Source organism: Burkholderia sp. LMU1-1-1.1, from assembly GCF_040675865.1.
Lineage (GTDB): Bacteria > Pseudomonadota > Gammaproteobacteria > Burkholderiales > Burkholderiaceae_D > Rugamonas.
Genome location: NZ_JBEGHG010000001.1, coordinates 288,358 through 344,925 on the forward strand (window position 1 = coordinate 288,358; position 56,568 = coordinate 344,925).

Here is a 56,568-nt window from a genome sequence, read left to right on the forward strand (position 1 = left end):
CAGGATGGACACCGCCCCCGCCGCCAGCGCCTCGGCCAGCTCATCCAGGTTCTCGACCTCGACCTGGATCGACACCCCCCCGGGTTTATCCTGCGCGAGCCGCTTGGCCGCCAGCACCGCGTTGGTGATGCCGCCGGCCGCCGCGATATGGTTTTCCTTGATCAGGATGCCGTCGTACAGCGCCAGTCGCTGGTTCTGCCCGCCACCCACGCGCACCGCGTACTTCTGCGCCAGGCGCAGGCCCGGCAAGGTCTTGCGCGTGTCGAGGATGGCCGCGCTGGTGCCGGCGATGACGTCGACGTATTTGCGGGTGGCGGTCGCCACGCCGGACAGCAGTTGCAGGAAGTTCAGCGCCGCCCGTTCCGCCGTCAGCAGCGCGCGCGCCGGCCCCTGGATCACGCAGACCACGCTGTCGGCCTTCATCATGTCGCCCTCGGCGTATTGCCAGTCGATCTCGATGCCGGCCTGCATGCAATTCATCACGCCCTCGAACCACGGCGCGCCGCACAGAACGGCGTCCTCGCGCACGATCACGCGCGCGGTGGAGCGGCCGCCTTCCGGCACCAGCAGGCCGGTCAGGTCGCCGCTGCCGACGTCTTCCAGCAAGGCCGACAGCAGATTGGCCTCGAAGGCCGATTTCAGCGCGTCATCGAAGGGCGCGAATTTATTCGACAAGGTACTCATCATGCGGGACCAATTCCTGAAAACAGTTGTGCTTCTTTCGCCAGGTCGGCGCCGGGCTGCACCCGGGCCTTCTTGGCCGCCGCGAAATCGAGCATGCGGTTGATCGACACCACCGCCCGGCGGCCGATCTCCGGATCGACATGGATCTCGTTGGCCGTGTTCGACTCCATGTTCTCCAGCACGTCGGCCAGGTTCTGCAAGCCGTTCATCGCCATCCACGGGCAATGGGCGCAGCTCTTGCAGGTGGCGCTATTGCCGGCGGTCGGCGCCTCGATGAAGCGTTTGCCGGGCGCGGCCGCGCGCATCTTGTGCAGGATGCCGTTGTCGGTGGCGACGATGAAGGTATCGGCGTCCGACTCCACGGCGGCGTTGATGATCTGTGTCGTCGACCCGACCACGTCGGCCAGCGCCACCACGTTGGCGGGCGACTCGGGGTGCACCAGTACTTTGGCGTCCGGATACTGCGCCTTCAACAGATCGAGCTCGACGCCCTTGAACTCGTCGTGCACCAGGCAGGAACCCTGCCACAGCAGCATGTCGGCGCCGGTTTGCTTCTGGATGTAGGAACCCAGATGGCGGTCCGGCGCCCACAGGATTTTCTTGCCCTGCGCGTGCAGATGGGCCACGATGTCGAGGCCGATCGACGAGGTCACCATCCAGTCGGCGCGCGCCTTGACGGCCGCGCTGGTGTTGGCGTACACCACCACCGTGCGGTCCGGATGGGCGTCGCAGAAGGCGGTGAACTCGTCGACCGGGCAACCCAGGTCGAGCGAACAGGTCGCGTCCAGGTCCGGCATCAGGATGCGCTTTTCCGGGCTGAGGATCTTGGCGGTCTCGCCCATGAAGCGCACGCCGGCAACGACCAGGGTCTTGGCCGGATGGTCGCGCCCGAAGCGCGCCATCTCCAGCGAATCGGAGACGCAGCCGCCGGTCTCCTCGGCCAGGTCCTGCAGGTCGGCGTCGACGTAGTAGTGGGAGACGAGCACCGCCTCCTTTTCCTTCAGCAATTGCTTGATGCGGGCCTTGAGCGCGGTGCGCTGTTCGGCCGTCGGTGTCGCTGGCGTGCGCGCCCAGGCGTGGGCGGTGCAGCTGGCTCCGTCTTGAGGATGATCGTACTCGACGGATTTGATCTCTATGGTTTGCATGGTTCCGACGTGAATAAGGAAAAAAGTTAGTCGATGCCCTGGCTGGTCAGGTAGTCCTCGTAGTTGCCGCGGAAATCGACCACTTCGTTGGCCTTGATCTCGATGATGCGGTTGGCCAGCGACGACACGAACTCGCGGTCGTGCGACACGAAGATCAGGGTGCCGGCGTATTTTTCCAGTGCGATGTTGAGCGACTCGATCGATTCCATGTCCATGTGGTTGGTCGGCTCGTCGAGCAGCAGCACGTTGTGGCGGCCCAGCATCAGCTTGCCGTACATCATGCGGCCCTTCTCGCCGCCGGACAGCACCTTGACCGACTTCTTGACCTCGTCGCCGCCGAACAGCAGGCGGCCCAGGATCGAGCGCACGGCCTGGTCGTCGTCGCCTTCCTGGGTCCAGTCGCCCATCCAGTCGGTCAAGGTGACGTCCTTGGCGAATTCCTCGGTCGGATCCTGCGGCATGTAGCCGACGTTGGCGTTCTCGGCCCACTTGACGGTGCCGTGGTCGGCGTGCAGGCCGGCGATGTCGTCGCCGCCTATGCAACGCAGCAAGGTGGTCTTGCCGGCGCCGTTGGCGCCGATGATGGCGATGCGCTCGCCCGCCTCGACCATGATGCTGAAGTTATTGAACAGCTGGCGGTCGTATTTCTTCGCGATGCTGTCGACCTCGACGGCCAGGCGGTGCAGCTTCTTCTCGCCGTCGAAACGCACGAACGGATAGGCGCGCGACGACGGCTTGATGTCGTCGACCTTGATCTTCTCGATCTGCTTGGCGCGCGAGGTCGCCTGGCGGGCCTTGGACTTGTTGGCGGCGAAGCGGCGCACGAAGTCCTGCAGCTCGGCGACCTTGTCCTTGGCCTTGGCGTTGTTGGCCAGTTGCTGGTTGCGCGCCTGGGTCGAGGCGAACATGTACTCGTCGTAATTGCCCGGATAGATCTTCAAGGTGCCGTAATCCATGTCGGCCACGTGGGTGCAGACCTGGTTGAGGAAGTGGCGATCGTGGGAAATGATGATCATGGTGGAGTTGCGGTCGTTCAGCACGTCCTCCAGCCAGCGGATGGTGTTGATGTCCAGATTGTTGGTCGGCTCGTCGAGCAGCAGGATGTCCGGATTCGAGAACAGCGCCTGGGCCAGCAGCACGCGCAGCTTCCAGCCCGGCGACACGTTGCTCATCGGACCCTTGTGCAGCTCGATGTCCACGCCGGCGCCCAGCAGCAGCTCGCCGGCGCGCGACTCGGCCGTGTAGCCGTCGTACTCGGAGACCTTGCCTTCGAGCTCGGCGGCCTTCATGTAGTCGTCGTCGGTCGCCTCGGGATTAGCGTAGATGGCGTCGCGCTCCTGCATCGCCGCCCACATCTCGGTGTGGCCCATCATGACCACGTCGAGCACGCGCATGTCCTCAAAGGCGAACTGGTCCTGGCGCAGTTTGCCGAGGCGCTCGTTGGTGTCCAGCATCACGTTGCCGCCCGACGGCTCCAGATCGCCGCCCAGGATCTTCATGAACGTGGATTTGCCGCAACCGTTGGCGCCGATCAGGCCGTAGCGGTTGCCATCGCCGAACTTGACGGAGATGTTTTCAAACAGCGGCTTGGCGCCGAATTGCATGGTGATGTTAGCGGTCGATAGCATTCTGGATTGGGCTTTTCTTAATTAAATCATGCCGTTAGGCGGAAATGCGAGATTATACAGCACCCACCGCGCGGGACCGGGCGACAGGGGCGAAAACATGGCGTACAATTTTGTTAACCAAGGGGTTTGGTGTTCCGGAAGAATGCAAAATGGATGAGCGCATCGCCAGGCTTGAAGAGTTCGCAACCGACGCCAGGGACAGACTGACGCGGATAGAGGCGCGCCAGTTCGAACTAGCCGACAAAGTGAGCGCCCTGCAGGTCGACATGCACAAAGGCTTCGCCGACATGATCAAATGGGTGGTCGGCACCGCTATCGTCCTCGGCGGCACCGCGCTGACGGTGATCACATTCGTTCTCAACAATGCCACACCCAAAGCCGCCCCAACACCACCGCAATCGGTCGTCGTCTACACCCAACCGGTGCCGCTCCAGCCGGCAAAATAAAACCCGCAATGCCGTCGATGAATCATGGAACCGCGGCGCGCCGGCGCGGTCCAACCACGTGCAAGTATCGCATCCGGGGAGGCCGGCATGTCGTACAAAACCATTTTGGTGGACGCGGCGCCCTCGCAGCGCACCGAGGCCATCGCGACCTGCGCCGGGCGCATCGCCCTCGACCAACAGGCCCACCTGGTGGGCCTGGCGAGCACCGGCATCAAGCCGCCCCGTGCTGGTGGTCCCGCGCACGGGCCGGTTCGACCGGGTCGGCGTGCGGCCGTTGCTCGCCTGGAATAGCGACATGGCGGCCTGCCGCGCCATCCAGGCGGCGCTGCCGCTGCTGCGCCACGCGGCGCCGCCGGTGCCGATCTCGCACTAGGGCCGCGCCGCAACGAAGCCCCACTTGACCGCCTCGAACCACCCCAGGCTCAGGCCCACCGCCAGCGCGCCGGCGAGCAGCGCCGGCGGATCGGGGATGGCGAAGGCGAACAGCGCCCGCAGCGGCGGCGCGCCCAGCACCAGCGCCAACAGCGCCGCCGCGCCCAAACTGCCCCACACCAGATAGCGGTTCGGCGCCCCTGTGCGCTTCCACGCGGCATGCCGCCAACTGCTGTTGGCATAGATCAGCCCCAGGTTGGACAGCACCAACGCCAAGAAGGTCGTGGTGCGCGCCAGGTCGTCGGCGCCGCCGGTCTGGCGCAACCACAGATACAGCGCGACCAGCAACGCCAGCAGGCCGCCGCCCTGCCGCAGTCCCCGGATCAGGATTTCCCAATCGAACAGGCGCGCGTCCGGCCGCCTGGGCCCGCTGCGCATGGCGTCCTGCTCGATCGGCTCGGCCTCGAACACGACCGAGCAGGCCGGGTCGATGATGATCTGCAGGAACAGCACGTGCACCGGCATCAGCAGCATGGCGCCGCCCCACAGCAACGGCAGCACCGACAAGCCGACGATGGGCACGTGCACCGCGACGACGAAGACCAGCGCCTTGCGCAGGTTGGCATACAGGCGGCGGCCATGGCGGACCGCCTTCAGCAGCAGGGAAAAATCGTCCTCGAGCAGCACCAGCGCCGCCGCCTCGCGGGCGACGTCGGTGCCGCGCGCGCCCATCGCCACACCGATGTCGGCCGCCTTGAGCGCCGGCGCGTCGTTGACGCCGTCGCCGGTCATGGCGACCACCTCGCCGCCATCGCGAAAGGCCCGCACCAGGCGCAGTTTCTGCTCCGGTGCGATGCGGCAAAAAACATTGGCATCCTTGATCGCTTCCCGCAGTGCGCGGCCGTCGAAGCGCCGCAGGTCGTCGCCGGTCAGGCAGGCCCCCCCGGCGCCGGCGATGCCCGCCTGGCGCGCGATCGCCATCGCGGTGGCCGGATGGTCGCCTGTGATCATGACCACCCGCATCCCCGCCGCGTGGCACTGCGCGACCACGGAAGGCACCTCGGGGCGCAGCGGATCGGCCAGCGCCAGCAATCCGGCGAACGCGAAGTCGAAGCCGTGCTGGTGTTGCGGCAAATTGGCGGCGTCGGCCGCGGCCACCGCCACGCCGAGCACGCGCAGTCCCTCCCCGGCCATGGCCGCCACGCGCGCCGCGACGCGGGCGGCGCGCGCCGGGTCCAGATGGCACAGCTCGACGATCGCCTCCGGCGCACCCTTGGCGACCACCCGGCAGGCCGCCTCGCCCGGGGCCTGCCAGACCCGCGACATGGCGAACAACTGCGGCGACAACGGATAGTCGTCGATCAGGCGCCAGTCGCCATGCGGCACGCCGGCCAGCAGCCGGGCACCGGCATTGGCGATAGCCGCCTCCATCGGGTCGTACGCCGTGCGGTGGCTCGCCAGCACCGCGTTTTCCAGCAGCGCGCGCGCCGCCGGCGGCAACGGCACACCGCCGGCGCAGTTGTCGTCGCCCCCCTCTTCAGTCCACAGCCGCGCCAGCTCCATCCGGTTGACCGTCAGCGTGCCGGTCTTGTCCACGCACAGTATGGTGGTCGCTCCCAGCAACTCGATCGCCGGCGCGCTGCGCGCCAGCACCTTCTGGCGCGCCAGCCGCCAGGCCCCGACGCCGAGGAATAGCGTCAGCACCACCGGCAATTCCTCCGGCAGCACCGCCATAGCCAGGGTCAAGCCCGCCAGCAGCCCGCCGACCCAATCTCCGCGCAACCACCAATAGGCCAGCCCCAGGCCGGCGGCCAACACCAGCCCGCCGATGGCGACCTGCCTGACGACGGCGCGGGTTTCGCGTTGAATCGGCGTCGGCTCGCTGTCGAGCGACGCCAGCGAGGCGCCGATGCGGCCGATCGCGCTGTCGGCGGCGGTCGCCGTCACGGTGCCGCGCGCCGTGCCGTTGGTGACCAGCGTGCCGGAATAAACCCGGTGCGCGCCGTCGCCGTCGCCGGCCGCCTGCTTCGTGACCGGTCCCGACTCGCCGGTCAGCATCGATTCGTCGACCGTGAAATTGGATGACGTCGACAACGCCATATCGGCCGGCACGCGGTCGCCCTCGGCCAGCAGCACCAGGTCGCCGACCACCAGTTCGCGGCCGGCGATGCGTTGCTGGCGGCCGTCGCGCACCACCAGCGCCCGTGGCGAGGAATAGTCGCGCAACGCGTTCAGGGAGCGTTCGGTGCGGCGTTTCTGGAAAAACGTCATGGCGACCACGATGCAGACGAAGGCCAGCAACAGCAGCGCGTCGCCGGCGTCGCCGAGCAGCATGTATACGGCGCCGCAAGCTGCCAGCAACAGTATCATCGGCTCGGCCAGCGCCTGGCCCAGCAGGCGCCACGGCCCCGACCGCCGCGATGCCGGCAATTCGTTGAACCCGTGCGCCGCCAGCCGCGCGGCGGCCTCGGCGGCAGTCAATCCCTCGTTGTTTTCTTGCTGTCGCATTGCCGATATTCCGCCGGGTTGCCAGATCACGCCCGCCATTCTTCTATGCACCGCAAGAAAAATGATTGATCTATATCAAATAAGGCCGGTAGGCGGCTATCCCGCCCGGCTGCCGCCATGGCGTCGCGGCCGATATCCAAACGCATGGCCAAACTGCGGTTTTGCGCCCGAACGGGTATCCCGCTCAATCCGCTGATTCTTTTCTAATTGGCAACCCACACCGCTGATTTCGCCACTAGACTAATCACTAATATATCAGCCCGGCCAACACCGCCGGCTTGGAAAACATGGCCGCAAAGGCCAGTCAGGGAGACACAGAGCATGCACGGACACACCCATGGCGCGCGCGCCAAACCACCCAGCCTCACACCGGCCGCCTACGCCGTCTCGATCGCGCTGGCCTCGCTGGTCGCCGGCAACGCCGCCGTCGCCCAGGAAGCCGGGCCGGACGCGCAGGCGCCGGCCGCCGCACCGATCAAAACCGTGGTCGTCCAGGGCCAGCGCGCCGCCCAGCAATCGGGCATCGAACGCAAGAAGAACGCCGCCACCGCGATGGACTCGATCGTCGCCGACGACGTCGGCGCCTTCCCCGACCGTAACATCGGCGAGGCCATCTCGCGCATCGCCGGCGTCGCGCTCGACCGCGGCGACTTCGGCGAGGGCGTCAGCGTGGCCATCCGCGGCAACAGCGCCGACCTGACCCGCGTCGAGATCGACGGCCAGGGCGTGCAGTCGGCCGGCGGCACCGACATGAACGGCGGCGGCAGCGGCCGCGGCGTCGAATTCCGCTCGCTCTCGGCCGACCTGATCAAAAGCGTCGACGTCGTCAAGGGCGCCACCGCCGACATGACCGAAGGCTCGCTCGGCGGCGGCATCATCATCAAGACCCGCACCAGCCTGGACTTCAAGGAGCCGTTCTACTCGCTGCGCCTGGCCGGCACGCAAGGCTCGCTGAACAAGGAATGGTCGCCCGATAGCAACCTGATCCTCACCCGCAAATTCTTCGACAACCGTTTCGGCGTCATGCTCAACGCCTCGACCTCGCGCGTGGTCAACGAGGCGCACTCGTCCGAGATCGCCACCACCCGCAACGCCGGCTACGCGCGCAACGTCGATTTCGACAACTCGCCCAACAAGACCTTCACCTACCAGCCGAGCACCTTGTCGCCGAACGACCCGGCCAGCACCGCGCCGACCTTGCGCTCGCCGCTGACGGCCGGCGGCTTCTTCGACCACGCCTCGCCGGCCGACATCCTGACCAAATCGGCGGCGGCCCAGACCAAGGCGGCCTGCTACGCGGCCTTCCCGGCATTAACTACGGCGCAGGCCAACGCCATCAATGGCAATACCGCCCGCAACGCCGCGATCAACGCCCGCGGCAACGAGCTGCTGAGCTGCCTGAACCAATGGAACGACTACACGCCGTCGCTGGTGCGTTTCATCGAGAAGCGCCAGGAGGAAAAGCGCGGCACCGTCGACCTGCGCTTCGACTTCAAGGTCAACCACGAGCTGACCGTGTACGGCAAGGTCAACTATGCCCGCCGCGAGGTGGATGACAACAACCAGACCTACGGCCTGGGCGGCCTGAACACCAATCTGGCGACCGCCTACAGCCCGACCTACCAGGGCCCGACCTTTACCGACACGTCGGCCGGCGTGCGCAGCGCCGTGCCCGGCTCCGGCTACTACCTGTACGACGGCGCCAGCTACCGCGCCGGCCTGTATCCGGCCAGCGGCATCGTCGCCAACGTCGATCCGCGCTCGGTGGTGGTGGACGCCAACCACCACGTGACGCAGTACACGATCAGCGACGCCACCGTCAACACCGATCAGATCCACAACGTCATGAAGACCACGGACCGCTACTTCCAGACCGGCGGCGTGTACAAGAACGGCGGCTTCGCGGCCGAGTTCTTCGTCGGCGACGCCCGTTCCAAGTGGCAGCGCGGCGACAAGCGCACCAACTGGACCTACAACTACGGCCCGACCACGATGCGGGTGCTGCCCAACGGCCTGTGGACCTACGAACAACCGGCCGGCAGCAGCTTCAACCAGGCCGATCCGACCATCTACGCGCAGGTGCGCCCGGCCGGCACCGACACCAAGGCGGTCGACGCCGGCCCCAAGGGTCCGTATGTTCCGGCCTACACGATCAACCAGCAGCCGCTGAGCACGCAGGCGCCGCAAATCACGTTCTCGCCGAAGATGGCCGAGACCGAGGAACGCACCGCCAAGGCCGATTTCAGCTACGCGCTGAGCGAGAAAGTTCCGTTCTTCCGCCGCGTCAAGAGCGGCTTCAACTTCCGCCAAACCTCCGGCAGCAGCTGGGGCGGCGGCGGCTCGACCGTGCAAACGGCCGTCGGCGAGTTCGGCAAACCCGGCTACGTGCCGGCCGTGATCCTGCCCAGCGCCAACGTGCGCAGCTTCTTCTCCGGCTGCACCGACACCGCCGGCTCGCTCGGGCCGGGCGGCAAGCCCTGCGCCAGCGGCTACGTGCCCAACACCGATCCGGCCTCGGCCCGCTCCGGCAACACCTACATGACGCAGCAGCAGTTCCTCGACATCATCGCGCAATCGATGACGCAACCGAACACGCCGTTTTTCAACGGCATGCCGGACCGCCCCGCCGGCTTGATCAACGGCTGGAACCAGATCGACGTCGAAAAAGTGTTCAGCCTGGTCAATTCGCCCAACGTCAACTTCGACTGCGTCAAGGAATGCACGGCCAGCGACGGCAAGGTCTATCAACAACCGGTCAGCACCTTCAAGGAACGCACCACGGCCGCCTACCTGATGACCGACTTCGGCCTCGACGAGATCCCGTTCACCAATCGGCGCCTGCCGTTCGGCATGGAATTGGACGGCAACTTCGGCTACCGCGTGGTGCGCACCAAGGTCCACGCCACCGGCGTGATGAGCTTCACCTCCGTCATCAAGACGGCCGCCTACGATCCGCTCAACCCGACCGCCGCAGGCGGCACCGTCAGCGCCACGGCCAGCAAGCTGACCGCGCTCGACGCCAACACCACGGACTACCTGCCGATCCTGAACCTGTCGCTGTGGATGGTGCCGAACGAAGTCGTGTTGCGCTACAACCGCGCCAAGCAGGTGGCCCGGCCGCCGGTCAACGCGCTGATCCCGGCCGGCACCTGCACTTATGACGAGCGGCGCCGGGACGATGAGGAACAGAGCTGCTCGGGCACCATCGGCAACCCGGCGCTCAAGGCCCAGACCAACCAGAACCAGAACCTGGCGCTGGAATGGTATCCGAACGACGACTCCTCGTTCTCGGTGGGCGCGTTCCGGCAGGTCGGCAAGGTCGGCGGCAGCACGGTGGTCGGCAAGAGCGCCGTCAGCCTATTCAACGGCACCGGGCTGGTCGATCCGCAGACCGGCCGCTCGCTCGACAACCTGGGCTTCGACTACCGCACCTACGAGAACGGCGCCAACATCACCCGCACCGGCCTGGAATACGGCAGCAAGACCGCCTTCACCTTCCTGCCGTGGCTGTTGCGCTACACCGGGGTCGACCTCAACTACACCAAGCTGCGCTCGAAAAACACCGACCAGCGCGTGGTGGACCTGCTCACTGGCGAGGCGCTGCCGCCGGTCGGCGAATCCAAATACACCTACAACGCCTCGCTGTGGTACGACGACGGCGCGCTGTCGATGCGGGTTTCGCTGCAGGCGGTCGGCCAGAAGTTCAGCTGCATCGCCGCCTGCGGCGCCACCTCGGTCAACAACTACCCGAACGCGGCCGGCGGGCGCACCACCATCACGCCCTACAATCCCGGCTCGCCGAACTTCAAGAACGCCACCCGCTATGTCGACGCCAAGATCGCCTACCGCATCAACAAGCACATGGAGATCTTCGCCGAGGGACGCAACCTGAACCTGAGCTCGACCACCAACAGCCAGGCCCAGTATGCGGCCTTCGCCGACGGCACGCCCAACCTGCTCGACACGTCCTACGCCGGCCGCCGCATCATGGTCGGCATGAATTTCAGGAACTGACGCCGGTCACCTTGCACCAAGAGGAGGCGGTCTCCCTCCTCTCTTCGACAGCCCGGCCGCTCGCGCGACCGGGCTTTTTTTTCCAGGTGGATATCCACGCGGTTATCGCTATAATCGGCAAATCTCAATCTGGAAGGTATTCGATGAAAGCTTTGCTTGTCTTGCTGGCAATATCCGGTTCCGCGCTGGCCGATGATCGCGCCCTGCTCCACTGCCGCACCATCGCCGACGTCGCCGGCCGTGTGGCGTGCTATGACGCGATCCCGGTGGCCGCCGCGGGTGCGCCGAAAGCGGCCGCCGTGGCTGCGCCTGGCAACACAGCCGCGTCGGCGACGCCAGCGGCCCCGGCGCCTTCCGCGCCGGCCGCCAGCCCGGAAGCCGGCTTCGGCATGGACACGATCGCCAAGCGCAAAACGGACACGCCGTCATCGATCGAAAGCACCGTCGTCGGCAAGGTCGAGGGCTGGGGCCCCACCACCCAGTTCACGCTGGCCAACGGCCAGGTCTGGCGGGTGGTGGACGGCAGCTCCGAATGGTTTATGGAGCGCACCAATCCCAAAGTGGTCCTGAGCCGCAACGCCATCGGCACCATCTTCTTCGAGGTCGACGGCGCCAAGCAGCCGCCGCGCGTGCGCCGCATCCAGTGACGGACCGCTCGCGACAAGGCCGGGCAACTACAAGGTCGGATAGTCGCGGATCGTCAGGTCGAAGCCGCGCGCGTCCGACACCAGCCGCGCCATGCCCCCATAAGGCAAGGTGGCATGGCGCCGGATGTGGCCGAAAGGCAAGCCGGTCAGCACCGGCATCGGCAAACGCTCGCGCAAATAGGCCAGCATGGTCTCGAAGTCGTAACCGTTCTCCAGCACGCCTAATTTGTAGCCGGAAAAATCGCCCAGCACCAGCGCCCGCTGGCCGTCGAGCGCGCCCGCATACAACAACTGCAGCACCATGCGCTCGATCCGGTACGGATGTTCGGAGATATCTTCAATGAACACGATGCCGCCGTCCAGCGCGTGGAAATACGGCGTGCCCAGCAGGCTGACCATCATCGCCAGATTGCCGCCCCACAGCCTGCCGCCGACATCGACGACCGGATTGTCGGCGCGGCCGTCGGCCACCTCGCCGCGCACGGCGTGCGCCGGACCGCGCAGGCAATCCCAGAACTGGCCCACGGTATAGGCATCCGTCTCCTCGGGGACGAAGTCGGCGTACATCATCGGCCCGGCGAAGCTGATGCGCCCGGTCTGCTTCATCAGCGGCATCTGGAAGGCGGTGAAGTCGCTGTAGCCGACAAACAGCTTGCCGCTGTCGGCCATCGCCGCGAAGTCGATCCGCGGCAGCAGCCGGGTCATGCCGTACGAGCCGCGCAGGGCCATGACGATCCGCACGTCCGGATCGGCGGCGGCGGCGTCGAGCTGCGCCAGGCGGGCGGCGTCGGTGCCGCCGAAGCGCAGGTGCCGCTTGTCGTCGTCATAGTAATTGTGGACCAGGAAGCCCTGCTGCTCCAGCCGGGCGATGCCGGCCTGGAGCGCGGCGGCGTTGGGCGCGGCGCCACCTGGCGCGACAATGGCGATGCCGATTTTTTTTGTGTTCAAGTTGGTTCGAAGTTCAATGGTGAAGCGCTATTGTTGAGGGGTGCCGCTGCCGGCGCGACGCGCGATCAGCGCGGGCAGGTCCGGCGTCATATTACCGCGCAGATGGTTGTCGAGCAAGGCGAGCAGGCGCTCGATCAGTTGCGGCGGCAGGTCGTGGCCCATGCCCTCGATCACGTGCAACTTGGCGCCGGGGATGGCTTCGGCCGTGTCCACGCCGCAGGCGACCGGCACCAGCGGATCGGCAGCGCCGTGGATGACCAGGGCCGGACAGGAAATCTTGCGCAGCAACGGCGTGCGGTCACCCGAGGCGACCACGGCCACCATCTGCCGGGCTATACCGGCCGGATTGACATTGCGGTCGAGCGCGCGTTCTATATTGGCGCGCAACTGCCGTTCCGGCGTCGGAAACGACGGGCTGCCGATGGTGCGGAACACGCCGACGGCGTGGTCGACCACCTCCTTGCGGTCGCTGGCGTTGCCGGGACCGCGCATCAGCGCCGCCCGGGCGGCCGGGGACGGCCCGGGCAGGCCCCGCCGGCCGCTGCTCGACATGATGGACGTCAGGCTGAGGGTGCGGGGGCCGAAGCGCGAGGCGAAGATTTGCGCGATCATGCCGCCCATCGAGGCGCCCACCACGTGCGCCCGGGCGATGCCGAGCGCGTCGAGCAGGCCGAGCGCGTCGTCGGCCATGTCGTTGAGCGTGTACGCCGGCGACTGCCGCCAGCCGACCAGCGACTTGAGGTAGGCCAGCATCAGGTTGGGCTTTTTGAAATGGTCGAATTTGCTGGACAGGCCGATATCGCGGTTATCGTAGCGAATCACGTAATAGCCCTGCTCCACCAGGCCGTCGACCAGGTCCTGGGGCCAGGCGATCAGCTGCATGCCCAGGCCCATGATGAGCAGCACGGGGGTGTCCTGCGGGTTGCCGCTGGCTTCGTAGGTGATCGTAATGCCGTTTGCTTTTGCGGTAGCCAAAGCGGTCTCCGGGAGGGGGCTGGCGGCGATGCCGACGATGCGCCGCGCATCGTGGCTTCAGCATACCATTTTTGCCGCTGTCTGGAAACGCGGGCCGGTGAAACGGCCTATTCGGCAGCGGCGTCGCCACGCCGGGCGGCCGCCGCCGCGGCGCGGCGGGCGGCGAAGAAGCTCTTGAGCATGGCGCCGCACTCCTCGGCCATGACTCCGCCGCTAACCTCGGTGTGGTGGTTCAGTTGTTCCTGCCCGAACAGATCGACCACCGAGCCGCAGGCGCCGGTCTTCGGGTCGGTGGCGCCGTACACCACCTTGGCCAGACGCGCGTGCATCATCGCGCCCGAACACATCACGCACGGCTCCAGGGTCACATACAGCTCGCAGCCGGGCAGCCGGTAGTTGCCCAGCACCTCGGCGGCCGCGCGCAGGGCGACGATTTCCGCGTGCGCGGTCGGATCGTGCTTGCCGATCGGCTGGTTGTAGCCGCGCGCGATCACCACCCCGTCCTTGACGACGACGGCGCCGACCGGCACCTCGCCCAGATCCCACGCGTGCTTGGCCTGTTCCAGCGCCTGCCGCATGAACTGCCCGGACGGCGCATCGGACATCGCATCGGACATCGTGTCAGGCATCGGTGATCTCTGCCCAGCAGTTGGGCGTCTCGTGCAACACCAGCTTGTGCAGGTGCAAACCGGTGCCGTAGCGGTCCTTGTAGGCCGACTTGAGGATGGCGAAGGCGACATGGGCCAGGTTCTCCACCGTCGGAATGCGGTCGATGACCACGGTTTTATGGCCGGGCAAGGTGGCCAGGAAATCGCGCACCGCCGCGTCCTTCTCGTAGACGATGAAGGCGTGGTCCCAGACATCGACCAGGTGCTCTTTCGCCAGGGCCTTGATGTCGGAGAAATCCATGATCATGCCGTTGTCGGAATTGCCTTCGGCGGTGATGATATTGCCGGTCAGGGTGATTTCCAGCGTGTAGCGGTGGCCGTGCAGGTTGCGGCACTGGCTTTTGTGGTCGGGGATGCGGTGGCCGGCGTCGAATTCCAGCTTGCGGGTAATAGTCAGCATGACATCTTTTCTTAGGGTATTTGTAAAAGTTTATGGGTTTGCAGGCTCAGCTTCCATTTCGGATTGCGCTTGCAGGTCTCGATCGCCAGTTTGATGTTGAACTCGGCCAGCGGGCCGTCCATCGCCTGGACATAGAAATTCTCGAAGTCGAGCTGTTCGTAGGCCGCCAGGTCCTGTCCGGTCTGCGGAATCACGACCTTGATCTCGCTGCCCTTGGTCACCACCAAGGTCGAGCCCATCTTGGGGCTGACGCAGATCCAGTCGACGCCTTCGGGCACCGGCAAGGTGCCGTTGGTTTCGATGGCGATCGTGAAGCCGACCGCGTGCATGGCGGCGATCAGCGCCGCATCCAGTTGCAACAGCGGTTCGCCGCCGGTGAACACCACATACTTGCTGGCGGCATAAGTGGCCGGCCACAGCGCGGCGATCGTCGCCGCCAGTTCCTCCGGGGACTTGAACTTGCCGCCACCTTCGCCGTCGGTGCCGACGAAATCGGTATCGCAGAACTGGCACACGGCGGCGGCGCGGTCGCTCTCGCGCCCGGTCCACAGGTTACAGCCGGAAAAACGGCAAAATACCGCCGGACGCCCGGCGTGTGCGCCCTCGCCCTGCAGGGTGTAAAAGATCTCTTTGATGCTGTAAGTCACGATAGTTCCTGATTGGACAACCCTCAATTATATCCCACGCGACACTTTCCTGCGGTTTCCGGCGGAAGTTGACCTTGCACAATGCTGCCGTACGGCAACCACGGTATTTTCACAGGGTGGCGACCGACTTCATGCATCTAACCAAGTGCACCGGCGCCCGACCACAGGGGACGAACCACCATGAATTACGCGCCGCAAGTCATGCAGATCGATATCATCGTCACCGGCGTCTGCGCGCTGGTCTGGCTCGCCCTGCTGTTGCTGTGGCGACAGCAGCGGCAACGCAGCGCCTTCGCCCGCGTCGAAGCGCGCCTGCAGGCCAGGCTATCGCACGAGCGCGACAGCCGCGCGCTGGCCGAGCAGGCGCTGACCGACACCCGGCGCCAGGTTTGCCATCTGAGCAAGAGCCAGCAATCGCTGCGCGACGCCGAGCGCCGCCGCATCGCCCGCGACCTGCACGACGACCTGGGGCAGCATCTGCTGGCGATGAGCCTGGAACTGGGCACGCTGGCCGCGCGCCACCCCGAGCTGAAGGAGGCGCTGCACAAGGTCGACGAGCGGATCGCCATGACGCTGCGCTCGATGCGCTCCATCGTACGCGATTTGCAGCCGGAGGGCCTGCGCGACGGCCTGCGGGGCGCGGTCGAGCAGCAGGTGGCGCAGTTCTCGCGCCTGAGCGGCATCGCCTGCCAGCTCGACGCCGAGGCCATCGCCGCCGACGGCCGCATCGATGGTGGCATGGACAAGGTCATCTACCGGATTTTGCAGGAATCGCTCAGCAATATCGCCCGCCACGCCAAGGCGTCGCACGTCTCGGTCGGCATCAGCCGAGCCGAGGACCGGCTGAGCCTGACCGTACGCGACAACGGCGTCGGCATCGCCATCGGCCCCGGCGGCGCGCCCGTCCAGGCGCCGGCCCGCGCCGCGGCCCACACGGCGCCCCCGGCCGCGCCCCGGCGCGGCAACGGCCTGCGCGGCATGGCGGAACGGGTCGCCGAGGCCGGCGGACGTTTCGATGTCGCCACCGCGCCCGGCATGGGCACGGCGCTGACGATGTCGTTTCCGCTGCAATAGCATGCCGCGTCGCGCCCCTGATCCAGACTTATCCGTACTCATATTCCCCAAAGGCCGCCGTCATGACCCGCAAGCCCAAGATTCAGCATGTGATGGAATATCCGCAGCCGGAGCAGCCGCACGGATTCGCGCTCAAATTGATGGAATTGCTGGTCATTCCAACCTTCGTGCTCGACTGTCATGGCAAAGTCATCATCTGGAACCGCGCGTGCGAGCGCCTGACGGCGGTCGACGCCTGGGAAGTGCTGGGCACCACCGACCACTGGCGCGGCTTTTACCATGAACAGCGCGCCACCCTGGCCGACCTGTTGCTCCAGGGCCGCGGCGCCGAGCCGTCGCGCACGTCCGGCCAGCGCCGCGCCGACGCGGACGGCAACCTGCGCGCGGAAAACTGGTGCGACATGCCGCGCATCGGCCGGCGCCGCTACCTGGCGGCGGACGCCAGCCCCATCCTCGATGGCGACGGCAAGCTGCAGGCGGTGGTCGAGACCTTGCGCGACGTGACGGACGAAAAATGCGCGCAGGTGGCGCTGGAACAGCTGGCCACGCGCGACGGCCTGACCGGCCTGGCCAACCGCCGCTGTTTCGACAACACGCTGTACGCCGAGTGGCAGCGCGCGCTGCGCCAGCAGCAGCCGCTGTCGCTGCTCATGGTCGACGTCGACAATTTCAAGCAATACAACGACGCCTACGGCCACCTGGGCGGCGACGAATGCCTGCAGCGCATCGCCAAGGCGGTGGCCAGCGAGATGCGCACCAACGACCTGGTGGCGCGCTACGGCGGCGAGGAGTTCGCCGTGATCCTGCCCAACCAGTCGCTCAAGGGCGCGGCCATCGTGGCCGAGCGCATCCGCTGCCGCGTCGAGCAGCTGCACATGCCCAACCTGGGCCACGTGGTGACGGTGAGCATCGGCGCGGCCACCGCGCTGGCGGCGCCGGACAACGATTCGAGCCAGCTGGTCGCGGCGGCCGACTCGGCGCTCTACCGCGCCAAGCACATGGGCCGCAACCGCATCAGCCTGCCAACGGCGGACGGCGATCTGGCGGCGGCCATCGTCGACGCGCTTAAACGATCGTGAACTCGACGCCGTTCGTGATCATGCCGACTACGGCGGCCTGGTTTTCCGGCGATTCCGAAAAGCCACCCAGCACCTGCGCGCGGGTGAATGACCCGTCCGCCAAAGCGTGCAGATAGAAATCGAGGCCTTGCGCATCCGGCAAACGATGCAGCACGTTAGCGTACATCAAGGTCACAAACTGCGTGTTATCCAGCGCGCCGTAGGTCCTCGCGCTCTCCGGGCTGTCGAGGAAGTACTGGGCCATGCTGCCCAGGCTCAGGCCCCTGTCCAACGCACCGAGCCAGAAACCGACACCGCCCGTGTCCGGCGTTCGGTTGAAGGCGGCCTGGTACATGCGATAGGTCTTGCCCGCGAAGCCGTCGATATCGAGCGCGACGCCGCTGCCGTCGGAAAAGAACAGCCGCTCGACGCCACCGACCAGATCGACGCCGCCGGCGCCGGTTTTGTCGCTCACGGTGAACGAGCCGCCGCTGCCGCTGACGGTAAAATTGCTGCGGGCGCCATTGTAGGCGATGGTATCGGTGCCCGCGCCGCCTGAGAACAGCTCGCTGCCGATGCCGGCGATGAACGCATCGGCGCCGGCGGTGGCGCCGTGGAACGTGCCATAACTGGACAGGTCCACGGCCCGGTCCGAGAAACTCAGCTTGGAAATCTGATTGAGGATATCAACGCCCTCGCCCGTCACCGTCAATGCCGGTTTGGTACCGGAGAGCGCATAGTCGCCAAAACGCATGTTGTACGCTACGGTGTCCGAACCGCCGCCACCGCTGATCGTATCGCTTCCCTTGCCCTGGGAAACCCAGTCGCTGCCGGCGCCGCCCATGATGACGTTGCCTGCATCGTTGCCGACAATGAGGGAGCCGCCGCTGCCGGCGATCGCGCGTTCGATCGTCACGCCAGCGGCGATCGAAATATTGTAGTAGCCCGACGCGGTCGAGCTAAAGCCGAACTCGTTCAGGTTGACGACGGTGTAGCCGGTGCAGGCCGACAAGTCCAGCGTGTCCGTGCCGCCAGCGTCCCAGATGCATTGCAGCGCCGCGTCGGTGCCAAAGCGGTAGGTGTCGGCGCCAGTGTGATACGTCATGTTGGCGCCGTACATATACTGGATCGCCAGGATGTCAAACATCATAGGCGTGATGCCGTAGTTGCCGTTGAGCCTAAAACCTTCACCGGTGTTATACGACATCACTGTATAGTCCATGCTGTCGGTTTCGGCGGACAGGAACGGACCATCCACCTCGTTACCGGTCGAATCGTAGTCGCCCGGGTGCTTTAATCCCAGCGTATGGCCGAATTCGTGGATCAGCACCGCGCGGCCGTAGTCGCCATCGGCAAAGCTGTTGTTATAGCTGTCCTGGTTGTTGGTGTACATATACGTCGAACCCCAGCCGGTGGGCAGATAGGCGTAGGCGCCGCTTTCATCGCCCTGGTTGTTGGTGCCGACCTGGATGTCCCCGCCCGAGCCCACTTGGGTGAAGGTGACATTCGCCACAGCGGCCCAAGTGCCCAGCGCCACCTTGACCGCCGCCTGCTGGGCCGCGTTCATGGGCTTGAATCCCTTCGCGTCGTCGGTGCTGGCGTCGGCCGGCGGGGCGGTCAGGAAACTGTAGGTCAGCGCAACGGCCGTATCGGGGGTGGTCGCCCAGCTGCTGTGCAGCAGCGCGTCGATCGCGTTAATTCCTGTGGTCATGGCCATGATTGAGCAAGCGTCAGTTATAATTGCCTAATAGTAACACCTTGCGCGCAAATTGGCGGCCCCGGCGCCTGGTTTTGGCGCGAAAATCGTTGAATGTTGCAAAAAACTTAGGGTGGCGTCGGCGGTTTTGATCGCGCGCCGCGCTCAATCGAACGGGTTGGCCACCGTACGGCGCGACGGCACTGGCAACGCGGCCGGCAAGGCCATGGCCTCCAGGCGCGCCACGATATCGCCCAGCAGCTGATGCAGCAAGCGCGCGTCGGCCAGGCCAGCCTGATCGGCGGTCAGGTCGACATCGCCACTGAGGGTGACACGGTCGACCCGGTTTTCGATGGCCAGGCGGCCGACATTCAACACATCCGACTCGTTCGCATAGGGAACGAATTTATTGCTTAATTGGCCCATTGCCTGCTCCTCTCCTTGCCTTTGCGCTGCCGCACATTGGGCAGCCGCAGCAGCTCCTGCTTGCGCTCCGCCGACAACGACGGTAGCAGATCGATGCCGATCCTGCTTTCCAGTTCGGCGACGCTGAGCATCTGGTAGTCCGCATCCGCCCGGTTTTCGACGAAGAAGGCGGCGCCGGCCCGCTGGCGCGGGCTGTAGACCAGTTTATACAAATGCGTAGGCACCAGCACATTGCCGATTTTTTGCAGGTCGCGGCCGATGAAGGCCGGACCGGTGATGACGTACAGCTCGCCCTCCTTCTGCGCCTGCTTGCGCACCACGGCCTCGATGCCGGCCCACAGGTGGCGGTTGTTCTCGGCGTCCTGCGGCACCATGTTGGCCAGCGTGAAGCTCTCGTGCTGGGTGCGCCGGTCCGGCATGTCGCCGTTGGGCGCCATGTGGCCGCGGTCGTAGCCGCTGCGGGCATAGTCGTCCAGCTCGGCGCGGGCCCCGGGCGGCAAGCGCTTTTCGGCGTGGAAGCTGTCCTCGCGCGATAGATCTTTGGCGGCGGCGATATGGTCGGCGGTCAAGTGCTCGGCCGACCACAGCGGCGTGCGCGTCACCCCGGAATGCATGACGCCAAACACACCGTAACACAGCTCGGTGGTGGCGGCGCCCAGCTTGCGGTTGGCGATCTGCGGCAGGCGGCCGTCGACATAGTGGGCCGGACAGCGGGTTTGAAGAGCGCGGGCCTCGAAGGCCAGCGCGACGGAAGACAGGCCCGACGCGGCGAGCAGGCCGCAAGCGATGGCCGTCGCGGCCACGCTTCGTTGAAACAAATTCATATTTCCCTGGGGCAGATTTTGGAGGCGGCATTCTAGCGGAGCGCGCGCCAAACAAAAAGGGCCGAACCCGTCAGGATTCGACCCTTTCAAAACATCCGCCCTACCAGAGGCCTTGTTTTATATTTCAATAGCTACAACACTGCTTGTCATTTTACATTGTTTTTCGTGGCCTGGGTGAAATTATGACAACGAAAGATCAAAAATTCAGGACGGCTTGTTGCGGCGCGTGGTGTTGCGCCGGCGGTGGCCGGTGCCGGTGCGGCCGGGCGGCTGCTTGGTCTCGCCGGCTTCGGCCCGCTGCTTGTTGACGATCCGGGCCGCCACCTCCTCCTCGCGGCCGGGGTAGCGTCCCTCCTGTTCGAATTGATGTTCCAGCTCCTTGTACTCGTGCTCGCGCTTGGGGCTTGCTCCTCGTGGCATGATGGACTCCTCTCTTAGAACATGTTCGGCTTCTACGCGACCCATGCTACTGAAAGCGCGTCGGCGATGTCGCACGGCTGCTACGCCGCAATCGCTGTTTCGCTTGTCAGTTTTCCACCGACAACAGCAACTCGATTTCCGCGAGCAGCTCGGCCATCGTGTCGACCACCCGGTACGCGCCGGGAAAATCGTAGCCGCGCGTGAGCGCGTTGCGCAGGATGACGCAGCGGATGCCGGCCGCCATCGCCGCCCGCAGGCCGCGCGGCGAATCCTCGACCACCAGCGCGTCGGCCGCCGCCACGCCCAGCCGCTCCAGGCCCAGCAGATAAGGGTCCGGCGCCGGTTTGCTGTTGGCGTAGGATTCGTGCGTGAGCACGAACTCGAAGTGCCGCCGCAGCGGCAAACGCCCGTGGATGATATCGAAGTGATCGCGGATCGAACTGGTGACGACGGCCATGCGCACGCGCGGCGCCAGGCTGGCCAGCACCTCGGCCACGCCGGCGATGGCCGGAATGTGCTCCGAGGCCAGCCGCAGCGCGTAGACGCGGTTGCGGTGCGCGCGCCGCTCCTCCATCCGCGCCGCGCTCAGGGCCGGCTCCAGCAAATGCCAGGCGCCGCGGTTGTCGGCCAGGTACCAGTCGAAGAAGTGCTGCTCGGTGAGCTCCAGGCCAAGCGGCCTGAACAAATCCCGGTTGGCTTCGTAAAACAGCCGCTCGGTATCGACCAGCACGCCGTCGTTGTCCCACAAAATTGCTTGCAGCATATTACGTATTCCTTGTAAAGGCCGGCGAGCGGCCGGCGGCCCGCCGCCGCCCCGGCCCGTGGCAGCGGATTGTAACCGCTGGTCTTGCCTGTCAGGGTATGCAATACTTGTTTCCACCGAATACTCGAAGAGCGACATGGCCGTTTTCGCACGACTTCCGCGCAGCCTCAAGTTCCGCATGACCGGGGTCGTCGTGATGCTGGTCCTGGCGGCCACGATGACGGTGGCCTGGGTGGCGCTGGTGCTCGCCGAACGCGACATGAAAAGCGTGATCGGCGACCAGCAATACGCGCTGCTGTCGTCGGCCGCCGCCCAGGTCGACGCCCAGTTCACCGCCAGGAAGGTGCTGCTGGCCAGCCTGGCCGACACCGTCGCCGAAAGCGACGGCGCCAGCCCGGCGGCGATGCAGGCGTTCGTGGCCCGCCATCCGGTGGCGCGCGCGCGCTTCCTCAACCTGCACATCTACAACCGGCAAGGCGCGCTGCTCAACACCGGCGGCGACGGCGGCGGCGTCTCGGCGCTCGATCCCGGCCGGGCCGCGCACACCTGGTTCGAGCGCGCGCTGGCGGCCGGCAAGCCGGTCGTGTCGCCGCCGTTCAAAAGCATCCTGACGGGCCGTCCGGCGATCATGATCGTCCACCCGGTACTCGACGCCGGCGGCCGCGCGCTCATGCTGCTGTGCGGCAGCATCGACCTGAGCAGTCCATCGTTCACCGAGCAGGTGGCCGCGCAAAAGCCGGGCAAGACCGGCTACACGTACATGATGACCGCCGACGGCGTGGTGCTGCACCACCCCGACCCCGGCATGCTGCTCAAGCGGGTCGACGAGCGCGCCGGCCATAGCAGCGCGACCGCGCTGGCGCTGACCGGCTTCGAGGGCTGGACCGAAACCAAGGGCCGCGACGGCGTGGCCGGCATCTACTCGTTCAAGCGGCTGCGCGCCACCGACTGGATCATCGGCGCGCGCTTCCCGGTCGAGGAGGCGTTCGCGCCGATGATCGCCATGCGCCACAAGGCCATGCTGGGCGCCGCCGCCTTCGCCGCCCTGGCCGGGCTGATGGCGTGGATCGCGGTGCAGTGGATGTTGCGTCCGCTGGGCCGCCTGCGCGGCCACATCGACGACATCCGCGGCGGGCGCGCCGACATCGGCGTGCTGCAGCGCGGGCGCGCCGACGAGATCGGCGCGCTGAGCGTGGCCTTCCACGAACTGATGGCCGAACGCGAGGCCGCGCAGGCGGCCATCCGCGACAGCGAGGCGCTCATCAGCAGCATCCTCGACCGCGCCCCGGACGCCTTCGTCAGCTGCGAGGCCACCGGCATCATCACCAAATGGAACGCCGCCGCCGAGCGCAGTTTCGGCTGGACGCGCGAGGAGGCGATCGGCCGCGACATCGCCGAGCTGATCGTCCCGCCCGAACTGCGCGGCAAGCACGGCGCCGGCATGCGCAGCTTCGCCGACGGCCATGCCGGACGGCTGATCAACTCGCGGGTACGGGTGGCGGCGCTGCACAAGGACGGCAGCGAGGTGCCGGTCGAACTGTCGCTCGGCGCGCTGCGCCACGAAGGCGCCTACTACGCCACCGCCTTCCTGCACGACATCACCGGGCGGGTGGCCTACGAGCGCCAGATCGCCGCCAGCGAAAAGCGCCTGCGCACCCTGGCCGACAACCTGCCGGTGCTGATCTCCTACCTGGACCACGCGCGCACCTTCCAGTTCCTCAACGCCACCTTCCTGCACTGGTTCGGCATGGACCCGGTGAAGATGATCGGCCACCACCTGGTCAACGGCATCGGCAACACCCAGTACGCGCTGGCGCAACCGCACCTGGACCGCGCCTACCAGGGCCACAACGCCACCTACGAGCACACCGCCAGGATCGACGGCGGCGAACACGCACTCGAAACCACCTTCGTGCCGGAGCTGGGCGCCGACGGCACCGTCATCGGCATCTATTCGCTGACCCACGACACCACGCGCATGAAGGAAATCGAGCAGCGCCTGACGCAGCTGGCGCGCATCGACACGCTCACCGGCATCGCCAACCGCCGCATGTTCGAGGAGATCCTGCAGCTGGCGATCGTGCGCGCCAAGCGCAATCGCATGCCGCTGGCGCTGGCCTACCTGGACATCGACCACTTCAAGGCCATCAACGACACGCGCGGCCACGGCGCCGGCGACGCCGTGCTCAAGGAGTTCGCCGCGCGCCTGACGGCCAACGTGCGCGCCTCGGACAGCGTGGCCCGCGTCGCCGGCGACGAATTCATCATCATCTTCGAACAGGTGGCGCACGTCGGGGAGGCGGCGCGCATGGCGCTCAAGATCGTCGAGGCGGTCCGGCGGCCGTTCGCCGTGGCGGACGCGGAACTGGCGGTCACCACCAGCATCGGCCTGGCGCTGCACAATGGCGAGGGCGAATCGGCCGCCGAACTGGTGGCGCGCGCCGACAGCGCGCTGTACGCGGCCAAGCACAACGGCCGCGACGGCTACGCGGTCGCCGATTGAATCCCTACAGGTCGATCTCCATGCCGTCGTAGGCCGACACCACCTCCAGCGGCGTCTCGCCGGTTGCGGCGGCGTACCGGCGCGTTTCGGCCAGCACGCGGGAGATGCGGGCGTCGTCGTAGACCGGCTCGTGGTGGAACAGGCACAGCGTGCGCACGCCGGCCAGCCGGCACAGCTCCACGCCCACCGCGCCGCTCGAATGGCCCCAATCGGCCTTAGCCGACACGCATTCGGCCAGCGAATACATGGCGTCGAAGATCACCAGGTCGGCGTCGCGGAAGAATTCCACGAACGCCGCGCGTCCGGCGGCGTCGTCGAGCTTGTGCTCGGAGTCGGTGCTGTAGACCATGGCCAGCCCGCCCCGCTCCAGCCGGTAGCCATACGAATCGCCGTGGTGCAGCTGGCGCTTGGCGGTCACCGTCACGTCCTTGACCATCACCGGCACGCCCGGCTCCATGCGCACGAACTCGATGGTGGCCGCCAGCTGGTCGAATCCGACCGGAAAACTGATCGGGTCCTGCTGGCGCCGGAAGGCCGCCTCCAGCTCGGCGTGGCAGCCGTAGATAATGATCCGGTTGCCCGGGATATACGCCGGCGTAAAGAACGGAAAGCCCATGATGTGGTCCCAGTGAAGATGGGACATGAACACATGGTAGGTCTGCGGATTGGCGGGGCCGTAGCGGGCCAGCTTGGCGCCGGCCAGCGGCCGCGCGCCCGAACCCAGGTCGAGGATGATGTGGTCGCTCGTGGCCGCCGGGTCCCAGGCCTCGACCTCGACGCAGCTGGAATTGCCGCCGTAGGTGCCGCGCACGTCGAAATCGAGCTCGTTGTCGACGTAGGACGCCACCTTCCCGGGCGTGTCGAGATCGCGGCCGATCGCCCCTTCCAGCGCGGCGACCAGCTTGGCGCGGATGTGCTTGTGGTTCAGCGCCACCGGCAACGAGCCGCGCGCGCCCCAGATACGGGCTTTCATGAAGCGAATTCCATGGTGGTGCGATATTCCCGTACAGGTGACAGAGGCCGGATTCAAGGAAGGCGCCGTGACGGTGAAGCAACTAGTGGTGCCAAACAGGCAGCAGATTTTGCATTTTGACACCTCTGTGTATATTATGCAATGCAATATGCGATGCCCGGGGCCGTGCCGGGTCCGTGCTATTCTTCGCCCTCTCCGCGCCTCGGCGTCAAGACAGCAGCAATACGGACACCCACTCGCCATGTCACTCAACCAATTCTTCCAGCTCGCCGAGCACGGCACGACCATCCGCACCGAGGTTATCGCCGGCCTCACCACCTTCCTGACGATGGCCTACATCATCTTCGTCAACCCCGCCATCCTCGGCGACGCCGGGTTGCCGAAGGACGCGGTGTTCGTCGCCACCTGCCTCGCCGCCGCGCTGGGCACGCTGATCATGGGCCTGTACGCCAACTACCCGATCGGCATGGCGCCCGGCATGGGCCTGAACGCCTACTTCGCCTACGCGGTGGTGCTCGGCATGGGCGTGCCGTGGCAAACGGCGCTCGGCGCGGTGTTCATCTCCGGCTGCCTGTTCATCGTCGTCAGCGTGTTCAAGGTGCGCGAGCATATCGTCAACGGCATCCCGCGCTCGCTGCGGGTCGCCATCACCGTCGGCCTGGGCTTGTTCCTGGCGCTGATCGCGATGAAAAGCGCCGGCCTGGTGGTGGCCAATCCGGAGACGCTGGTCAGCGTCGGCGACATGCACAATCCGCACACCTTGATGGCCATCTTCGGCTTCCTGCTGATCGTCACCCTGGACCGCCTGCGCGTGCCGGGCGCGCTGCTGATCGGCATCGCCGCCGTCACCGCGCTGAGCTTTTTCTTCGGCGGCAACACGTTCAAGGGCATCATGTCGCTGCCACCGTCGATCTCGCCGACCTTGTTCCACCTGGACCTGGCGGGCGCCATCTCCATGGGGTTGTTCAACGTCGTGCTGGTGTTCTTCCTGGTGGAGCTGTTCGACGCCACCGGCACCCTGATGGGCGTGGCCAGCCGCGCCGGCCTGCTGGTCAACGGCAAGATGGAACGCCTGAACAAGGCGCTGCTGGCAGACAGCTGCGCCATCGTCGCCGGCTCCGTGCTGGGCACCTCGAGCACCACCGCGTATCTGGAAAGCGCCGCCGGCGTGCAGGCCGGCGGCCGCACCGGCCTGACGGCGCTGGTGGTGGCGCTGCTGTTCCTGGCAGCGCTGTTCTTCGCGCCGATCGCCGGCGTCGTGCCGGCCTACGCCACCGCGCCGGCGCTGCTGTTCGTCGCCTGCCTGATGCTGCGCGACCTGGTCGACGTCGACTGGAGCGACACCACGGAAAGCGTGCCGGCGGCGATCACCGCGCTGGCGATCCCGTTCACCTACTCGATCGCCCACGGCATCGCCTTCGGCTTCATCACCTACGCCGGCCTCAAGTTGCTGACCGGCCAGGCGCGCCAGGTCAAGCCGGTGGTCTGGATCATCGCCATCGTTTTCCTGACTAAATACAGCCTGACGTAGACGGGGACGGCGGCAGCTCGCGGATGGCCTGGACGCCGATGACGTTGTGCAGGCGCATGCGGCACAGCACCAGCGGGTCCTCCTCCGGCGCGGCCAAGCGCAGGTGCACCTCCAGCCCGTGGGCGCCGGCGGTCGTGCGTAGCCCGCGCAGCTCGATGCCGAGGCGGCGCACGACGGCCAGCGCCGCCTCCAGGGTGGCGATGGGCGCATCCGGCTCGATGCAAAAACGATAGTTTTTCTGTGTGGTATTCATGCCATCAGAATATCCCCGACCGGGCAAAATAGGCTTCCTGAATTTACACGATTTAGCCAAATTTCCAGAAGATTCTCCCGCCAGCTGTAGAATCGCTGGAACATTCATCTACCCGGGACGAAACATGGAAATCGACGAGATTGATCGCCGCATCTTGCGCGAACTGCGCCAGGATGGCCGCGTGAGCAATACCAAACTGGCCGAGAAGGTCGGCCTGTCAACCACGCCGTGCTGGAACCGCGTGCGCGCGCTGGAGGAAAGCGGCATGATCGAGGGCTACACGGCTCTGCTGAGCCAGACGGCGTTGGGCTATCCGGACACCGTCATCATCGAGGTCACGCTGGACCGCCACGACGACGACATTTTCGACAAGTTCGGCCAGGCGCTGGCCGAATTGCCGGAAGTGATGGAAGCCTATCTGCTGACGGGCGAGTACGACTACCTGATCAAGGTGGCGGTGGCGGGGACGGCGGGCTACGAGGAGTTCCTGCGCCGCAAATTGTACAAGCTGCCGGGGCTGCGCCACAGCCGCTCGACCTTCGTGCTGCGCTGCCTGAAACGCACCTATTCCGTCGCCCCGTGACGCTGCGGCCGACACAGTTGCGCGGCAGGAACTGTTGATAAAGTATGGCAACTTCTGTGATTTCACCGATATTTACATGGGAATTACTATTTTTTCCGGATCACAAGATTTATACTCTCCGGAAATTATATGTGAATGTGCATGCGAAAACTTTTTGCCTACTCTTATTTCATCGGCGACCCGGAACAACAACGGCAATTTTTTGTCGAAGGCCGTCCCGTCGTCATCCTGACCCAGGCCTTCGGCCTGATCGCCTGGCTGTGCGCCATCACGTTGCTGTTCGGCTCGAACGGCGACGGCCACCTGAGGGTACTGCTGGGCGCGCCCGGCATCCTGACCAGCCTGTTCATGACCATGCGCGCGCGCTCGCTGCGCCAGTTGATCGTCAGCGGCGTGCTCGGGGCCGTGACCACCGCCGTCGCCTTCCGGCTGTTCCTGGACCAAACCGAGCACCCGGTGTTCTGGGTACTGCCGATCGGCATCGCCATGGCGCTGGCCTCGGCGCCGGTGTTTAGCGGGCTGATCAACTACGTCGCCACCGTCATCGTCATCTGGCTCGTCCTCGGCGCCGGCAATTTCCCGGGACAGCCTGGACAGCTCGACTTCAACCTGGCGCTGGTCGCCGTCGGCGGCAGCCTGTGCATCGGCGTCTATCTCAACATTTTTTTCCTGACCCTGCGCGTTGGTAATTTCCGCGCCAGCAAGGAATTGACGGTCCTCGCCTTCAAGGACAGCGTCACCGGCTTGAACAACCGCCGCAAGTTCACCCTCGACGCCCGCGCGGCCCAGCAAACGGACGGTCCGCTGCACTTCCTGATGATCGACATCGACGACTTCAAGAAAATCAACGACACACTCGGCCACGACGCCGGCGACGAAGTGCTGAAAAGGACCGCCGCCGTCATCGGCAGGCTGTCCGCCAGGCACCTGTGCGGACGGTTGGGCGGCGAGGAGTTCGGCGTCGTCTTCCACGGCGACCTCGCCGAGGCGTGCGTGTTCGCCGGGCGCCTGCTGGACGAAGTACGGGCGGCCTGCGTGCCGGCGCGCACGATCAGCATCGGCATCGCCGAATTCGACAAACGGGCCGACCTCTCGGTGAGCTACCGTCATGCCGACCGGGCGCTGTACTCGGCTAAGCACGCCGGTAAAAACCGCTACGTGGTGGCCGACGATCAACGCGAGGCGGCCGCCTGACGCCGGTCCGGCCCGTCCTGTTCCGCGTCCTCCAGACAGCCCAATCCAATCAGAGTCGCCCGCATCGCCGTATCGAGCGGGGTGTGCGGCTCGCCGCCCAGCACGGAACACAGCAGCGCGTTCGACATCCTCACCGGCTGGCGCCACAGATAACGCATTTCGCGCAGCTCGCGGAACACCGGCACGAAAGGCGAGCCCAGGAGCAGCAGCCACCACGGGAAAGCGCCCGCTTTCAGTTCCGGCTTGCCGGCTGCGCGCGCGATGGCGGCGGCGATCCGCGTGCCGTCCGGGTCCCAATGTCCTTCCATCTGATAGGTCGCGAAGGCCGGCAGCGCGTCGCCCTTCTCCACCAGCAGCACCATCGTCTCGGCCACGTCGGGCAGATACGCCCACTGATGGCCGACGCCCGGACTGGAAGGATTGCTGATCGCCGTCACCGGTTTGCCCGGCTTGATCAAGCCCTGCGACAGCCAGCTGTTTCCCGCCCTGGGGCCGAAGAAGTCGCCGGCGCGCACGATCAAGGTGCGCACGCCGTCGTCGGCGGCGGCCTTCAGGCGCGCCTCCAGCTCGACGCGGATCGCGCCTTTGCGCGTGACGGGATGCTGCGGCGAGTCCTCGCGCACGTGGGGAAAGGCATCGGGACCGTAGTTGTAGATGGTCCCTGGCAGCAGGACACGCGCCCCGCCGGCGCGGGCGGCGGCGATGGTATTGTCTATCATGGGCAGCACCAGCGCGCCCCAGTCGCGGTAACCGGGCGGATTGACCGCATGGACGATCAGCGCCGCGTCCTTCGCCGCGCCGACGACATCGTCGCGTTCCATCGCGTCGCCGGACACCCATTCAATGCCGTCGCCGCCGACGGCCGCCCGCTCCGGCGCCCGGTGCAGCGCCCTGACCTTCCAGCCGCGCGCCACGAGCAGGCGTGCGACCTCGCCGCCGATGCCGCCCGTGGCGCCCAGTACCAGCGCGGTGTTTTTCCGTTCCATGCCATTCTCCATTGAATATCGATGGAGTCAGTGTGGGCCGGATCGCATTAAAAGAAAATTACCGAAAGACGAATAGCCGCTATACAATTTCGTATGACTATCAGCGAACCGAATTGGGATTTGTACCGCTCTTTCCTTGCAGTGATGCGCGATGGCTCGCTGTCCGGCGCGGCGCGCGCGCTAGGCCTGACCCAGCCCACCGTCGGCAGGCATATCGAGTCGCTCGAGCAGGCGCTCGGCTTATCGCTGTTCACCCGTTCGCAGGCGGGCCTGATCGCCACCGACGACGCCCGCGTGCTGCGGTCGCATGCCGAGGCGCTGGCCTCGGCCTCCACCTCCCTGCTGCGTGCCGCGTCGTCATTGGGGCGCGGCGCCGGGACAATACACGGAACGGTGCGCGTCACCGCCAGTGAAGTGGTCGGCGTGGAAGTGCTGCCGCCGATCCTGGCGCGCTTGAGGGACAGCCATCCCGGCATCGCGATCGAACTGTCGATCTCCAACCGCATCGAGGATCTGTTAAAGCGCGACGCCGACATCGCCGTGCGCATGCAGCGTCCGCAACAGAATGTGCTGATCGCGCAGCGCATCGGCGATATCGAACTGGGATTTCACGCGAGACGGGATTATCTGGAGCAGCATGGCATGCCGCGTAGCTGGAAGGAGATGGATGGGCATGCGTTGATCGGCATCGGCACGGACAACGCCTTCACCCGCACGCTGCGGCCCAAGCTGGCGGCACTGGACGCCACTGTCTACGCGCTGCGAAGCGACAGCGATTTGGTGCATCTGGCGGCGATCCGCGCCGGGCTCGGCATCGGTATCTGCCAGGTGCGGCTGGCGGGCCGCGATCCGTCGCTGGTGCGGGTACTGCCCGATCTATTGAGCATCCCGCTGGAGACCTGGCTGGCGATGCATGAAAACCTGCGCGCCAACCCCGCCTGCGCCGCCGCTTTCGCGGCGCTCGCCGAAGGTTTGACCGGCTACGCGAACGGCCGGGGCGACGCCGACTAGCGCGACGCCACGCGGCCCTGGCGGCGCAACTCGTCCTGCATCTGCAGCATGCCGCGAGCGGCCTGCAAGGTCACGGCATCGGTGCCGCCGGTTTTGCGCATCAAGGGGCGTGGCAGATCCGCCCAGCGGCTGCGCGGCAGACTGGCGCCGCTCTGAATGGCTGGCGCGATGCGCTCCGCGCCAGTGTTGATGATGATGCCATCGGCGCCGGTGTCGCTGACGCCGGCGTCGTCGTTGGCGACGCGGCTGCCCTGCGGGCAATCGGTATCGGTCAGCAGCACCTCGCCCCGGGAATCGATGCAGCGGTTGATGCCGGCGCTGGCCAGCGAGCTGGCGGAGGCGGTGGCCGCCAACAGTCCGGCGCACAGCAGCATTTTTGTTAATTTCAGTGATGTCTTCATGATCGTTACCCCGTTCAGCCAATGGGGCAATGATCCCCTGTTGGACCGGCCCGCTCTGTACGGAACCACACGTAATCGGTGTCGGGTACAATAGCGGCTTCTTCCGTAACAAGACGACGCACCGCCGGCACCGCCCGGCCCCGCCCTCCCATGCCTATGAAACCATTGCTGTTCGTACCCGCGCTAGCGCTATCACTCACCTGCGGCCAAGCGGCCGCCGTCGATCTGGACCCGCCGTACGGCTGGAGCACCTCCGCCGAATTGGGCGCGATTTCCACCTCCGGCAACACCGTCGGTACGTCCGTTACCGGCAAGATAGATTCCAAGCAGGAACTTCCCGACTGGAGCAACGAATACGTCGCCACCGGCTACTTCAAGGACGAGCAGGTCACCAACGCCGACGGCGAAAAAGTGCGCGAACGTTCGGCGCAGCGCTACTCGCTGTCGGCCAAGGCCGCGTACAAGTTGATGCAGGACCGCGACCGGCTGTTCGCGCTGGCCACGCACGTTGACGACAGGTTCGGCGCCTACATCCGCTACTCGACGATCGGCGTCGGTTACGGCACCCAGGTCTACCAGTCCGAGACCAAGACGCTGGACGTGGAGATCGGTCCGGGCTACTTCCGCGGCGCGCGCGACACCGGCGAGACCGAGAACGGCATGACCATCCGCGGCGCGGGCAACTTCAAATGGCGCCTGAGCGAAAACGCCCTGTTCCAGCAGACGCTGATGGTCGAACGCGGCACCTCGAACACGCACTCGGAAGCGGAGACCTCGCTGCGTACCAAGATCAACAACACCATGCAGTTGAAGGCCGCGTTCAGCGTCCGCAGCGACACCAACGTGCAGGACGAAAAAAAGAACACCGACACGCAAACCTCCGTGACCCTGGTCTACTCTTTCTAACGCCTTTACTTTTCTTCTTTTGAACCAACCATGAACACTCCACGCATCCTCGGCACGCCGCTGTCCCCCACCGCCACCAAAGTCATGCTGCTCGGCTCGGGCGAACTAGGCAAGGAAGTCATCATCGCGCTGCAGCGCCTGGGCGTGGAAGTAATCGCCGTCGACCGCTATCCGAACGCGCCCGGCCACCAGGTCGCGCACCGCGCCCACGTCATCAACATGACCGACGGCGCCGCGCTGGCCGCGCTGATCGAACAGGAAAAGCCGGACCTGATCGTGCCGGAGATCGAAGCCATCGCCACCGACACGCTGGCCGCGCTGGAACAAGCCGGCAAGATCACCTGCATCCCGACCGCGCGCGCGGCGCAGCTGACGATGAACCGCGAAGGCATCCGCTGTCTGGCCGCCGAGACGCTCGGCCTGGCGACGTCGCCGTACCGTTTCGCCAGCAGCCTGGCGGAGCTGGAGGCGGCCACCGCCGCCATCGGTTTCCCGTGCGTGATCAAGCCTGTCATGTCGTCGTCGGGCAAAGGCCAGTCGAAGATCGACAGCGCCGCCGAAGTCAAGGCCGCGTGGGACTACGCCGCCGCCGGCAGCCGGGTCGACTCCGGCCGCGTCATCGTCGAAGGCTTCATCGACTTCGACTACGAAATCACACTGCTGACGGTGCGCTCGATCGGCGCCGACGGCCAGGTGGAGACGCAGTTCTGCGAGCCGATCGGCCACGTGCAGGTGCAGGGCGACTACGTCGAATCTTGGCAGCCGTGCCGCATGGACCCGGTGGCGCTCGAACGCGCGCGCGACATCGCCGGCAAGGTGACCGGCGACTTGGGCGGTCTTGGCCTGTTCGGCGTCGAGCTGTTCGTCAAGGACGACATGGTATGGTTCTCGGAAGTGAGCCCGCGTCCGCACGACACCGGCATGGTGACCATGGCGACGCAGGTGCAAAGCGAATTCGAACTGCACGCCAAGGCGATACTGGGCCTGCCGGTGAATGTCGCGCTCAAGGCGCCGGGCGCATCGGCCGTCATCTACGGCCAGCACGAAGCGGCCGGCATCGCGTTCGAAGGTGTGGCCGAAGCGCTGCGCGTCCCGGGCAGCGACATCCGCCTGTTCGGCAAGCCGGAATCGTTCGCGCGCCGCCGCATGGGCGTGGCGCTGGCGACGGCGGACGACGTGGAAACGGCGCGTGCGCGCGCCAAGGAAGCGGCGGCCAAGGTCAAGCCGGTCGTCGCCAAGTAAGTCGACGCCCGCATGACCACATGGACACGTAGGGCGGATTAGGCGGCACGCCGTAATCGGCCATCGATGAGCCGCTGGCGGCGCATGCATGGCCGATTACGCTGCGCTAATCCGCCCTACGTGTTTTAGAATTTCTCTACATCTGCCTGAACAAATCCACGTAGTTGCGGCTCACCACCAGCTGCTCGCTACGCCCCTTGAGCTGCACCATCAAGCGTCCGCGAAAATCCTGCCGGGTTCCCGCCACATGGCGCGCCGCGACGATCACACTGCGATGTATCTGCCAGAACTGCCGCTCGTCGAGCTGCTCGCGCAATTTGCTGATCGGCGTGCGTATCAAACTCTCGCCATCGGCCAGGAACACGCTCGTGTACTTGTCATTGCTCTGGAAATAAACCACCTCGTCGATCGAAATCAGGCGCGTCTGATCGCCCTGCGAAGCGCGTATCCACTGCAGCGGCTCCGCCACCGCGGGAGCCACCGCCACCGCGCCACCCAGCTGCGCCAACAAGGCCTGCAAAGCGGCCGCCGTCACGCCGCCAGCCGCAGGCGCCTCACGCCTCGCCCGCAAGGCCGCCTTCAACTTGACGACCGTCTTCGTCAAGCGGTCCAGGCTGGCCGGCTTCAACAAATAATCCACCGCCGAATGCTCAAACGCCTCCACCGCATACTGGTCGAACGCGGTGACGAACACGATGTGCGGCGGCTTGCTCCCCGCCACCAGCCGCGCCGCCACGTCGAGCCCCGTCATGCCCGGCATGCGGATATCCAGGAACACCACATCGGGCGCCTGCTCGTCGATCAGGCGCAGCGCATCGAGTCCGTTGGCCGCCTTGGCGACCACCCGCAATTCGGGCCACACTGCGTTGAGTTGTCCCTCCAGATAATCGCGCAGGTGCGCTTCGTCGTCGGCTATCAGGGCGCGGAAGGTATCGATGTCGGACTCGCATTCAAAGGCAGCATCAGGCGCACCGTCATGCCGCAAGGTTGATTTTCCAGTAATTCTACCCGAGCCGCGCCGCCGTACAAACTGGCCAGGCGCTCGCGCAGGTTACTCAAGCCCACGCCGCCGCCCGGCTTCCTCGACCCCGCGCCTTGGCCGGCCAGGCCGGCGCCGGTGTCGCTGACCTCCACGCACACACGGTCGCCCAGAACGCGGGCGCTGATGGCGATCTCGCCGCCCTCCACCTTCGGCTCCAGGCCGTGGGTGATCGCGTTCTCCACCACGGGCTGCAGCAGCATCGGCGCGATCGCGAAGCCGCGCAGATCATCCGGCACGTCGATGCGGTAGCGCAGCCGGTCGCCCATGCGCACCGCCAGCACATCCAGATACGCCGCCAGCAGAACCGCCTCGCTGGCCAAGGTCGCCTGGTCGCCGCGGCTGGCCGCCAGGCTGGCGCGCAGGTAGTCGATGAACCGTTCCAGCATATGCTGCGCGCGCGCCGGCTGGGTGCCGATCAGGCCAACCACGTTGGCCAGCGTGTTGTACAGGAAGTGCGGCTCGATCTGCGCCTGCAAGGCGCGCAGGCGCGCCTCGGCCAGCAGCCGCTGGCTCGATGCGATCAGTTCATTGATGCGCGCCGCCGCCATCGCCGCCTGCATCCGCCGCTCCCCGCTCCGATGGACCAGGTACATGAAACCGGCGACCATCACCCCCGTCGCCAGCGAATACACCCACACGCCGCGCTGGCCCAGCACGACCAGGGGATCGGCTCTGCTCAACAGCAGATTCCCGAGTCCTATGCCAAACGGCACGCTGACCGACATCAGCGCCACGTAGAAAAGCATGCGCCGGGCACCGCGCAGGCGGCCCACCCACCCGTCCAGCGAGCGATTCAACGCCAGCATCCCGCCATACACCAGCCCACCGATCAAATTGGAGATGACCAGCGTGGTAGGAAAATCGCTGCGCAGCCTCTGGCTGCTCGCTCCCCCGGCCAGGTCGACCGCCGTCAGCACCAGCGCCACCGCACAGCTGAAGATGACCGTGTAGATGACGTTGCGGGGCACCGAGTGGGGCCAGCGCCGGAAAAAAGGGATGACTTCGAGCGGATGCGCGATCGGCGACGGTTTGCCGCCCGTGGTGGTGGTGTCGTGAGTGGTATTCATGTCGCCAGAAAGTTACCATGAAAGCAAACCGGCGCGCGATAAGATAATCGCGCCAGCGCCCTCGGACCGGCTTTGATGTTGTGCGCGTCGAACACCGTCAGCACCGTCTGCCCGCGCCGCGTGTCCTGCGCCACGCCCACCAGATAACCGTCGGTCTCCGAGCGCGCCCCGCGACGGGGCACCAGCACATGCTCCTCAACTTGCCAGCCGGCGCCGAAGGCATAGCTATCCGCCTTGCCGCTGTCGGTGTCGATCAGATTGACGGTATTCAGGATCAGATCCTTGCCGACGCCGTCGGCGCCGAGCACCGCCAGCCTGCGGTGGCGCGCCGCCACCACCTGTGGCGCCACGCGCGGGAATTCGCTGACGCCGAACAGCCGCGCCTCGCGCGCCTGGCCGCTGGCATAGTCCAGCGTGATCTGCACCGTGCTGCTGCGCCCCTCGCGGTATTCGCGCATGTCCCCGCGCATCGGCAGCGCGGGGTCGGGCAGGACGTCGCCTTCGTGCAGCACCGCGTCCAGCCGTGTGCAGGTGCCGTCCTCGAACGCGTTCCCGAGATGGAAGACGGAGCGCGCGGGCAGCTCGAACACCTGGCGCAGTTCCAACTTATTCTTGTCGATCACGACCGCGCGCAGCGGCCGGGCGCCGCCGTCCCATCGCAGCCGTTCTGCCAGACTGAGACCGGCATCGGCGCGCATGGCGTACGGTGGCACCAGGAAGATCAGATGGCGCCCGCTGACGACAAAGTCGTGCACCATGTTCAATCCGGGCACCGGCACCATGGCGGTGCGCATTACCTCGCCGGTGGCGTTCAGGCGGTAGATGATTAGCCGGTCGCCGCCAGGTGGATTGCCGAAGTTCCACAGGCCGCCGCCGTCGGGGTCCATTTTCGGATGGGCGGAGAAAGGCATGGCCTTCAGATCGGCGCGCCAGGTCTTGACGCCGCGCGTGGCCAGTGTCTCCGGATCGAGTTCTGTCGCAGAGCCGCCCTCCCACAGCGCGTACACGGCGCCGTTGAACGGCAGCAGATTGGTATTGGCGACGTTGACGTTGTCATTGTTTTTCACCGCCCGGCGCTCAATTTGGGTGCCGAACGCCGGGAACAGGAAGCGGCCCGCCAGGCTCTCGTCCTCGAACTTTTTCGTCGCCACGAACCGGCCACGGTGAACGACCTTGCCGCCACCGATTTGCCAGCGCTGGGCAAAGCCGTCGCCATCGAACCAGTGGTGATAGCGCTCGCCACCCAGCTCGAAGCGTCCCGGCCCGTTGCGGTAGAAGACACCGTTCAAGTCCGGCGGCATCCGGCCCGACATCGTTGCGACGCCTGCCATTTCGCCGCTGGTATCGGCGTATACGGACAGACGCGGATCGCGCTCAAGCGCCCGGTGGAAGCGGCGGGAGGTCTCGCTGTCGGCAAGCGCCGTTCCGGCGGACACCCCCAGGGCGGCAAGGCCGATGCCACGGGAAAGGAATTGACGGCGTTGGCTCATCGGAGTCCCCTCTCAACGCAGGTTGACGCTGACGGCGGCGCCGCCGGCCGGCAACTGAAAGCGCGCGTCCTCGTAGCTTGGCGCGGCGCGCTTGCCCATGGCGTTGTTGCTGAAGGCGTAGTCCTCGACCGGCATGCCAACGGCGTTCATATCCAGCTTGCCGTTGCCATTGGCGTCGTGATAGACCGCGAAGGCGTAGTCGCCGGCCGGCAGCTCCGTGAACGTCAATGTGACGGTGCCCGCCGTCGCCGGGGCCATCAGCGCCCGGTAAGGCTTGCCGCGAAACGCATCGGCGGAATTGTACATGGCGACCATCACCTTGCCATCGGCGCTGGCCACGCCATCGACTGCGATGGTCAGGTCGGCCGCACTGGCGGCGGTGGCGGTGAAGAGGAAGGCAAGGATGGCTGTCGCGGTCTGGCGTGTCATGTCGGGCTCCGTTGGCAAGGTTGGTCAGGGTGGTGGAATCACGACTCCAATCTAGGGGGAGGCGACCGGCGCCGGCGGCCGGTGCGACGAACGGCGCGCAAACGGCGCGAAATGCATGCCGGCGGCGCGAAACGCGCAAACCCGGATGTAAATACGATATAGTGGCCGGGTGCCATTCAGATAACTAGAACATGCTGCCATGCGCGTAGGTCACGATACGGATTCCCCGGCCGCATCCGAGCGCTCCCTGGCCTCCGCCTGGACCGGGGAAGCCGGCGCGCCCAACACGCCAAAACGGCTACTCGGGCTTGCGCTGCTGGCGCTTTGCTACGCGCTGGTGGCCCGCGCCAGCCTCCTGCTGGCATTCGCCAACACCAACGCCACTCCCGTGTGGCCGCCGTCCGGCATCGCCTTCGCCGCCATTCTATTGATCGGGTATCGCGCCTGGCCGGCTATCATGCTGGGAGCCTTGGCGGCGAACCTCGCCAGCTTCCACGCCAACGGCCTGCCCCTGGGCGGCGCCGTTGCGTTGGCCTCGTGCGCCATCGCCATCGGCAACACCCTCGAGGCGTTGGCGGGCGCCTGGCTGATACGCCGCTACGCCGACGCCACCCAACCGATAGGCCAGCTGCAGAACGTCTACAAGTTCACGCTGGTCGCCATGGCCATGTGCCTGGTGAGCTCCGGCATCGGCGCCACCACCCTTATGCTTTTCGGCCTGGCGAGCGCCGACGCCTACGCCACCGTCATGCTGACCTGGTGGGTCGGCGACACCGCCGGCGTGCTGCTGGTGACGCCGGCGATCATCGTCTGGTGGATGATTCGATCGCGGGGCTGGAGCTGGCGCGGCGCGCTGGAGGTCGCGCTGTCGCTGGCGGCCTTGCTGGCGCTGATCGCCATGGTCTTCTTCCGCGCCTACTCGCCCGGCGACCATCTCGGATGGCTGCCCTATCTGTTCGTCCTGTGCGTGGCCTGGGCCTCCTACCGCCACGGCCTGCGCGGCGCCAGCGCCGTGTACATGTGCGCCGCCGCCGGCGCCGTGCTGGGCACCGTCAACGGCCTCGGTCCCTTCGCCGCCGGCACCCTCAACGACGCGCTGATCTCGCTCGACAGCTTCATCGTGCTGTGCTGCCTGATCGGCCTGGTGCTGAGCGCCGACGCCAGCGAACGAAAACGGCTGCAAACGAGCGTCCAGGAGCACAACGCCGCGCAATGGGCGACGCTGCTGGTCGGCGTGGGCCTGACGGTGCTCGTGTGGCACTTGGTGGCGGTGGACACCGAACGGCGCGCGCGCGAACGGTTCGACGCGGAGGCCGGGGAGATCTCGCAGCGCATCGTCCAGCGCATGAACCTTTACGAATCGGGACTGCGCGGCGCGCAGGCGCTGTTCAAGGCCCAGCCGGAACCCACCCGCGCGCAATGGCGCGACTTCGCCGCCGGCCTTGACCTGGCAAACAACTTCCCCGGCGTGATGGGGCTGGGCTACGCCGTTTTCCTGCGCCACGACCAGCGCGCCGGGCTGGAGCGCCAGGTGCGCCAGGAGGGCTATCCGGAGTTCCGTATCTGGTCGCTCAATCCGGCGGACGCGGCGCGGCCGCCGCCGTCGTCCGTGCCGGTGTATTACCTTGAGCCGTTCGACGAGCGCAATCGCCGCGCCTTCGGCTACGACATGTTCTCCGAACCGATCCGCAAGGTCGCGCTGCGCAGCGCGGCGCGCTCCGGCATGCCGGCGCTGAGCGCGAAGGTGGAGCTGATCCAGAGCGCCCGCGCCGGACACCAGCCGGGCTTCCTGATGTACTTCCCGGTCTACCGCAAACAGGCCGGCTTGTCGCCGGACGCGACGCCCGAGCAGCGCATGGCGGCGCTGCAGGGCTATGCCTACAGCCCTATCCTGGCGGAAGAGTTGATGCGCGATTTGCTCGGCACTGGCGGCGACGCGCGGAATCACGCGGGCGGGAACGCGATCCGGCTGGAGATCTTCGACGGCGATGAGACCGACGCCACGGCGCGCCTGTACGCCAGCGCCGCCGACCGCACGGAGAGCGATCGCCTGCACTATCCCAATCCGTTCGCGCGCGAGATGCCGCTCGAACTGCTGCAGCACCGATGGACGCTGCGTTTCACGTCGCTGCCCGCCTTCGAGCGTTCCATCGACCGCCAGAAATCGCACATCGTGCTGCTGGCCGGCGTCATCATCAGCCTGTTGTTCTTCGGCGTGGTGCGGGCGCTGACCGCGCGCCACGGCTATGCCACCGCGCTGGCGCGGCAAATGACCGGCGCGCTGCGCCAGTCGGAAAGCTCGCTGATCGCCGCGCGCGACCTGGCCGAAGCGGCCAGCCGCGCCAAGACCGAGTTCGTGGCCAACATGAGCCACGAGATCCGCACCCCGCTCAACGCCGTGCTGGGGATGACGCATTTGTTGAACAACACGCCGCTCTCGCCCGACCAGCAAAAGTACCTGGAGATGATACGCACGTCCGGCAACTCGCTGCTCGGCATCCTGAACGACGTGCTGGACTTCTCCAAGATCGAGGCGGGCCGCATGGACCTGTCGCCGGCGCCGTTCCAGCTCGGCGCCGTGCTGGAGACGCTGGCCAACATCATGACCGTCAACGGTGGCGAGAAGGACCTGGAGCTGGCGATCGGCATCGAGTCCGGCGTGCCGCAGGCCCTGGTCGGCGATGGCCACCGGCTGCAGCAAGTGCTCGTCAACCTGGTCGGCAACGCCATCAAGTTCACCGAAAAAGGCTCGGTGGCGGTGCTGGTGGAACTGGTGACCGGCACGGCGGGCATGAACCAGGCGCCGGCGGACGCTCCGGTCACGCTGCGCTTCACCGTCAGCGACAGCGGTATCGGCATACCGGCCGACCGCCTGACGCAATTATTCGCGCCCTTCTCCCAGGCCGACGCCTCGATGACGCGCCGCTTCGGCGGCACCGGCCTGGGACTGGCGATCTCGCGCCGCATCGCCGCGCTGATGGGCGGCGCGATCGAGGTCCGCAGCACGCCGGGCGTGGGCAGCGAATTCATGCTGACGGTGCCGATGCCGCGCGCCGACGCCCCCGCCGCCGCCGATGCGGGCGGCCTGCCCGCGCCGCATCTGCTGGTGGTCGACGACAATCCGATCAGCTCCCGCTATCTGTACAAAACGATACGCGCGCAAGGCTGGCGCTGCGACTGCGCCGGCTCGGGCGAGCAAGCGCTGACGCTGCTGCGCGGGTCAGGCGACCGCTATGGCGCCGTGCTGGTCGACTGGAACATGCCAGGCATGGACGGCCTGGCGACCATGCAGGCGATCCGCGCCGCCGGCCACGGCGCGCCGCCCATCGTCCTGATGGTCAGCGCCTTCGGCCAGGGCAAGCTGCTGCACACCGACGGCGCGCAAAGCGCCGACGCGGTGCTGCTCAAACCCGTCACCGGCCAGCGCCTGCAAGACACCGTGCGGCTGGCGCGCGCAGCGCGCGCGGCATCGGCGGCGGGTGCGGAAAATTCGGAACATGCCGGCGCTCCGGCGCCGCCGGATGCAGCGCCCGCGGCGGAAACGGCACCGTCGCCGGCCCCGTCGCCCGCTTCGGGGCCGGCCCCCGGCCTGCGCATCGACGGCGTGCGCATCCTGCTGGTCGAGGACAATCCGATCAATCAACTGGTCGCCAAGAGCATGCTCGATTACGCCGGCGCCACCATCGATTCGGTCGACAACGGCCGCCTGGCGGTCGACCTGCTGCGCACCGAGTCGCATCGCTACGATCTGGTTCTGATGGATGTGCAGATGCCGGAAATGGACGGCTTCGAGGCCACCGGCTTGATTCGGTCGGAATTGAAACTGACGCTGCCCGTGCTGGCGATGACGGCCGGCGTGATGGCATCGGAGCGCGAACAATGCATCGCCTCCGGCATGAACGACTTCATCGCCAAGCCGATCGACGTCGAGGAAATGCTGCGCACCATCCTGCGCCACCTGCCCGAAAAACCGCGCGCCGACGGCCGCTGACACCCCTCCCCCGCGCCGCCGGAATTTGTGTCATGGCCCGATGCCGCCAGGCGTCGGCGGCCGCCCGGAAAATCGCAGACCGCCCTTAGGAAAGCTTGCCGTTTCAGTCACAAGATGGCGATCCCATATCGCAAGTCGTTGCCAATGAACAACGAAATTGTGACATTCCAGTATAAATTTAACCCAAATCAACACCTTCCGGGTCACACTAAAAAAGAGGACCAAAACAAACAAAACCAACCAACGGAGGGTACACGATGAAACGAACCAGGCTTGCAAACCGCACTTTAGCTCTCAACCCGATGTTCAATCCCGCGATCAAATCGCTGATGGCGCTGGCCATCCTTGGCGCCTTTTGCGCCACCGCCTACGCGCAGGACGGCCTGCCGATCACCATCAGCGGTTTCGGCACGGCGGCGGTCACCAGGACCAACACCGACCTGGCCGAGTTCAGCCGCGTCAGCCAGGCCTCCGGCGCCGGCAAGGACTTCCGCACCGGCGTAGATTCCGACTTCGGCGTGCAAGCGACCGCCAAGTACAGCGACAATCTGTCCTTTACCGCGCAGGGACTGGTGCTCAAACGCGGCGAATACGATGAATACAAAGGCACGCTGGCATGGGCCTTCGCCAAGTACAAGATCAACGACGATTTCAGCGTGCGCCTGGGCCGCATCGCGGTGCCGCTCTACATGATCTCGGACGTGCGCAACGTCGGCTATGCCAACACGATGCTGCGCCCGCCGACCGAGCTCTACGCGCAGGTGCCGATGGACTCGATCAACGGCGGCGACATCCTCTACCAGCACGGCTACGGCGACAGCACGGTGACGGCGCAACTGGCCGCCGGCACCACAAAGTCCAAGACCCCGGGCACGGTCGCCAACGTCGGCGTGGTCGCGGCGTATGTGTCGCTCGAAAACGGCCCTTTCACCTACCGCATCGGCCATTCGCAGGCCAACGTCAGCCTCCACAACCAAGGCCTCGACCAATTGGTCGGCGCCGTCAAGGCGGCCGGCCTGGGTATCGACAACCAGCTGGACCTGATCGACTTCAAGGGCACATTCAGCTCGCTCGGCCTGATCATGGACTACAAGAACATCCTCGCCCAGGCCGAGTACGGCGTGCGCAAAACCGATACGCGCCTGGTGCCGGACACCACCTCGTGGTACTTGATGCTCGGTTACCGCTACGGAAAATTCGTTCCGTACTATGTGCACGGCGACGTCAAGCAGGACAGCATCCGCGAATTCTCCTCGCTGCCCACCAGCGGCCCGCTGGCCGGCCTGGCGGCGGGCATCAACGGCGCGATCAAGACCGGCGAGCAATCGAGCAACGCGGTCGGCGTCCGGTGGGACTTTTATAAATCGGCGGCGTTGAAGGTGCAGGTCGACCGTATCAAACCAAGGGACGGCAACGGCACCTTCATCAACGTCAAGCCCGGCTTCAACGGTAGATCCGTCACCGTCTACGCCGCCGCCATCGATTTCGTCTTCTAAGGAGAGCCCCATGAAAACGACTATCGGCAAGCTGCTGCTGGCGGCGGGTATCTGCGCGTTCGCCGCGCCTTGCTTCGCGGCGGAGATCGTGGTGATCGTCAATCCGAAGAACCCGGCCACGCGCATGTTCAGCGAACAGGCGGGCCAGTTCTTCCTCGGTAAATCGACCCTGTTCACGCCCGTCGAACACACCGACGGTCCGCTGCGCAACGAGTTCTATAAAAAGGTGCTGGACAAGGACGCGACGCAGGTCAAGGCCATCTGGTCGAAGCTGGTCTTCACCGGCAAGGCCAGCGCGCCGAAGGAGTACGCCTCCAGCGCCGAAGTGAAGAAGGCCGTGGCGGCCGACCCGAGCGCCATCGGCTACATCGAGAAGTCGCAGGTCGACGACACGGTCAAGGTCATCCTCACGGTGCAATAACAACGTGTGATACAACCGCCCGGCCGAAGCTGAACCCAACCCCGGGCGGTTTTCTTATCCCTCGACCACGATCGCGGGCCGCAACCGCTTGCGCGACGCCCGCGCATGCGGCACCCAGGCGTGGGTCTGCCAGCGGTGCCACATGATCAAGCCGCGTATCCATTCATCGGCGACATAGGCGATCCACACGCCGACCAGGCCCCAGCCCAGCACCACGCCCAGCACCCAGCTGCCGCCGGCCAGTACCAGCAGCATCGACAAGGCGCCCGCCATCACCGGAAAACGGGCGTCGCCGGCCGCGCGCAGCGCGTTGATCACCACCAGGTTGAAGGTGCGCCCCGGCTCCAGCAGCACCGTGATCCACAACAGCGTGATGCCGGCGTCGATGATGTGCTGGTCCTGCGTGAACCAGCCCAGCAGCCAGCGGCCGCCCAGCGCGGCGGCGGCGGCGATCACCACGCACGCCACCAGCCCGATTTTCAGCGCGCGCCGCACCACCGCGTGCGCCTCGCGCAGGTCGCCCGCGCCAATCAGGTAGCCGACCACGATTTCCACCGCCAGCCCGGTGGCGATGCTGAACATCATCACCCCGCCCATCAACTGCAGCACGTAGGCCTGGGTCGCCAGCGACGAGGCCCCCAGCTGCGCCGCCGTCGCCACGCTGAACATGAACGCCAGGCGGTAGGCGATATTCTCGGCCGCGCCGGGCAGGCCGATATGCAGCACCGCCGCCAGTTCGCGGCGCGGCAAGCGCCACCAGTCGCCGCGCACCAGGGTGACGCCCAGGTGGATGCGCCACAGCCACAGGTGCAGGGCCAGGCCGATGGCGCGGCTCACCGCCAGCGCCGCCGCGAAACCGGGCAGGCCCATGGCGGGCACCGGTCCCCAGCCGTACATCAGCGGGATCGCCAGCGCCAGGTGGCTGACGTGCATGGCGATCAGCACCAGCAGCGTGTCGCGCGTGCGCAAATGGGCGCGCATCACGCTGGCCATCGAGGCGTTCCAGGCGTCGAACAGCAGCGACGGCGCCAGCGCCATCAACAGCGGCGCGGCCAGCGGGAACACCTCGGGCGGCGCGTTGAGCAGGTGCAGCAGGCCGTGGGCGCCGGCCAGCGCGGCCAGCGCCGCGACCGCGCCGACCCAGGTGCTGGCGCCGACCACCGCGCGGGCGACCTTGTCGGCGGCGTCACGCTGGCCGCCGCCCAGATTTTGCGTGACCACCACGCTGACGCCGGCGCCGATGATGCGGAACAGGATGAACAAGGTGGCCGAGACCTGGCTGGCGATCGCGAAGGCGCCGCCGGCGGCGTCGGAGATGCGCGAGGCCAGCGCGGTGCCGACCACGCCGGCGCCTATCGCCAGTCCCAGTTCGACCAGCAGCGGCCACGCAAGATTGAACATGGGCGGCGTGCCGGTGGGGGATTTGGTAGCGGGCATGGGGAGGTCGGGAGGGTTATTATTGCTGAGTTCCCCTTAGTTTACAGCAATATCCGCCAGCGCATGGGCCGTCGGCGCGCATGCATGGCCGATTACGCCGCGCTAATCCGCCCTACGTGGATCCGGGGTGTTTTTGATTTCGTTGGCATCGGTGATTTTTTCGTGGCGGCGTCGATCTGGAAGGAGCCCACCAGTTGCGCCAGTTCCTTCGCCTGCGCCTGCATCGCGGCGGCGGCCGCCGCCGCTTCCTCGACCAGCGCGGCATTCTGCTGCGTGACCCCGTCCATTTCGCCGATCGCGATCGTGACCTGCCCGATGCCGTGTTCCTGCTCTTCGCTGGCGGTGCTGATCGAGGCCATGATGGCGGTGACCTTGCGCACGCTCAGCACGATCTCGTCCATCGTCGCGCCGGCGTTTTCGGCCAGCGCGCTGCCGCTGGCGATTTGCTCGGCCGAGTCGTTGATCAGTTTCTTGATCTCCTTGGCCGCCGCCGCCGAACGCTGCGCCAGATTGCGCACCTCGGAAGCCACCACCGCGAAGCCGCGTCCCTGCTCGCCCGCACGCGCCGCTTCGACGGCGGCGTTCAACGCCAGGATATTGGTCTGGAAGGCGATGCTGTCGATCACGCCGGTGATGTCGACGATCTTGTGCGCGTAGTCGTTGATCCCGGCCATCGTCCGCACCACTTCCGACACCACCTTGCCGCCCTTGCCCGCCACTTCCGACGCCGACAAGGCCAGCGCGTTGGCCTGGCGCGCGTTGCCGCTGTTTTCCCGCACCGCCGCCGTCAGTTGCACCATCGCCGACGCGGTCTCCTGCAGCGCACCCGCCTGATGCTCGGTGCGGCGCGACAGATCCATATTGCCGTTGGCGATTTCGCGCGAGGCCGAGTCGATCGCCACCGCGCCGTCGCGCACCCGGCCGACGGTGTGGGCCAGGCGGCCGGTCATGTGGCTCAACGCGTCGAACAGTTGGCCGATCTCGTCGCCGCGCCCATGCTCGATGACGACGTGCAGCTGGCCGGCCGCCACCTGTTCGGCCAGCGCCACCGCCCGCGTCAGCGGACGCACGATACTGCGCGTCAGCATCAACGCCAGCACGGCGCCCAGCGCCAGCGTCGCCAGGCCAAGGCCGATCAGCAGCGCGCGGCTGCTTTGATACTGGCTGGCCGACAGCGCCGCCATCGTCCTGGCCTCCTGCGTTTGATACGCCAGCAGTTTTTGCAGCGCGCCGGTATAGGCGCCGAAGGTGGCGGCGAGGCGGGTGTCGAGCAAGTCGCCCACTTCCTGTATCCGTCCGCCGTCCTTCAGTTTAAACAGCTCCGCGCGCAAGGCCAGATAAGCGGCCCGCCTGGCGCCGACGGCCAGCAGCAGCTCGTGCTCCACGCCGTCGGCCGGCATCGCGGCCAGTTGGCGAGCCATATCCGCCGCCACCTTTTCGCCCGCGACCAGTTGCGCCTGGAAGATGTCGCCCACTTCAAGGCTGTCGCTGCGGGCGATCGAGATCGCCCGCAAGCCATTGAGCTCGGCCACGCCCAGCAGCTCGGACGTCAACTGCTGCTTGGCCAGCTTTTCATCGACCAGATTGGACGCCGTGTCGTTGGCCGACTGCAGGCGCCACAGCGACACCGCCGACATGCAGGCCATCGCAAACAGCAACATGGCGAACGACGCCAGCACGCGCGCGCCGGTCTTTAATTGGGGGAGTTTCATCGCCACAGTTCTTCCGAGTAATTAATGTTATAACATCGACATTAATTACTATACGCGACGAATATGACACCCCAATTACCACACGGCAATTTATGCGACGGGTGTCGGGAGCGCGCGTCCCTCGAAGTGCGCAATCAGATTGTCGACCACCAGCTGGCCCATCGCGTGTCGCGTCTCCACCGTCAGGCTGCCCACGTGCGGCGCCAGCACCACGTTATCGAGTTCGCGCAGCGCGGCCGGAACGCGCGGCTCGTCGTCGAACACGTCGAGCGCCGCCATCCCCAGCGCGCCATCGCGCAGCGCGGCGGTCAACGCCTCCTGATCCACCAGCGAACCGCGCGCGATGTTGACCAGCGTGCCCTCCGGCCCCAGCGCGGCCAGCACCTGTGCGTCCACCGCGTGCCGCGTGGCCGCGCCGCCCGGGGCGCACACCACCAGATAGTCGCTGGCCCGCGCCAGTTCCAGCAGCGAGGCGCTGCGCTCCTGCGGCACACCGGCGATCGCGCGCGGCTGGAAGTACAGCGTGCGCATGCCGAACGCCTCGGCCCGCGCCGCCACCGCCTGGCCGATGCGGCCGAAGCCGAACACGCCGCATACCTTGCCCCGCAAGGCGCGCGTGGGGGCCAGCGGCTGCCCCGCCTCCCAGGCGCCGCTGCGCACGTAGCGGTCCAGCGCCGGCAGGCGCCGCGCCGCCGCCAGCAACAACGTCAGCGCCAGATCGGCCACGTCGTCGGTCAGGACGCCGGGGGTGTTGGTGACGACAATGCCGCGCGCGCGCGTCGCCTCCAGCGCCACGGCGTCGGTGCCGATGCCGTTGACAGCGACGATTTCAAGCGCCGGCAACCGCTCCAGCAGCTCCGGGCCGGCGCCGATGACGCCGGTGGTCAGCAGGCCTCGGACACCGGCAGCCACGCCGCGTATGTAATCGGGCTGCTCCGCGCGCGGCTGGCGCCACACGTGGTGGCATTGAAAATGCTGTTCCAGTTGTTCCATGACGGCGGCGGACGGGCTGGCGGCCAGCACCAGTAATTGAGGTTTCATAGCGACGGTTCCATATAGGGGGGATGCTTGTAAGACGATGCTCACGGCGATTGTACAAGCGGCGGCGAATTCGCGCCGCAAGCATGGACTTTCGGGCGGCTATTCCGTATGCTGATAATTACTTGCCGGGAGAGTGCCCTGATTTGAACATCCATGCCTTATCACCGCATGCCTGTATCGCCGCCCTGCGTCGGCTATGCCGTGTCGTCCCGCTGTCCCGTGTCGCCTTCGCGCCGGCGGCATGCCTGTGCCTTCTGGCCGGCGCCATGCTGTTCGGCCACGCCAGGGCCGGCGCCGAGCGTTGGGACAAACTGGCCACCCCGCTGTTTGAGCATCTCGGACTCGAACAGGGCTTGCCGCATCCGGTCAGCATGGCGCTGGCGCAGGATGGCGACGGCTACATCTGGATCGGCACGCAGAGCGGCCTGGCGCGCTGGGACGGTTATCGCGTGCGCAGTTTCCACCACAACGCCAGCGATCCCACCAGCCTTCCCGGCGATTTCATTCAAACCCTGCACGTCGACCCGCGCGGCCGCCTGTGGGTCGGCACCGCCACCGCCGGCGTGGCGATGTACGACAATCGCAAGGAGCACTTCGTCCGCATCAACGAGGAGTTGAGCCAGGGCCTGGTCAGCGCGATCGCCAGCGACGCCAAGGGCAATCTCTGGATAGGCACGCCCACCGGCCTCAAATTCTACGACGCCATCGCGGGCACCGTCACCAGCCATACCCGCGAGACCACGCCCGGCCTGCCGGACAACCAGGTCCGCGCGCTGCTGGTGGACCGCTCGGGCAACCTGTGGATCGGCACCGGCACAGGACTGGCGCGGATGAAACCCGGCGGCGCCATCGCCACCATCCCGGTCGGCGCCGGCCAGGGCGGCTGGAGCGACACCGTCATGGCCCTGGGCGAGAACAGCCGGGGGCAGATCGCCTTCGGCACGCTCAAAAGCGGCATCGGCACCGTCGATCCGCTGGCCGACAGCGGCCGTCTGGTCGCGCTCAAGGGCGTCAGGGACATGGAGTCGAACATGGTGCTGTCGGTCGCGGAGAGCACGCCGGGCACCTGGTGGGCCGGCACCTACGGCGGCGGCATCGTCGAATATCGCACCGCCACGGGCCGCAGCAGCCGCATACTGCACCAGCCGGCGGTTCCGCTCAGCCTCAGTAACGACCGCACCGCCGCGCTGCTGCGCGACCGCAGCGGCATGATCTGGGTCAGCACCGAGCGCGGTGTCGACATCCACGACCCGCACAGCGAGAGCATCGACTCGGTGTTCGGCGGCGAGGGCAAGCTGGAAGCGGCGGTCACCGCGCTGATGACCGACAGCCGCGGCGAGGTGTGGATCGCGCTGGCCGACCAGGGCATCGACATCGTCGCGGCCGACGGCGCCCGGCGCGCGGCGCTGCGTCCCGACCCGCACCAGCCGGAAACGGCGCTGCCCAACCGCGTGGCGCTGGCGCTGGCCGAGGCCGAGCCGGGCGAGGCCTGGATCGGCACCCAGCTCGGCTTGTACCGCACCAGGGGCGGCGGCCGCGCCGTCAAACGCGTCGCGCTGCCGCAGGAGAATCAATATCCGCGCATCGGCACCATCCTCAAGCGCGACGGCCAGCTTTGGCTCGGCACTTTCGAAGGGCTGCTGCGCTACGATCTCGCCGCCGGCACCATCCAGCGCTACGTCCAGGGACCGCCGGAGAGCGGCGGATTGACCGACAACCGCATCCACGCCGTGGTCCCGGATGTCGACGGCGCGCTGTGGATCGCCACCCGCAACGGCCTCAATCGCCTCGATCCGGCGACCGGCAAGATAGAGCAGATCGACGCCGCGCCGGCGCTCCCCACCGCGCTCTCCGAGGCCGTCATCAGCTCCCTGGTGATCGACGGCCGCGGCAGGCTGTGGGTGGGCACCTACGGCGGCGGCATCTGCGTGATGACCGGGCGCGACGCCAGGGGCACGCCGGTGTTCGAGCGCGTCGGCGTCGCTGAAGGACTGTCGACCGGCACCATCATGGCGCTGCAATCGGACCCCGCCGGCCGCATCTGGGCCGCCACCTCCGACAGCATCGCCGTGGTCGACGCCACCACGCTCAAGGCGCGCGCGCTGGCCCGCGCCGACGGCCTGGCGTTCCGCACCTTCTTCATCGGCGCCAGCACCGTCACCAACGAGCGCGATCTGCTGTTCGGCGCCACCTCGGGCATGGCGGTGGTGTACAGCGGCCGCCTGAACGACTGGGGCTACCGTCCGCCGCTGGTCATCAGCGCCGTGCGGGTCGACCAGCGCGCGCTGACGCCGGACCAGCTCAGCGCGCCCGAGGGCGCGACCCTCACCTTGACGCCGGACACCCAGAACTTCGAGGTCGAACTGGCGGCGCTGGACTACTCCGCACCGCAGCGCAACCGCTACGCCTATCTGCTGGAGGGCTTCGACCGCCGCTGGACCGAGGCCGACGCCAGCCGCCGGGTGGCCAGCTACAGCAGCCTGCCACCCGGCACCTACCGGCTGCGCCTGCGCGGCAGCAACCGCGAGGGCCTGTGGAATGTCGACGAGCTGTCGCTGCGGGTGGTGGTGCTACCGGCCTGGCACCAAACCTGGTGGGCCAGGACCGGCTACCTGCTGGCCGCCTGCCTGCTCACGTGGGCGTTGGTGCGCTGGCGCGTCCGGCAGCTGCATCACAAAGGCGAAGCCCTGCAGGCGCTCGTCTACTCGCGCACCCGGCATCTGGAAAAGCTCAACGCCATCGTCAAATCGATCAACGAGCAGCTGGACTTCGACTCGCTGCTGCAGACCATCCTGCAGGAATCGACCGTCATCAAGGGCATCGATTCGGCCCTGGCGCTGGTGCGCGAAGCCGGCACCGAGACACTGACCTTGCGCGCGGCGTGGGGCCGCATCGACGCCGCCACCGACGCCTACAGCATCGACCTGCGCCAGGCCGAGCTGCGCTACGCCCCGCCCGAATCCATGATCGCGCCGGACATCTTCGAAATCCACCACCCCAATTCGCTGCCGGGCGACGTCTGCGCGATGCTGGCGGTGCGGGTGGTGATCGACGGCCAGGTCGAGGGCTATCTGATCTTCGAGAACTACCAGTACCAGACCAAGTTCGAGCCGAGCGACCTCGATCTGCTCAAGGCCCTGAAGGAACCGTTCGTATCGGCCTACCAGAAGGCGCGGGCGCTGCGCATGATCGAACAGGCGCGCGCCAACGCCGAAGCGGCCACCCGCGCCAAGAGCGAATTCCTGGCCAACATCAGCCACGAGATCCGCACGCCGATGAACGCCATCCTCGGTTTCGCCGGCCTCGGCACCCACCTCGACCTGCCGCCGCAGCCGCTGGACTACTTCCGCAAGATCGGCCGCGCCGGCCAAAGCCTGCTCGAGATCATCAACGACGTGCTGGACTTCTCCAAGATCGAATCGGGCAAGCTGGAACTGGAGGCGCTGCCCTTCGACCTGCCCGACACGCTCAACCAGCTGGCCGACCTGTTCTCGTGGCGCGCCGCCGAACGGGGGCTGGAACTGGTCATCTGGTCGGCCCCGGACGTGCCGGCCAACCTGCTGGGCGATCCGCTGCGATTGAGCCAGATCCTGGTCAACCTGGTCGGCAACGCGCTCAAGTTCACCGCGCGCGGCCACATCGAGCTGCGGGTGGAGCTGGACCCGAACGTCGACGCGGCCGACGTCGCCCCGGGCGCGTTCGCGCTGCGCTTCACCGTCGAGGACAGCGGCCTTGGCATCAGCGGCGAGCAGCAGGCGCGCCTGTTCCAGGCCTTCGCCCAGGCCGACGCCAGCACCACGCGGCTGTACGGCGGCACCGGACTGGGACTGGCGATCTCGCAGCAACTGGTGCGCAAGATGGGCGGCGTGATCGCCGTCGACAGCGAACCTGGCGTCGGCAGCAGCTTCAGTTTCACGGTGCAGCTGCAACCGGCGGCCGACCAGGCGCCACGCCTGCTGCCGGTGCCGGCGCAGGTGCTGGGCAAGCGCGTGCTGGTGGTCGACGATTGCGAAGCGGCGCGCCACATGTTGAAGATCCAGCTGGGCGGCCTCGGACTGCAGGCGCGCGCCGTGGCCTCCGGCGCGGCGGCGGTGGCCGCGCTGCAGCTCGAGCCTTACGACATCCTGCTGATCGACGCCGACATGCCGGAGCTGGACGGTATCGAAACGCTGCTGCGCATCGGCGCCGACCCCGAGCTGGCCCGGGTGCCGGCCATCCTCATGGTCACCGCCTACGCGCGCGAGCACGATATCGTGGCCGCCGAACAGACCCGCCGCATGCCTTTCATCGACAAGCCGGCCAATCCCTATCTCCTGCGCAGCGCGATCATGGCCGCCCTCGGCCTGGACGCCGGCCAGCCCGCCGTCAAGCTGACCGCCCCGCCCTCGTTCGCGGTCCAGCGCATACGCGGCGCGCACGTGCTGGTGGTCGACGACAACAGCATCAACCAGCAGGTCGCGTGCGAGGTCCTGCAGCGCGCCGGCGTCCGGGTCGACCTGGCCGCCAGCGGCGAGGAGGCGGCGCGCATGGTCCACGCGCACAACTACGACGCGGTGCTGATGGACATACAGATGCCCGACATGGACGGCTACCAGGCCACGGCGCTGATCCGCGCCGACGAGCGCCACGCCGCGCTGCCGATCATCGCCATGACGGCGCACGCGGTGGCCGGCTACCGCGAGCGCTGTCTGGGCATGGACATGAACGACTACGTCACCAAGCCTATCGATCCCGACACGCTGTACGCGGTGCTGGCCACCTGGGTGCAGCACGATGCCGGACGCGCGCCGGTGGACGAACCGGAAGCGCCGCGCGGCGCGGCGCTGGCGCCGGTGGCGCCGTCGACCGCGCGTCCCGGCATCGACATGGAAGCCGCGCTGGAACGCCTGGGCGGCCACAGCGCGCTGCTGACGCGGCTCTTGAGCCTGTTCGCCCAGGATTTCGGCACCACTTTGCAACACATTCATGATGCAATCGACGCCGGCGATCTGGCGCAGGCGGCCGAACTTGTGCACAAAATCCGTGGCGCGGCTGGAAACATTTCCGCGCCCGATCTTTTTAAGACGGCGACGGCGCTGGAGGAGCGTCTCAGAGAGCGGGAAGCCGCATTGCCGCGGCTATTACGCGATTTCGAGGACGCGTTCGAGATTGTCATGCGCAGCGCGCGCGACGAGATCGCCAAACATTCATCGGCGGCACCCGCCCCCGTGACCCACACCGGACACACTCACTAGCATGCTGCTATGTTGAAATTTCTTGAGGTAGGTCAGGCTTTGTCCTAGCATGGACTTGCGTATTGATACGCATCAACCTGTCCTTCACATGAAAGGTGATCACATGGCCTCGCATTCCCCACAAGATCTAGACCTGCTGCTGTCCAAACTCTCCGGCGACGACAGCTTCCGCCAGAGCTTCCTGAGCGACCCGCAAATCGCGCTCGGCGGCTTGGGCATCCGCATCGACGCCGCCCAGATTCCGGCCCTGCGCAGCCTGCCATCCAAGGAAGTCATCGCCGCCAATCGCCACGCGATCAAGGGCAAGCTGGAAAACGCCGCCGGCGCGATTCCGTTCTTCCTGTCGGGCCAGCGCTGAACGCCGTCCGCGCCCTAATCAAAGTTGACCCGCGCGAGCTCCCCTTTATTGCCGCTGGCCCAAGCCGTCTTGCGGCCGGCGGCAAAGCTGATCGCGTCGAACCCGGCGACCGACGCCGGATAGGGCAACGGCGTCCACGTCTTGCCATCATCCCGCGACACGTCGGCGCCTGACGGGCCGACCGCCACCAGCGACTTGCCGCCACCGGGAAGGTATTTCACCGCCGAGCGGTAACCGGACAATCCCTTTTCGCGCACCAGCGACCATGTCTTGCCGCCATCGCTGGTGACCGCGACGTTGTTGACGGCCGCGCCCTCCCGCTTGTAGTCGCCGCCGACGATCACGCCGTGCAGCGCATCGCGGAAGGTGATGGAGAAGATGCCGGCCGACTCGCCGCTATCGAGCGGCGCCTGGACGACGCTCCAGGTTTTGCCACGGTCGCCGGTATGCAGCACCCGGCTGCCGGTGGCGATCCAGGCGTGGTCGCGGCCGGCCATGGCGATGTTGGAACCGCTGGCGGAAAAAGCGCCTTCGTTCGGCAACGCGGCCGGCAGCGCCGCGGCCGGGATCTTGTTCCAAGTCGCGCCGCCGTCGCCGGTGCGCAGGATCTGCAGGCGGCCGTCGATCGAATCGCCGATCACCATGCCGTTGTCGGCATCCCAAAACGTCATCGCATCGAGGAAGCCTTTCTCGTCCGGATTGACATACTGCTGCGTCCAGGTGGCCCCGGCGTCGGTGGTCTTGAAGATGCGCGAAGCGGTCGACGGCCCGATGCTCAGCAGGTAGGCGGTGCGGGTGTCGATGGCGTCGATATCGCGGAAGTCGAGCGGCGTGGCCTGCGCGTCGACCGGCGGAGTCAAACTGCGCCAGGTGGCGCCGCCATCGGCGGTGCGCAGCACGGCGTTGTCCGCGCCGCTGGCCCAGGCCACGTTGTCATCGACTGCGCTCACGCCGCGCAACCGGCCGGCGACACCGCTGGCCTGCTTGGTGAAGGTGGCTGGCAGCACGTCGGCAAACGCGCAACCAGCGAACAAAACGATAGGCAGCAAAAATAAAGTTTTCATAGTCAAAATAGGAGTAGTCAGCCAGATCCAAAACACATCTAAAACACGTAGGGCGGATTAGCGAAGCGTAATCGGCCACGCACGCGCCATCGACGGCCCCACCGACGGTCAAGGCTCATACCGCATCTCCACGGTATCTTGCGCCCCCGACGCCGCGCCGCACCCGCAAACCGCCACCACCATATCCTTCAACGGATCAAGTCCCAACGCCCGCTCGATATCGACCTCATTGACGGCAGCAGTCACAAAAGCCGGCATCCCCGCCTCCGTCGCCAGCAAATAAAACGTCTGCGACAGATGCCCAGCGTCCAGCAACAGCGCCCGGTAAGCCTTGGCGTGATTACGATACTTCCAAAAATTCCGTTCCACGCGCGCCGCCAGCACCACCATCATCGGCGCATCGACAAACCAATCCTGATCGGCCACCATGCGCATCGCCAGCTCCGCCGTCCGCGTCGTATCCATCGCCACCAGCGGCTCCAGCGCATGCCGCACCGGGTGGTAGTGATACAGTCCGGGCGCCACGCCGTCCACGCGCTGCGCCAGCACATAAGCCTCGGTCGGATGCAGGCCGCCGGCGGAGGGACTGAGCTTCTTCAGCACAAAGGCATCCGGCGCCATCTCGCGCTCGCCCTGCGAACCGAAGGCGCGTTGCAGCAACCGCGACGCGGTTGCCAACGGCAAGGTGGCGACAGGATCGAAGTTACGGCCGGTATAGCGCCTGAACAGCGTCTCGTCCAAGCCAGCGGGCTCCGGAACCGGCAACATCAGCGCATCGGTGGCGGCGCCGCGTTCGACGGCGGGCCCCGGCGGCGTCCCATACGATTCGACCAACTCCTCAAAGCTGGGAAACTGCATCCCCTTGTCGACCCGCATATCGCCCCAGCGGCTGAACATGTGCGCGGTGGCCGACAATGGCCGCCAATGCTGCGAGCGCAGCACCTCGTCGCGTTCGCGCATGGCCGCGCCTTCGGGCGCATCGCTGAGCAGCAGACCATGTTCAAGCAAACGCGCGATGACCTCGGCCGACGACTTCTGTTCGCAGGCGGCGCGCTCCTGCCACAAGGTCAGGCTGATACTGCCCAAGGCCAGCATCTCGTCGGTGCCGATCTCGATCTCGGCGCCCAAGTGGGGTGCGAGCGCAATCCAGCGCACCGTCGCGCCCAGCGCGCTCTCGCCGGCGAACAGCGACGACCAATCGATATCGAGCTCCTCGCGGGGCTCGACAAACAGCACGGCACAGCGTCTGATCAGCATGGTCATTTCACCTCGCACCTCCAACTAGACTTCAACTAGCATCAGTCCCCGATTTGACTATGCGCCTTTAAAAGCTCATTTGTTCCAGTCTGTCACCAAAGACAACCTTTCGCAACCGATGAAGGCTCGCGACGCGAAAAGGCTGGTGATTTTAGCTAGCGAGCGGCCAGCGCCCCAACGTGGTGTAGCTTGGCTGGTTCTGGCCGATCCGGCTGTGCAGCAGCACCAGTTCGCGCACGGCCCACTGTGTCGCAGGAACGGGTTCCGGGGCGGCTGTGACGTCGTCGTACAGCAGTGTGATATGCGGCGTGTAGCCGGGGGGATTGCCGGCGATGCCGACCTTCAGCAGCGCTTGCGCCAGATTTTTGTAGAGGGCCATCAGGCCTGTCACGCCATCGCCGCCAGTCAGAACGAACGGCCGGTTGCGGGAACGATTCACAAAGGTCTGGGCGGTGTCGAAGGCGACGTCGAACTCCGGCGTTGCGGCTGCCACGGAGGCCGCAGCCTGCCCGGCGCGCGCGATCAGGCTGGCGGGCATGCCCGGAAAGTCGCCCAGGTTGCACAAGGTCGCGTGCAGCTTGGCGTCGACGATCGGCCGGCCGCGCATGCCGTGACGGGCCTTCAACTCCGCCGTCAGCAGATTGATCCCGGCAATCGCCGCGCGATCCGGCATCACTGCGAAAAATATCCGGTCCGTCAGTGCCGGTTCCGGTTCGAAGCCGGGAAAGGAAGCTTGTGTCATTATTTAACCCGCTGCTTCTCGAGCTTGCGCGCCAGCGTGCGCCGGTGCATGCCGAGCCGGCGGGCCGCCTCCGAGATATTGAAGTCGGTCTCGGCCAGCACCGTGTGGATATGCTCCCATTCCAACGTCTTGATCGACGTCGACCGGTTGGTCAGCTCCAGTTCGGCCGCGCCGGCGACGTGTTCGAACGCCGCCTCGATATCGTCGGTGTTGGACGGCTTGGCCAGATACTGGCAGGCGCCCAGCTTGATCGCCTCGACCGCCGTGTTGATGCTGGCGAAGCCGGTCAGCACCACGATCAGCATCTCCGGATCATGCTGGTGCAGCATCTGCACGCAGGCCAGGCCGGACGAGTTGCCCTTCAGCTTCAGATCCACCACGGCGTAGCCGGGCGAATGGTCCACTAGGACCGCGCTGGTCTCGTCGACGTTCTCGGCCAGCAGCACCCTGTAGCCGCGCCGCTCGAACGAACGGCTCAAAGTGCGTGCGAAAGCGGCGTCGTCTTCGACCAGCAACAGCAAACGTTCTTCAGTAGTCATTATGTGCTTGTTCCGATTTGATTTCGATGGCCGACAACGGCAGCGTCAACCGCACCATCGCCCCACCCTGCTCCAGATTGCTGGCGGTGACGGCGCCGCCCAGGGTGCGCGCCACGTTCACCACCAGGAACAGCCCGAGCCCTCCGCCCGGCCTTCCCTTACTGGAATTATACGGTTTGCCGAATTGCGCCAGCATCGCTTCCGCGAATCCCGGACCGGCATCGGTCACCTGCAGCACCAGCGCGTCATCCTCCCGGGTCGCCTCCATGCGCAGCCACTGCGGCGAGGCCTCCAGCGCATTATCCAGCACATTGCAGATCAT

At 66.4% G+C, this 56,568-nt stretch carries 48 protein-coding genes (2 of these 48 cut by a window edge); 18 read left to right on the forward strand and 30 right to left on the reverse strand.

Translation table 11 applies throughout. From position 1 onward, the window contains the following. The 3 genes in view from nadC to MRBLMU1_RS01120 are tightly spaced (at most 26 nt apart) and all read right to left on the reverse strand, a layout consistent with a single transcriptional unit that may run on beyond the window. Positions 1–684, reverse strand: the 5' portion of a protein-coding gene (nadC, locus tag MRBLMU1_RS01110; RefSeq protein ID WP_363496434.1) for a carboxylating nicotinate-nucleotide diphosphorylase. 195 nt of this gene lie to the left of the window's left edge; 684 of the gene's 879 nt are visible here — the first part of the coding sequence; the start codon lies at positions 682–684; its stop codon lies off the left edge, out of view. Beyond that, entirely contained in the window at positions 684–1,829 is a 1,146-nt protein-coding gene (gene nadA, locus MRBLMU1_RS01115; RefSeq protein ID WP_363495738.1) for a quinolinate synthase NadA, read from the reverse strand. The genes nadC and nadA overlap by 1 nt, the downstream gene beginning before the upstream one ends. Before the next feature lie 26 nt (positions 1,830–1,855). Then, positions 1,856–3,457, reverse strand: a complete 1,602-nt coding sequence (locus MRBLMU1_RS01120; RefSeq protein ID WP_363495741.1) for an ABC-F family ATPase — start codon at positions 3,455–3,457, stop codon at positions 1,856–1,858. A gap of 149 nt (positions 3,458–3,606) precedes the next feature. Between MRBLMU1_RS01120 and MRBLMU1_RS01125 the strand changes: the two genes are divergently transcribed. Further along, on the forward strand, positions 3,607–3,903 hold the full coding sequence (locus MRBLMU1_RS01125) for a hypothetical protein (RefSeq protein WP_363495744.1): 297 nt from the start codon (positions 3,607–3,609) through the stop codon (positions 3,901–3,903). A gap of 223 nt (positions 3,904–4,126) precedes the next feature. After that, positions 4,127–4,276, forward strand: coding sequence for a hypothetical protein (locus MRBLMU1_RS01130; protein ID WP_363495746.1), 150 nt, complete (start codon positions 4,127–4,129; stop codon positions 4,274–4,276). Here the strand turns inward: MRBLMU1_RS01130 and MRBLMU1_RS01135 are convergent. Then, complete coding sequence (locus MRBLMU1_RS01135; RefSeq protein WP_363495749.1) at positions 4,273–6,783, reverse strand: cation-translocating P-type ATPase; 2,511 nt, start codon at positions 6,781–6,783, stop codon at positions 4,273–4,275. The genes MRBLMU1_RS01130 and MRBLMU1_RS01135 overlap by 4 nt on opposite strands. Before the next feature lie 321 nt (positions 6,784–7,104). On the opposite strand from MRBLMU1_RS01135, the gene MRBLMU1_RS01140 reads away from it, so the two are divergent. Together MRBLMU1_RS01140 and MRBLMU1_RS01145 are read left to right on the forward strand one after the other, a co-directional pair. After that, entirely contained in the window at positions 7,105–10,797 is a 3,693-nt protein-coding gene (locus MRBLMU1_RS01140) for a TonB-dependent receptor (RefSeq protein ID WP_363495752.1), read from the forward strand. Between the two features lie 143 nt (positions 10,798–10,940). Further along, positions 10,941–11,444 (forward strand): hypothetical protein, encoded by a 504-nt coding sequence (locus MRBLMU1_RS01145; RefSeq protein ID WP_363495755.1) that lies wholly within the window; start codon positions 10,941–10,943, stop codon positions 11,442–11,444. Positions 11,445–11,471: 27 nt separating this feature from the next. On the opposite strand, the gene MRBLMU1_RS01150 is transcribed toward MRBLMU1_RS01145, so the two are convergent. The 5 genes from MRBLMU1_RS01150 to queE all read right to left on the reverse strand — a co-directional run bounded on the left by MRBLMU1_RS01150 (position 11,472) and on the right by queE (position 15,082). Next, positions 11,472–12,392: an LD-carboxypeptidase gene (locus MRBLMU1_RS01150; protein ID WP_363495758.1), complete on the reverse strand. Its 921-nt coding sequence runs from the start codon at positions 12,390–12,392 to the stop codon at positions 11,472–11,474. Between the two features lie 27 nt (positions 12,393–12,419). Then, positions 12,420–13,367 (reverse strand): alpha/beta fold hydrolase, encoded by a 948-nt coding sequence (locus MRBLMU1_RS01155; RefSeq protein ID WP_363495761.1) that lies wholly within the window; start codon positions 13,365–13,367, stop codon positions 12,420–12,422. Between the two features lie 107 nt (positions 13,368–13,474). After that, positions 13,475–13,996, reverse strand: coding sequence for a tRNA adenosine(34) deaminase TadA (tadA, locus tag MRBLMU1_RS01160; RefSeq protein WP_363495764.1), 522 nt, complete (start codon positions 13,994–13,996; stop codon positions 13,475–13,477). Beyond that, positions 13,989–14,435: a 6-carboxytetrahydropterin synthase QueD gene (gene queD, locus MRBLMU1_RS01165; RefSeq protein ID WP_363495767.1), complete on the reverse strand. Its 447-nt coding sequence runs from the start codon at positions 14,433–14,435 to the stop codon at positions 13,989–13,991. The genes tadA and queD overlap by 8 nt, the downstream gene beginning before the upstream one ends. A gap of 11 nt (positions 14,436–14,446) precedes the next feature. Beyond that, positions 14,447–15,082: a 7-carboxy-7-deazaguanine synthase gene (queE, locus tag MRBLMU1_RS01170; protein WP_363495770.1), complete on the reverse strand. Its 636-nt coding sequence runs from the start codon at positions 15,080–15,082 to the stop codon at positions 14,447–14,449. Positions 15,083–15,262: 180 nt separating this feature from the next. Here queE and MRBLMU1_RS01175 point away from each other — a divergent pair, with 180 nt between their 5' ends. Both MRBLMU1_RS01175 and MRBLMU1_RS01180 read left to right on the forward strand, forming a co-directional pair. Continuing rightward, the gene (locus MRBLMU1_RS01175; RefSeq protein WP_363495773.1) at positions 15,263–16,156 is read left to right on the forward strand and encodes a sensor histidine kinase; all 894 of its coding nucleotides are present in this window, start codon (positions 15,263–15,265) and stop codon (positions 16,154–16,156) included. A gap of 62 nt (positions 16,157–16,218) precedes the next feature. Then, positions 16,219–17,235 (forward strand): sensor domain-containing diguanylate cyclase, encoded by a 1,017-nt coding sequence (locus MRBLMU1_RS01180; RefSeq protein WP_363495776.1) that lies wholly within the window; start codon positions 16,219–16,221, stop codon positions 17,233–17,235. Here MRBLMU1_RS01180 and MRBLMU1_RS01185 read toward each other — a convergent pair. The 5 genes from MRBLMU1_RS01185 to MRBLMU1_RS01205 form a co-directional block, all read right to left on the reverse strand. Beyond that, positions 17,222–18,925, reverse strand: a complete 1,704-nt coding sequence (locus MRBLMU1_RS01185; RefSeq protein WP_363495779.1) for a DUF4214 domain-containing protein — start codon at positions 18,923–18,925, stop codon at positions 17,222–17,224. The two genes, MRBLMU1_RS01180 and MRBLMU1_RS01185, sit on opposite strands and share 14 nt — an antisense overlap. A gap of 150 nt (positions 18,926–19,075) precedes the next feature. Further along, the gene (locus MRBLMU1_RS01190) at positions 19,076–19,336 is read right to left on the reverse strand and encodes a hypothetical protein (RefSeq protein WP_363495782.1); all 261 of its coding nucleotides are present in this window, start codon (positions 19,334–19,336) and stop codon (positions 19,076–19,078) included. Continuing rightward, positions 19,324–20,160, reverse strand: coding sequence for a DNA/RNA non-specific endonuclease (locus MRBLMU1_RS01195; RefSeq protein ID WP_363495785.1), 837 nt, complete (start codon positions 20,158–20,160; stop codon positions 19,324–19,326). The genes MRBLMU1_RS01190 and MRBLMU1_RS01195 overlap by 13 nt, the downstream gene beginning before the upstream one ends. A gap of 204 nt (positions 20,161–20,364) precedes the next feature. Then, entirely contained in the window at positions 20,365–20,580 is a 216-nt protein-coding gene (locus tag MRBLMU1_RS01200; protein ID WP_363495788.1) for a hypothetical protein, read from the reverse strand. A 106-nt stretch (positions 20,581–20,686) separates the two neighbouring features. Continuing rightward, the gene (locus MRBLMU1_RS01205) at positions 20,687–21,343 is read right to left on the reverse strand and encodes an HAD family hydrolase (RefSeq protein WP_363495791.1); all 657 of its coding nucleotides are present in this window, start codon (positions 21,341–21,343) and stop codon (positions 20,687–20,689) included. 136 nt (positions 21,344–21,479) lie between these two features. Between MRBLMU1_RS01205 and MRBLMU1_RS01210 the strand changes: the two genes are divergently transcribed. After that, the gene (locus MRBLMU1_RS01210) at positions 21,480–23,846 is read left to right on the forward strand and encodes a diguanylate cyclase domain-containing protein (RefSeq protein WP_363495794.1); all 2,367 of its coding nucleotides are present in this window, start codon (positions 21,480–21,482) and stop codon (positions 23,844–23,846) included. A gap of 4 nt (positions 23,847–23,850) precedes the next feature. On the opposite strand, the gene MRBLMU1_RS01215 is transcribed toward MRBLMU1_RS01210, so the two are convergent. After that, positions 23,851–24,819, reverse strand: a complete 969-nt coding sequence (locus tag MRBLMU1_RS01215) for an MBL fold metallo-hydrolase (RefSeq protein ID WP_363495797.1) — start codon at positions 24,817–24,819, stop codon at positions 23,851–23,853. A gap of 241 nt (positions 24,820–25,060) precedes the next feature. Between MRBLMU1_RS01215 and MRBLMU1_RS01220 the strand changes: the two genes are divergently transcribed. Next, positions 25,061–26,350 carry an NCS2 family permease gene (locus tag MRBLMU1_RS01220; protein WP_363495800.1) on the forward strand — a complete coding sequence of 430 codons (1,290 nt, stop codon included), beginning with the start codon at positions 25,061–25,063 and terminating at the stop codon, positions 26,348–26,350. Here MRBLMU1_RS01220 and MRBLMU1_RS01225 read toward each other — a convergent pair. Beyond that, entirely contained in the window at positions 26,331–26,603 is a 273-nt protein-coding gene (locus tag MRBLMU1_RS01225) for a hypothetical protein (protein ID WP_363495803.1), read from the reverse strand. The genes MRBLMU1_RS01220 and MRBLMU1_RS01225 overlap by 20 nt on opposite strands. Positions 26,604–26,727: 124 nt before the next feature. On the opposite strand from MRBLMU1_RS01225, the gene MRBLMU1_RS01230 reads away from it, so the two are divergent. After that, the gene (locus MRBLMU1_RS01230; RefSeq protein ID WP_363495806.1) at positions 26,728–27,186 is read left to right on the forward strand and encodes an Lrp/AsnC family transcriptional regulator; all 459 of its coding nucleotides are present in this window, start codon (positions 26,728–26,730) and stop codon (positions 27,184–27,186) included. 141 nt (positions 27,187–27,327) lie between these two features. Continuing rightward, positions 27,328–28,380, forward strand: a complete 1,053-nt coding sequence (locus MRBLMU1_RS01235) for a GGDEF domain-containing protein (protein WP_363495809.1) — start codon at positions 27,328–27,330, stop codon at positions 28,378–28,380. Here the strand turns inward: MRBLMU1_RS01235 and MRBLMU1_RS01240 are convergent. Next, entirely contained in the window at positions 28,359–29,366 is a 1,008-nt protein-coding gene (locus MRBLMU1_RS01240; protein ID WP_363495812.1) for an NAD(P)H-binding protein, read from the reverse strand. The two genes, MRBLMU1_RS01235 and MRBLMU1_RS01240, sit on opposite strands and share 22 nt — an antisense overlap. A 93-nt stretch (positions 29,367–29,459) precedes the next feature. Here MRBLMU1_RS01240 and MRBLMU1_RS01245 point away from each other — a divergent pair, with 93 nt between their 5' ends. Next, positions 29,460–30,377, forward strand: coding sequence for a LysR family transcriptional regulator (locus MRBLMU1_RS01245; RefSeq protein WP_363495814.1), 918 nt, complete (start codon positions 29,460–29,462; stop codon positions 30,375–30,377). Here the strand turns inward: MRBLMU1_RS01245 and MRBLMU1_RS01250 are convergent. After that, positions 30,374–30,778: a hypothetical protein gene (locus MRBLMU1_RS01250; protein WP_363495816.1), complete on the reverse strand. Its 405-nt coding sequence runs from the start codon at positions 30,776–30,778 to the stop codon at positions 30,374–30,376. The genes MRBLMU1_RS01245 and MRBLMU1_RS01250 overlap by 4 nt on opposite strands. 150 nt (positions 30,779–30,928) lie before the next feature. Here MRBLMU1_RS01250 and MRBLMU1_RS01255 point away from each other — a divergent pair, with 150 nt between their 5' ends. Both MRBLMU1_RS01255 and purT read left to right on the forward strand, forming a co-directional pair. Then, positions 30,929–31,684, forward strand: coding sequence for a DUF481 domain-containing protein (locus MRBLMU1_RS01255; protein ID WP_414646015.1), 756 nt, complete (start codon positions 30,929–30,931; stop codon positions 31,682–31,684). A gap of 30 nt (positions 31,685–31,714) precedes the next feature. Continuing rightward, positions 31,715–32,926, forward strand: a complete 1,212-nt coding sequence (gene purT / locus MRBLMU1_RS01260) for a formate-dependent phosphoribosylglycinamide formyltransferase (protein ID WP_363495819.1) — start codon at positions 31,715–31,717, stop codon at positions 32,924–32,926. Positions 32,927–33,062: 136 nt separating this feature from the next. Here purT and MRBLMU1_RS01265 read toward each other — a convergent pair whose 3' ends face one another. Genes MRBLMU1_RS01265 through MRBLMU1_RS01280 form a run of 4 tightly spaced genes read right to left on the reverse strand, consistent with a single transcriptional unit; the run spans position 33,063 to position 36,954 of the window. After that, positions 33,063–33,821, reverse strand: coding sequence for a LytR/AlgR family response regulator transcription factor (locus tag MRBLMU1_RS01265; protein WP_363496440.1), 759 nt, complete (start codon positions 33,819–33,821; stop codon positions 33,063–33,065). A 20-nt stretch (positions 33,822–33,841) separates the two neighbouring features. Beyond that, the gene (locus tag MRBLMU1_RS01270) at positions 33,842–35,035 is read right to left on the reverse strand and encodes a sensor histidine kinase (protein ID WP_363495822.1); all 1,194 of its coding nucleotides are present in this window, start codon (positions 35,033–35,035) and stop codon (positions 33,842–33,844) included. Further along, on the reverse strand, positions 35,032–36,525 hold the full coding sequence (locus tag MRBLMU1_RS01275) for a carotenoid oxygenase family protein (protein WP_363495825.1): 1,494 nt from the start codon (positions 36,523–36,525) through the stop codon (positions 35,032–35,034). Before MRBLMU1_RS01275 ends, MRBLMU1_RS01270 begins: the two co-directional genes overlap by 4 nt. Positions 36,526–36,537: 12 nt before the next feature. Further along, a complete protein-coding gene (locus MRBLMU1_RS01280) occupies positions 36,538–36,954 on the reverse strand; it encodes a DUF2141 domain-containing protein (RefSeq protein WP_363495828.1) in 417 nt (138 codons plus the stop codon). A 199-nt stretch (positions 36,955–37,153) separates the two neighbouring features. Between MRBLMU1_RS01280 and MRBLMU1_RS01285 the strand changes: the two genes are divergently transcribed. The 3 genes from MRBLMU1_RS01285 to MRBLMU1_RS01295 all read left to right on the forward strand — a co-directional run bounded on the left by MRBLMU1_RS01285 (position 37,154) and on the right by MRBLMU1_RS01295 (position 42,862). After that, positions 37,154–40,945 carry a CHASE domain-containing protein gene (locus MRBLMU1_RS01285; protein WP_363495831.1) on the forward strand — a complete coding sequence of 1,264 codons (3,792 nt, stop codon included), beginning with the start codon at positions 37,154–37,156 and terminating at the stop codon, positions 40,943–40,945. Positions 40,946–41,202: 257 nt separating this feature from the next. Beyond that, entirely contained in the window at positions 41,203–42,441 is a 1,239-nt protein-coding gene (locus MRBLMU1_RS01290) for a hypothetical protein (RefSeq protein ID WP_363495834.1), read from the forward strand. A gap of 10 nt (positions 42,442–42,451) precedes the next feature. After that, positions 42,452–42,862 carry a hypothetical protein gene (locus MRBLMU1_RS01295; protein WP_363495837.1) on the forward strand — a complete coding sequence of 137 codons (411 nt, stop codon included), beginning with the start codon at positions 42,452–42,454 and terminating at the stop codon, positions 42,860–42,862. A 54-nt stretch (positions 42,863–42,916) separates the two neighbouring features. Here MRBLMU1_RS01295 and MRBLMU1_RS01300 read toward each other — a convergent pair whose 3' ends face one another. The 3 genes from MRBLMU1_RS01300 to MRBLMU1_RS01310 all read right to left on the reverse strand — a co-directional run bounded on the left by MRBLMU1_RS01300 (position 42,917) and on the right by MRBLMU1_RS01310 (position 47,052). Further along, on the reverse strand, positions 42,917–44,299 hold the full coding sequence (locus MRBLMU1_RS01300) for an MATE family efflux transporter (RefSeq protein ID WP_363495840.1): 1,383 nt from the start codon (positions 44,297–44,299) through the stop codon (positions 42,917–42,919). A 92-nt stretch (positions 44,300–44,391) separates the two neighbouring features. Further along, positions 44,392–46,011 carry a methyl-accepting chemotaxis protein gene (locus tag MRBLMU1_RS01305; protein WP_363495843.1) on the reverse strand — a complete coding sequence of 540 codons (1,620 nt, stop codon included), beginning with the start codon at positions 46,009–46,011 and terminating at the stop codon, positions 44,392–44,394. Positions 46,012–46,101: 90 nt separating this feature from the next. Then, positions 46,102–47,052: a 2-hydroxyacid dehydrogenase gene (locus MRBLMU1_RS01310; protein ID WP_363495846.1), complete on the reverse strand. Its 951-nt coding sequence runs from the start codon at positions 47,050–47,052 to the stop codon at positions 46,102–46,104. Positions 47,053–47,318: 266 nt separating this feature from the next. On the opposite strand from MRBLMU1_RS01310, the gene MRBLMU1_RS01315 reads away from it, so the two are divergent. Both MRBLMU1_RS01315 and MRBLMU1_RS01320 read left to right on the forward strand, forming a co-directional pair. Further along, positions 47,319–52,286: a hybrid sensor histidine kinase/response regulator gene (locus tag MRBLMU1_RS01315; RefSeq protein WP_363495849.1), complete on the forward strand. Its 4,968-nt coding sequence runs from the start codon at positions 47,319–47,321 to the stop codon at positions 52,284–52,286. 103 nt (positions 52,287–52,389) lie between these two features. Continuing rightward, complete coding sequence (locus tag MRBLMU1_RS01320) at positions 52,390–52,644, forward strand: NHLP-related RiPP peptide (protein WP_363495852.1); 255 nt, start codon at positions 52,390–52,392, stop codon at positions 52,642–52,644. Positions 52,645–52,658: 14 nt separating this feature from the next. Here the strand turns inward: MRBLMU1_RS01320 and MRBLMU1_RS01325 are convergent, their stop codons facing one another. From MRBLMU1_RS01325 to MRBLMU1_RS01345, 5 genes are all read right to left on the reverse strand, one after another. Beyond that, positions 52,659–53,708 (reverse strand): WD40/YVTN/BNR-like repeat-containing protein, encoded by a 1,050-nt coding sequence (locus MRBLMU1_RS01325; RefSeq protein WP_363495855.1) that lies wholly within the window; start codon positions 53,706–53,708, stop codon positions 52,659–52,661. Positions 53,709–53,816: 108 nt separating this feature from the next. After that, positions 53,817–54,965, reverse strand: coding sequence for a putative peptide maturation dehydrogenase (locus MRBLMU1_RS01330; RefSeq protein ID WP_363495858.1), 1,149 nt, complete (start codon positions 54,963–54,965; stop codon positions 53,817–53,819). Positions 54,966–55,116: 151 nt separating this feature from the next. Beyond that, positions 55,117–55,707, reverse strand: a complete 591-nt coding sequence (thpR, locus tag MRBLMU1_RS01335) for an RNA 2',3'-cyclic phosphodiesterase (RefSeq protein ID WP_363495861.1) — start codon at positions 55,705–55,707, stop codon at positions 55,117–55,119. Then, on the reverse strand, positions 55,707–56,246 hold the full coding sequence (locus tag MRBLMU1_RS01340) for a response regulator transcription factor (RefSeq protein WP_363495864.1): 540 nt from the start codon (positions 56,244–56,246) through the stop codon (positions 55,707–55,709). Before MRBLMU1_RS01340 ends, thpR begins: the two co-directional genes overlap by 1 nt. Continuing rightward, positions 56,236–56,568: the end of an ATP-binding protein gene (locus MRBLMU1_RS01345; RefSeq protein WP_363496443.1), read on the reverse strand. It continues 924 nt past the right edge of the window; 333 of the gene's 1,257 nt are visible here — the last part of the coding sequence; the start codon falls outside the window, past its right edge; its stop codon occupies positions 56,236–56,238. Before MRBLMU1_RS01345 ends, MRBLMU1_RS01340 begins: the two co-directional genes overlap by 11 nt.

What these genes read in the sequence shown, in the direction of transcription:
- nadA (WP_363495738.1), bottom strand. Translation starts at nt 1,829, where the DNA reads ATGCAAACCATAGAGATCAAATCCGTCGAGTACGATCATCCTCAAGAC.
- MRBLMU1_RS01120 (WP_363495741.1), bottom strand. Translation starts at nt 3,457, where the DNA reads ATGCTATCGACCGCTAACATCACCATGCAATTCGGCGCCAAGCCGCTG.
- MRBLMU1_RS01125 (WP_363495744.1), top strand. Translation starts at nt 3,607, where the DNA reads ATGGATGAGCGCATCGCCAGGCTTGAAGAGTTCGCAACCGACGCCAGG.
- MRBLMU1_RS01135 (WP_363495749.1), bottom strand. Translation starts at nt 6,783, where the DNA reads ATGCGACAGCAAGAAAACAACGAGGGATTGACTGCCGCCGAGGCCGCC.
- MRBLMU1_RS01140 (WP_363495752.1), top strand. Translation starts at nt 7,105, where the DNA reads ATGCACGGACACACCCATGGCGCGCGCGCCAAACCACCCAGCCTCACA.
- MRBLMU1_RS01145 (WP_363495755.1), top strand. Translation starts at nt 10,941, where the DNA reads ATGAAAGCTTTGCTTGTCTTGCTGGCAATATCCGGTTCCGCGCTGGCC.
- tadA (WP_363495764.1), bottom strand. Translation starts at nt 13,996, where the DNA reads ATGCCTGACACGATGTCCGATGCGATGTCCGATGCGCCGTCCGGGCAG.
- queD (WP_363495767.1), bottom strand. Translation starts at nt 14,435, where the DNA reads ATGCTGACTATTACCCGCAAGCTGGAATTCGACGCCGGCCACCGCATC.
- MRBLMU1_RS01175 (WP_363495773.1), top strand. Translation starts at nt 15,263, where the DNA reads ATGAATTACGCGCCGCAAGTCATGCAGATCGATATCATCGTCACCGGC.
- MRBLMU1_RS01180 (WP_363495776.1), top strand. Translation starts at nt 16,219, where the DNA reads ATGACCCGCAAGCCCAAGATTCAGCATGTGATGGAATATCCGCAGCCG.
- MRBLMU1_RS01185 (WP_363495779.1), bottom strand. Translation starts at nt 18,925, where the DNA reads ATGACCACAGGAATTAACGCGATCGACGCGCTGCTGCACAGCAGCTGG.
- MRBLMU1_RS01190 (WP_363495782.1), bottom strand. Translation starts at nt 19,336, where the DNA reads ATGGGCCAATTAAGCAATAAATTCGTTCCCTATGCGAACGAGTCGGAT.
- MRBLMU1_RS01195 (WP_363495785.1), bottom strand. Translation starts at nt 20,160, where the DNA reads ATGAATTTGTTTCAACGAAGCGTGGCCGCGACGGCCATCGCTTGCGGC.
- MRBLMU1_RS01200 (WP_363495788.1), bottom strand. Translation starts at nt 20,580, where the DNA reads ATGCCACGAGGAGCAAGCCCCAAGCGCGAGCACGAGTACAAGGAGCTG.
- MRBLMU1_RS01205 (WP_363495791.1), bottom strand. Translation starts at nt 21,343, where the DNA reads ATGCTGCAAGCAATTTTGTGGGACAACGACGGCGTGCTGGTCGATACC.
- MRBLMU1_RS01210 (WP_363495794.1), top strand. Translation starts at nt 21,480, where the DNA reads ATGGCCGTTTTCGCACGACTTCCGCGCAGCCTCAAGTTCCGCATGACC.
- MRBLMU1_RS01215 (WP_363495797.1), bottom strand. Translation starts at nt 24,819, where the DNA reads ATGAAAGCCCGTATCTGGGGCGCGCGCGGCTCGTTGCCGGTGGCGCTG.
- MRBLMU1_RS01220 (WP_363495800.1), top strand. Translation starts at nt 25,061, where the DNA reads ATGTCACTCAACCAATTCTTCCAGCTCGCCGAGCACGGCACGACCATC.
- MRBLMU1_RS01225 (WP_363495803.1), bottom strand. Translation starts at nt 26,603, where the DNA reads ATGAATACCACACAGAAAAACTATCGTTTTTGCATCGAGCCGGATGCG.
- MRBLMU1_RS01230 (WP_363495806.1), top strand. Translation starts at nt 26,728, where the DNA reads ATGGAAATCGACGAGATTGATCGCCGCATCTTGCGCGAACTGCGCCAG.
- MRBLMU1_RS01235 (WP_363495809.1), top strand. Translation starts at nt 27,328, where the DNA reads ATGCGAAAACTTTTTGCCTACTCTTATTTCATCGGCGACCCGGAACAA.
- MRBLMU1_RS01240 (WP_363495812.1), bottom strand. Translation starts at nt 29,366, where the DNA reads ATGGAACGGAAAAACACCGCGCTGGTACTGGGCGCCACGGGCGGCATC.
- MRBLMU1_RS01245 (WP_363495814.1), top strand. Translation starts at nt 29,460, where the DNA reads ATGACTATCAGCGAACCGAATTGGGATTTGTACCGCTCTTTCCTTGCA.
- MRBLMU1_RS01250 (WP_363495816.1), bottom strand. Translation starts at nt 30,778, where the DNA reads ATGAAGACATCACTGAAATTAACAAAAATGCTGCTGTGCGCCGGACTG.
- MRBLMU1_RS01255 (WP_414646015.1), top strand. Translation starts at nt 30,929, where the DNA reads ATGCCTATGAAACCATTGCTGTTCGTACCCGCGCTAGCGCTATCACTC.
- purT (WP_363495819.1), top strand. Translation starts at nt 31,715, where the DNA reads ATGAACACTCCACGCATCCTCGGCACGCCGCTGTCCCCCACCGCCACC.
- MRBLMU1_RS01270 (WP_363495822.1), bottom strand. Translation starts at nt 35,035, where the DNA reads ATGAATACCACTCACGACACCACCACCACGGGCGGCAAACCGTCGCCG.
- MRBLMU1_RS01275 (WP_363495825.1), bottom strand. Translation starts at nt 36,525, where the DNA reads ATGAGCCAACGCCGTCAATTCCTTTCCCGTGGCATCGGCCTTGCCGCC.
- MRBLMU1_RS01280 (WP_363495828.1), bottom strand. Translation starts at nt 36,954, where the DNA reads ATGACACGCCAGACCGCGACAGCCATCCTTGCCTTCCTCTTCACCGCC.
- MRBLMU1_RS01285 (WP_363495831.1), top strand. Translation starts at nt 37,154, where the DNA reads ATGCGCGTAGGTCACGATACGGATTCCCCGGCCGCATCCGAGCGCTCC.
- MRBLMU1_RS01290 (WP_363495834.1), top strand. Translation starts at nt 41,203, where the DNA reads ATGAAACGAACCAGGCTTGCAAACCGCACTTTAGCTCTCAACCCGATG.
- MRBLMU1_RS01295 (WP_363495837.1), top strand. Translation starts at nt 42,452, where the DNA reads ATGAAAACGACTATCGGCAAGCTGCTGCTGGCGGCGGGTATCTGCGCG.
- MRBLMU1_RS01300 (WP_363495840.1), bottom strand. Translation starts at nt 44,299, where the DNA reads ATGCCCGCTACCAAATCCCCCACCGGCACGCCGCCCATGTTCAATCTT.
- MRBLMU1_RS01305 (WP_363495843.1), bottom strand. Translation starts at nt 46,011, where the DNA reads ATGAAACTCCCCCAATTAAAGACCGGCGCGCGCGTGCTGGCGTCGTTC.
- MRBLMU1_RS01310 (WP_363495846.1), bottom strand. Translation starts at nt 47,052, where the DNA reads ATGAAACCTCAATTACTGGTGCTGGCCGCCAGCCCGTCCGCCGCCGTC.
- MRBLMU1_RS01315 (WP_363495849.1), top strand. Translation starts at nt 47,319, where the DNA reads ATGCTGTTCGGCCACGCCAGGGCCGGCGCCGAGCGTTGGGACAAACTG.
- MRBLMU1_RS01320 (WP_363495852.1), top strand. Translation starts at nt 52,390, where the DNA reads ATGGCCTCGCATTCCCCACAAGATCTAGACCTGCTGCTGTCCAAACTC.
- MRBLMU1_RS01325 (WP_363495855.1), bottom strand. Translation starts at nt 53,708, where the DNA reads ATGAAAACTTTATTTTTGCTGCCTATCGTTTTGTTCGCTGGTTGCGCG.
- MRBLMU1_RS01330 (WP_363495858.1), bottom strand. Translation starts at nt 54,965, where the DNA reads ATGCTGATCAGACGCTGTGCCGTGCTGTTTGTCGAGCCCCGCGAGGAG.
- thpR (WP_363495861.1), bottom strand. Translation starts at nt 55,707, where the DNA reads ATGACACAAGCTTCCTTTCCCGGCTTCGAACCGGAACCGGCACTGACG.
- MRBLMU1_RS01340 (WP_363495864.1), bottom strand. Translation starts at nt 56,246, where the DNA reads ATGACTACTGAAGAACGTTTGCTGTTGCTGGTCGAAGACGACGCCGCT.